Annotated in this window: 51 protein-coding genes; 32 read left to right on the forward strand and 19 right to left on the reverse strand. The window is 68.6% G+C overall.

The genetic code is table 11. The features are described 5' to 3' along the window. The coding region (locus tag ABDW61_RS22980; RefSeq protein ID WP_343642086.1) for an NAD(P)/FAD-dependent oxidoreductase at window positions 1-1,215 on the forward strand (1,215 nt) is incomplete at its 5' end. 26 nt (window positions 1,216-1,241) lie between these two features. Then, window positions 1,242-2,123 (forward strand): delta(1)-pyrroline-2-carboxylate reductase family protein, encoded by an 882-nt coding sequence (locus ABDW61_RS22985; RefSeq protein WP_343642087.1) that lies wholly within the window; start codon window positions 1,242-1,244, stop codon window positions 2,121-2,123. A 27-nt stretch (window positions 2,124-2,150) separates the two neighbouring features. On the opposite strand, the gene ABDW61_RS22990 is transcribed toward ABDW61_RS22985, so the two are convergent. Further along, a complete protein-coding gene (locus ABDW61_RS22990; RefSeq protein ID WP_343642088.1) occupies window positions 2,151-3,017 on the reverse strand; it encodes an HDOD domain-containing protein in 867 nt (288 codons plus the stop codon). A 127-nt stretch (window positions 3,018-3,144) separates the two neighbouring features. Between ABDW61_RS22990 and ABDW61_RS22995 the strand changes: the two genes are divergently transcribed. From ABDW61_RS22995 to ABDW61_RS23010, 4 genes are all read left to right on the forward strand, one after another. Further along, window positions 3,145-3,831, forward strand: a complete 687-nt coding sequence (locus ABDW61_RS22995; protein WP_343642090.1) for a transglutaminase-like cysteine peptidase — start codon at window positions 3,145-3,147, stop codon at window positions 3,829-3,831. Between the two features lie 49 nt (window positions 3,832-3,880). After that, complete coding sequence (locus ABDW61_RS23000; protein ID WP_343642092.1) at window positions 3,881-5,809, forward strand: LapD/MoxY N-terminal periplasmic domain-containing protein; 1,929 nt, start codon at window positions 3,881-3,883, stop codon at window positions 5,807-5,809. Between the two features lie 108 nt (window positions 5,810-5,917). Further along, window positions 5,918-6,250 (forward strand): hypothetical protein, encoded by a 333-nt coding sequence (locus ABDW61_RS23005; protein WP_343642094.1) that lies wholly within the window; start codon window positions 5,918-5,920, stop codon window positions 6,248-6,250. Further along, window positions 6,247-6,531: a type II toxin-antitoxin system RelE/ParE family toxin gene (locus ABDW61_RS23010; RefSeq protein ID WP_343642095.1), complete on the forward strand. Its 285-nt coding sequence runs from the start codon at window positions 6,247-6,249 to the stop codon at window positions 6,529-6,531. Before ABDW61_RS23005 ends, ABDW61_RS23010 begins: the two co-directional genes overlap by 4 nt. Before the next feature lie 13 nt (window positions 6,532-6,544). On the opposite strand, the gene ABDW61_RS23015 is transcribed toward ABDW61_RS23010, so the two are convergent. Continuing rightward, window positions 6,545-7,093 (reverse strand): NUDIX hydrolase, encoded by a 549-nt coding sequence (locus ABDW61_RS23015; RefSeq protein ID WP_343642097.1) that lies wholly within the window; start codon window positions 7,091-7,093, stop codon window positions 6,545-6,547. 41 nt (window positions 7,094-7,134) lie between these two features. Here ABDW61_RS23015 and maiA point away from each other — a divergent pair, with 41 nt between their 5' ends. Further along, window positions 7,135-7,773, forward strand: a complete 639-nt coding sequence (gene maiA, locus ABDW61_RS23020) for a maleylacetoacetate isomerase (RefSeq protein ID WP_343642098.1) — start codon at window positions 7,135-7,137, stop codon at window positions 7,771-7,773. Further along, complete coding sequence (gene pgeF / locus ABDW61_RS23025; protein ID WP_343642100.1) at window positions 7,763-8,587, forward strand: peptidoglycan editing factor PgeF; 825 nt, start codon at window positions 7,763-7,765, stop codon at window positions 8,585-8,587. Before maiA ends, pgeF begins: the two co-directional genes overlap by 11 nt. Here pgeF and ABDW61_RS23030 read toward each other — a convergent pair. Further along, window positions 8,507-8,863, reverse strand: coding sequence for a hypothetical protein (locus ABDW61_RS23030; RefSeq protein ID WP_343642102.1), 357 nt, complete (start codon window positions 8,861-8,863; stop codon window positions 8,507-8,509). The two genes, pgeF and ABDW61_RS23030, sit on opposite strands and share 81 nt — an antisense overlap. Before the next feature lie 284 nt (window positions 8,864-9,147). On the opposite strand from ABDW61_RS23030, the gene phaC reads away from it, so the two are divergent. The 3 genes from phaC to phbB all read left to right on the forward strand — a co-directional run bounded on the left by phaC (window position 9,148) and on the right by phbB (window position 12,824). After that, entirely contained in the window at window positions 9,148-10,752 is a 1,605-nt protein-coding gene (gene phaC / locus ABDW61_RS23035; protein ID WP_343642152.1) for a class I poly(R)-hydroxyalkanoic acid synthase, read from the forward strand. A gap of 47 nt (window positions 10,753-10,799) precedes the next feature. After that, on the forward strand, window positions 10,800-11,987 hold the full coding sequence (locus ABDW61_RS23040) for an acetyl-CoA C-acetyltransferase (RefSeq protein WP_343642103.1): 1,188 nt from the start codon (window positions 10,800-10,802) through the stop codon (window positions 11,985-11,987). Between the two features lie 99 nt (window positions 11,988-12,086). Then, complete coding sequence (gene phbB, locus ABDW61_RS23045; RefSeq protein WP_343642104.1) at window positions 12,087-12,824, forward strand: acetoacetyl-CoA reductase; 738 nt, start codon at window positions 12,087-12,089, stop codon at window positions 12,822-12,824. Between the two features lie 92 nt (window positions 12,825-12,916). On the opposite strand, the gene ABDW61_RS23050 is transcribed toward phbB, so the two are convergent. Further along, the gene (locus ABDW61_RS23050; protein WP_343642105.1) at window positions 12,917-13,723 is read right to left on the reverse strand and encodes an IclR family transcriptional regulator C-terminal domain-containing protein; all 807 of its coding nucleotides are present in this window, start codon (window positions 13,721-13,723) and stop codon (window positions 12,917-12,919) included. A gap of 83 nt (window positions 13,724-13,806) precedes the next feature. Between ABDW61_RS23050 and ABDW61_RS23055 the strand changes: the two genes are divergently transcribed. The 10 genes from ABDW61_RS23055 to ntrC all read left to right on the forward strand — a co-directional run bounded on the left by ABDW61_RS23055 (window position 13,807) and on the right by ntrC (window position 24,754). After that, window positions 13,807-14,619, forward strand: a complete 813-nt coding sequence (locus ABDW61_RS23055; RefSeq protein WP_343642154.1) for a TIGR00266 family protein — start codon at window positions 13,807-13,809, stop codon at window positions 14,617-14,619. A 214-nt stretch (window positions 14,620-14,833) separates the two neighbouring features. Beyond that, a complete protein-coding gene (locus ABDW61_RS23060) occupies window positions 14,834-15,868 on the forward strand; it encodes a YncE family protein (RefSeq protein ID WP_343642106.1) in 1,035 nt (344 codons plus the stop codon). 85 nt (window positions 15,869-15,953) lie between these two features. Further along, window positions 15,954-16,790 carry a polysaccharide deacetylase family protein gene (locus ABDW61_RS23065; RefSeq protein ID WP_343642156.1) on the forward strand — a complete coding sequence of 279 codons (837 nt, stop codon included), beginning with the start codon at window positions 15,954-15,956 and terminating at the stop codon, window positions 16,788-16,790. A gap of 54 nt (window positions 16,791-16,844) precedes the next feature. Further along, window positions 16,845-17,864 carry a sterol desaturase family protein gene (locus ABDW61_RS23070; protein ID WP_343642107.1) on the forward strand — a complete coding sequence of 340 codons (1,020 nt, stop codon included), beginning with the start codon at window positions 16,845-16,847 and terminating at the stop codon, window positions 17,862-17,864. Continuing rightward, entirely contained in the window at window positions 17,864-18,805 is a 942-nt protein-coding gene (locus tag ABDW61_RS23075) for an EI24 domain-containing protein (RefSeq protein WP_343642109.1), read from the forward strand. The genes ABDW61_RS23070 and ABDW61_RS23075 overlap by 1 nt, the downstream gene beginning before the upstream one ends. 44 nt (window positions 18,806-18,849) lie before the next feature. Beyond that, on the forward strand, window positions 18,850-19,647 hold the full coding sequence (locus ABDW61_RS23080; RefSeq protein WP_343642110.1) for a molybdopterin-binding protein: 798 nt from the start codon (window positions 18,850-18,852) through the stop codon (window positions 19,645-19,647). Between the two features lie 241 nt (window positions 19,648-19,888). Beyond that, entirely contained in the window at window positions 19,889-21,307 is a 1,419-nt protein-coding gene (gene glnA / locus ABDW61_RS23085; protein WP_343642111.1) for a type I glutamate--ammonia ligase, read from the forward strand. A gap of 210 nt (window positions 21,308-21,517) precedes the next feature. Further along, complete coding sequence (locus tag ABDW61_RS23090; protein WP_343642112.1) at window positions 21,518-22,051, forward strand: hypothetical protein; 534 nt, start codon at window positions 21,518-21,520, stop codon at window positions 22,049-22,051. A gap of 54 nt (window positions 22,052-22,105) precedes the next feature. After that, entirely contained in the window at window positions 22,106-23,218 is a 1,113-nt protein-coding gene (gene glnL / locus ABDW61_RS23095) for a nitrogen regulation protein NR(II) (protein WP_343642113.1), read from the forward strand. A 42-nt stretch (window positions 23,219-23,260) separates the two neighbouring features. Continuing rightward, window positions 23,261-24,754, forward strand: a complete 1,494-nt coding sequence (ntrC, locus tag ABDW61_RS23100; RefSeq protein ID WP_343642114.1) for a nitrogen regulation protein NR(I) — start codon at window positions 23,261-23,263, stop codon at window positions 24,752-24,754. 18 nt (window positions 24,755-24,772) lie between these two features. Here ntrC and ABDW61_RS23105 read toward each other — a convergent pair whose 3' ends face one another. Then, window positions 24,773-25,090, reverse strand: coding sequence for a YciI family protein (locus tag ABDW61_RS23105; protein ID WP_343642115.1), 318 nt, complete (start codon window positions 25,088-25,090; stop codon window positions 24,773-24,775). Window positions 25,091-25,107: 17 nt separating this feature from the next. Further along, window positions 25,108-25,719: an FMN-dependent NADH-azoreductase gene (locus tag ABDW61_RS23110; protein ID WP_343642116.1), complete on the reverse strand. Its 612-nt coding sequence runs from the start codon at window positions 25,717-25,719 to the stop codon at window positions 25,108-25,110. A 153-nt stretch (window positions 25,720-25,872) separates the two neighbouring features. Here ABDW61_RS23110 and ABDW61_RS23115 point away from each other — a divergent pair, with 153 nt between their 5' ends. The 5 genes from ABDW61_RS23115 (at window position 25,873) to ABDW61_RS23135 (ending at window position 31,489) form a co-directional block, all read left to right on the forward strand. Then, complete coding sequence (locus ABDW61_RS23115; protein ID WP_343642118.1) at window positions 25,873-26,814, forward strand: LysR family transcriptional regulator; 942 nt, start codon at window positions 25,873-25,875, stop codon at window positions 26,812-26,814. Window positions 26,815-26,850: 36 nt separating this feature from the next. Further along, the gene (locus ABDW61_RS23120; RefSeq protein ID WP_343642120.1) at window positions 26,851-27,462 is read left to right on the forward strand and encodes a hypothetical protein; all 612 of its coding nucleotides are present in this window, start codon (window positions 26,851-26,853) and stop codon (window positions 27,460-27,462) included. 379 nt (window positions 27,463-27,841) lie between these two features. Continuing rightward, window positions 27,842-29,017, forward strand: a complete 1,176-nt coding sequence (locus ABDW61_RS23125) for an NUDIX domain-containing protein (RefSeq protein ID WP_343642121.1) — start codon at window positions 27,842-27,844, stop codon at window positions 29,015-29,017. A gap of 10 nt (window positions 29,018-29,027) precedes the next feature. Further along, a complete protein-coding gene (locus tag ABDW61_RS23130; RefSeq protein WP_343642123.1) occupies window positions 29,028-29,459 on the forward strand; it encodes a hypothetical protein in 432 nt (143 codons plus the stop codon). 113 nt (window positions 29,460-29,572) lie between these two features. Further along, window positions 29,573-31,489 carry a S53 family peptidase gene (locus ABDW61_RS23135; protein ID WP_343642124.1) on the forward strand — a complete coding sequence of 639 codons (1,917 nt, stop codon included), beginning with the start codon at window positions 29,573-29,575 and terminating at the stop codon, window positions 31,487-31,489. Between the two features lie 278 nt (window positions 31,490-31,767). Here ABDW61_RS23135 and ABDW61_RS23140 read toward each other — a convergent pair whose 3' ends face one another. After that, complete coding sequence (locus ABDW61_RS23140) at window positions 31,768-32,166, reverse strand: tetratricopeptide repeat protein (RefSeq protein WP_343642125.1); 399 nt, start codon at window positions 32,164-32,166, stop codon at window positions 31,768-31,770. Window positions 32,167-32,230: 64 nt separating this feature from the next. Then, window positions 32,231-32,740, reverse strand: coding sequence for a GNAT family N-acetyltransferase (locus ABDW61_RS23145; protein ID WP_343642126.1), 510 nt, complete (start codon window positions 32,738-32,740; stop codon window positions 32,231-32,233). A gap of 56 nt (window positions 32,741-32,796) precedes the next feature. Between ABDW61_RS23145 and ABDW61_RS23150 the strand changes: the two genes are divergently transcribed. Both ABDW61_RS23150 and ABDW61_RS23155 read left to right on the forward strand, forming a co-directional pair. Next, window positions 32,797-33,189: a hypothetical protein gene (locus ABDW61_RS23150; RefSeq protein WP_343642128.1), complete on the forward strand. Its 393-nt coding sequence runs from the start codon at window positions 32,797-32,799 to the stop codon at window positions 33,187-33,189. A gap of 77 nt (window positions 33,190-33,266) precedes the next feature. Then, window positions 33,267-33,569, forward strand: a complete 303-nt coding sequence (locus ABDW61_RS23155; RefSeq protein ID WP_343642130.1) for a hypothetical protein — start codon at window positions 33,267-33,269, stop codon at window positions 33,567-33,569. A gap of 1 nt (window position 33,570) precedes the next feature. Here ABDW61_RS23155 and ABDW61_RS23160 read toward each other — a convergent pair whose 3' ends face one another. After that, window positions 33,571-34,566: an MBL fold metallo-hydrolase gene (locus ABDW61_RS23160; RefSeq protein ID WP_343642132.1), complete on the reverse strand. Its 996-nt coding sequence runs from the start codon at window positions 34,564-34,566 to the stop codon at window positions 33,571-33,573. 96 nt (window positions 34,567-34,662) lie between these two features. On the opposite strand from ABDW61_RS23160, the gene def reads away from it, so the two are divergent. Continuing rightward, complete coding sequence (gene def / locus ABDW61_RS23165) at window positions 34,663-35,199, forward strand: peptide deformylase (protein WP_343642134.1); 537 nt, start codon at window positions 34,663-34,665, stop codon at window positions 35,197-35,199. 113 nt (window positions 35,200-35,312) lie between these two features. Continuing rightward, entirely contained in the window at window positions 35,313-37,325 is a 2,013-nt protein-coding gene (locus tag ABDW61_RS23170; RefSeq protein ID WP_343642135.1) for a DUF6600 domain-containing protein, read from the forward strand. A gap of 126 nt (window positions 37,326-37,451) precedes the next feature. On the opposite strand, the gene fahA is transcribed toward ABDW61_RS23170, so the two are convergent. The 5 genes from fahA to ABDW61_RS23195 form a co-directional block, all read right to left on the reverse strand. Then, window positions 37,452-38,783 (reverse strand): fumarylacetoacetase, encoded by a 1,332-nt coding sequence (gene fahA, locus ABDW61_RS23175; protein ID WP_343642137.1) that lies wholly within the window; start codon window positions 38,781-38,783, stop codon window positions 37,452-37,454. Window positions 38,784-38,841: 58 nt separating this feature from the next. Then, window positions 38,842-40,194 (reverse strand): homogentisate 1,2-dioxygenase, encoded by a 1,353-nt coding sequence (hmgA, locus tag ABDW61_RS23180; protein ID WP_343642138.1) that lies wholly within the window; start codon window positions 40,192-40,194, stop codon window positions 38,842-38,844. Continuing rightward, the gene (locus ABDW61_RS23185; RefSeq protein ID WP_343642139.1) at window positions 40,191-40,439 is read right to left on the reverse strand and encodes a DUF2783 domain-containing protein; all 249 of its coding nucleotides are present in this window, start codon (window positions 40,437-40,439) and stop codon (window positions 40,191-40,193) included. The genes hmgA and ABDW61_RS23185 overlap by 4 nt, the downstream gene beginning before the upstream one ends. Further along, window positions 40,430-42,166, reverse strand: a complete 1,737-nt coding sequence (locus ABDW61_RS23190) for an FAD-dependent oxidoreductase (RefSeq protein WP_343642140.1) — start codon at window positions 42,164-42,166, stop codon at window positions 40,430-40,432. Before ABDW61_RS23190 ends, ABDW61_RS23185 begins: the two co-directional genes overlap by 10 nt. Before the next feature lie 199 nt (window positions 42,167-42,365). Beyond that, window positions 42,366-43,319, reverse strand: coding sequence for an MBL fold metallo-hydrolase (locus ABDW61_RS23195; protein WP_343642141.1), 954 nt, complete (start codon window positions 43,317-43,319; stop codon window positions 42,366-42,368). Between the two features lie 117 nt (window positions 43,320-43,436). On the opposite strand from ABDW61_RS23195, the gene ABDW61_RS23200 reads away from it, so the two are divergent. Further along, entirely contained in the window at window positions 43,437-44,285 is an 849-nt protein-coding gene (locus ABDW61_RS23200; RefSeq protein WP_343642142.1) for an IclR family transcriptional regulator, read from the forward strand. A 45-nt stretch (window positions 44,286-44,330) separates the two neighbouring features. Here the strand turns inward: ABDW61_RS23200 and ABDW61_RS23205 are convergent, their stop codons facing one another. The 5 genes from ABDW61_RS23205 to ABDW61_RS23225 form a co-directional block, all read right to left on the reverse strand. Next, a complete protein-coding gene (locus tag ABDW61_RS23205) occupies window positions 44,331-45,434 on the reverse strand; it encodes a tetratricopeptide repeat protein (RefSeq protein ID WP_343642143.1) in 1,104 nt (367 codons plus the stop codon). Window positions 45,435-45,455: 21 nt separating this feature from the next. Next, on the reverse strand, window positions 45,456-46,796 hold the full coding sequence (locus ABDW61_RS23210; protein ID WP_343642145.1) for an Nramp family divalent metal transporter: 1,341 nt from the start codon (window positions 46,794-46,796) through the stop codon (window positions 45,456-45,458). Between the two features lie 77 nt (window positions 46,797-46,873). After that, on the reverse strand, window positions 46,874-47,182 hold the full coding sequence (locus ABDW61_RS23215) for a hypothetical protein (protein WP_343642147.1): 309 nt from the start codon (window positions 47,180-47,182) through the stop codon (window positions 46,874-46,876). A 74-nt stretch (window positions 47,183-47,256) separates the two neighbouring features. After that, the gene (locus tag ABDW61_RS23220; RefSeq protein ID WP_343642148.1) at window positions 47,257-47,556 is read right to left on the reverse strand and encodes a class IIb bacteriocin, lactobin A/cerein 7B family; all 300 of its coding nucleotides are present in this window, start codon (window positions 47,554-47,556) and stop codon (window positions 47,257-47,259) included. 257 nt (window positions 47,557-47,813) lie between these two features. Further along, window positions 47,814-48,509: an arylesterase gene (locus ABDW61_RS23225; protein ID WP_343642149.1), complete on the reverse strand. Its 696-nt coding sequence runs from the start codon at window positions 48,507-48,509 to the stop codon at window positions 47,814-47,816. Here ABDW61_RS23225 and ABDW61_RS23230 point away from each other — a divergent pair. Next, window positions 48,508-49,203 (forward strand): ABC transporter ATP-binding protein, encoded by a 696-nt coding sequence (locus tag ABDW61_RS23230; RefSeq protein WP_343642150.1) that lies wholly within the window; start codon window positions 48,508-48,510, stop codon window positions 49,201-49,203. The genes ABDW61_RS23225 and ABDW61_RS23230 overlap by 2 nt on opposite strands. Window positions 49,204-49,453 lie beyond the last annotated feature (250 nt).

Below are 49,453 nucleotides of genomic sequence, written 5' to 3' on the forward strand. Positions count from 1 at the left end.
CCCAAGCTGCTCACGCACAAGAAGAAGGTCATCGGCAAGCTGACCGGCGGCCTGGCCATGATGGCCAAGATGCGCAAGGTCACGGTCGTGCGCGGCTACGGCTCGCTGCTGGACGCCAACCACCTGTCGGTCGAGGAGACCGGCGGCGAGGGCCAGGAGCGCACCGGCAAGACCCAGACGCTGAAGTTCAAGAAGATCATCCTGGCGGCAGGCTCGCAGGCGGTGCGCCTGCCCTTCATGCCGAACGACCCGCGCGTGATCGACTCGACCGGCGCGCTGGAGCTGACCAGCAAGCCCAAGCGCATGCTGATCGTCGGTGGCGGCATCATCGGCCTGGAGATGGGCACCGTGTACTCGACGCTGGGCGCGCGCCTGGACGTCGTGGAGATGCTGCCCACATTGATGACCGGCGCGGACCGCGACCTGGTCAAGGTCTGGCAGAAGATGAACGCGCCGCGCTTCGACAACATCATGTTGAACACGAAGACGGTCGCGGCCGAAGCCACGCCCGATGGCATCAAGGTGACGTTCGAAGGCGAGGGCGCCCCGAAGGAGCCGCAGGTCTACGACCTGGTGCTGCAGGCGGTGGGCCGCACGCCCAACGGCAAGAAGATCGGCGCGGACAAGGCCGGCGTCGTGGTCACCGACCGCGGCTTCATCCCGGTCGACGTGCAGATGCGCACCAACGTGCCCAACGTCTTCGCGATCGGCGACATCGTCGGCCAGCCGATGCTGGCGCACAAGGCAGTGCACGAGGGCCATGTGGCGGCGGAAGTCATCGCCGGCGAGCTGCTCGGCGACGACGCGCTGGCCAAGTCGCGCTTCGACGCGCGCGTGATCCCCAGCGTCGCCTACACCGATCCGGAAGTGGCCTGGGTCGGCGTCACCGAGGACGAGGCCAAGGCGCGCGGCATCAAGGTCAAGAAGGGCCTGCTGCCCTGGACCGCCTCGGGCCGCGCGATCGCCAACGGGCGCGACGAGGGCTTCACCAAGCTGCTGTTCGACGAGGAGACCCACCGCATCATCGGCGGCGGCATCGTCGGCACGCATGCGGGCGACATGATCGGCGAGATCGCGCTGGCGATCGAGATGGGCGCGGACGCGGTCGACATCGGCAAGACCATCCACCCGCACCCGACGCTGGGTGAGTCGATCGGTCTGGCCGCGGAAGTCGCGCACGGCTCGTGCACCGACGTGCCGCCGGCCCGCAAGTAAGCGCGGCGCCCGGAGCACGCGAGCGGATGCTGGTCCTGGACGCCGCCGCCACCGCGCGGGCGCTGCCGTGGTCCCTCCTGATGGAGGAGATCGCGCTGGTGTGCCGCGAGCATCGCGACGGCCGCCTGACCTGTCCGCCGCGGCAGGTCCTGCCGCTGCGCCAGGACGGCGTGCTGCTGGTGATGCCTTGCCTGAGCGACACGCTGTCGATCACCAAGCTCGTCAGCGTGCATCCGCTCAATGCCTCGCTGGGCCTGCCGACGATCTCGGGCGAGGTCGTCGTGCTGGACAGCCGCACCGGCCAGCGCCTGGCGGTGCTGGACGGCCCCGCGCTGACCGCGCGCCGCACGGCCGCCGTCAGCATGCTGGCGCTGCAATACCTGGCCCGCCAGGCGCCGCGCCGCGCGCTGGTCGTCGGCGGCGGCGTACAGGCGCGCGCGCATGTCGAGGCGCTGCAGGCGCTGCATCCGCAGGCCACCATCCATGTGCAGGCGCATCAGTCGGCGCCGGCCTTCGTCGAGGAGCTCGGCGTCGAGCCGCTGCCGGCCGAATCGCAGACGCGCCATGCCTGGGACGTGATCGTCTGCGCGACGACGAGCCGCGTGCCGGTGCTGCGGCCCGGCGTCGGCGAAGGGGCGGTGGTGATTGGCGTGGGCGCGTTCCGCGATGACATGGTCGAGCTGCCGCCCGAGCTGGTGCGCGGCGCGCAGGTGTGGGTCGACGATCCGGTCGGCGCGCAGGCCGAGGCCGGCGATCTGATGGCGGCCGGCCGTTTCGAGCCGCAGGCCTCGATCGAGGACCTGGTGATGGGTCATGCGCCGGTCGACGATGGCCGCACGCGGCTGTTCAAGAGCGTCGGCTGCGCCCGCTGGGACCTCGCCGCCGCGCGCGTCGCGGTCCGCGGCTGAGCCCGCGCGGCGGGCCGCCCGTTGAACTCAGGCCTCGTCCAGCAGCGGACGCAGCGCCTCGTCCCACTGCTCGAGCTCGTCCGCCGACAGATGCAGCCAGGCCATCGCAGCCTCGCGATGGACGGCCCAGTCGACATCCGCGTCCAGCCCCTCGTGCTGGCGCATCAACTGCTCGGCGATCAGGCCCGCGGCGATCAGCGTGCGGACTTCGGGCTCGATCGAGCCGTCGGTCAGTGCCTCGAAGTCGTGATGCAGCCGGATGGCGGTCATCAGCTCCGGCGCCAGGTGCCAGACCTTGATCACCAGCGCGCCCACCACGGCATGGTCGGTGCGGTGATTGACGTTCTCGGTCTTGATGTAGGGGCGGTCGATGCGGGCGGCGGCCTCGACCATGGTGGCGCCGTAGCCGCGCACGCTCTGCAGCAGCACCGGCATGCCGACATGGCAGAACAGGCCATAGCTCTGCGCCAGATCCACGCGCATGCCGGGCAACTGGCGGGCGATGAAGCCCATCGCGGTCGCGCGCTTGGCCGAGCGCTGCCAGAAGCGCAGCAGGTGCGGGCTGTTGACCGGGATGGCATGCCGGACCAGGAAGGCCTGCATCAGCGCGGCGCTCTCGTCCAGGCCCAGCCGGTACATCGCCTGCCCGACGGTGGTGCAGGGCACGTGGCCTGCCACCAGGTGCAGCGGGCTGTTGGCCACGCGCAGCAGCGTCGCGGACATGGCCACGTCCGCGGCAGCGATGCGGGCCACCTCGTTGAGGTCGGGCTGGGGCAGGGACATCGCCGCCCGCAGCCGCTGCAGCAGCTCCGGGCACGGGGGGATCTGGATCTGGCGCAGCGGCCCGTTGGCGCGGGCCTGGTCCAGCTCCTGGCGGACGGCTTGGGTCTTCATGTGAGGGCCGGATTATCCCGGCGCTCCCCGGCCCGCCGCGTGAAGGGGTTGCGGCAAATTGCCGGTTGTCCGCGACGGCATCGCGGTTCGTCCGGGCCTGGATGCGGAGGCGGATACATTGCTGCGCATGTCACGATTCGTCACTCGCAGCGCGGCGCGCGTGCGCCGGCGCCTTCGGCCGGCGCTGGCGGCGCTGGCCTGCGTGGTCGGCTTGTGGTCGGCGCTGGCCTGGGGCTGGGACCGGGAGCGGCTGACGGAATCGGCGGCGAAGCTGTCCCCCAGGACACAGGCCGCGGTGAGGGCCATGATCCAGATGGCCGAGCGCGCGGCGGCGCAGCCCGACGAGCGGGACCGGCTCACGACGGTCAACGACTTCTTCAACCAGCGTGTCGCGTTCCGGGACGACATCGAGGTCTGGGGCCAGATCGATTACTGGGCCACGCCGCTGGAGATGCTGGACAAGGGCGCCGGCGATTGCGAGGACTACGCGATCGGCAAGTACATGAGCCTGCTGGCGGCAGGCGTGCCGCAGTCCCGGCTGCGGATGGTCTATGTGCGGGCGCAGTTCCAGGGCCGGCCCCAGGCGCACATGGTCCTGGCCTACTATCCGCAGCCGGAGGCGGAGCCTCTGATTCTGGACAATATCAATCCCGAGATCCGGGCCGCGTCCTTGCGGCCGGACCTGACACCGGTGTTCAGCTTCAACGGGGAGGGCCTGTGGAGCGGCGTCGGCGCCACGACGGCGGGCAATCCGCTGGTGCGGCTGTCGCTGTGGCGCGACCTGCTGGCCAAGGCCAAGGCGGAGGGCTTCTGATGAGCGCGGCTGGACACGGCGAGACAACGGGCGACGGAGAATTCAAGACATGTCCCTGATAAGACAAATCTGGTGCCTGGTCCTGGGCGCGGTGCTGGCCTCGGTGCTGGGCGGGGTGGCGGTGAGCACCTGGTCGCTGCGCGAGCTGCTGCAGACGCAGGCGCAGTTGAAGAACGCCGACAACGCGAATGCGCTGGCGCTGGCGCTGTCGCAGCAGAAGGGCGACGCGGAGCTGATGTCGCTGCTGATCTCGGCGCAGTTCGACGCGGGCGCCTATGAGAGCGTGCGCTGGCGCGACGCCGGCGGGGCGCAGGTGTTCGAGCGGCATCTGGAGACGCCGCAGATCTCGCATGCGCCGGGCTGGTTCGTGGCGCTGCTGCCGCTGGAGGTGGCGGCGGGCGTGGCCAAGGTGTCCGATGGCTGGAAGTCGGCCGGCGAGATCGAGTTGCGCGGCCAGACCGGCTACGTGCACGAGGCGCTGTGGCGCGCGACGCTGAGCACGGCGAGCTGGCTGCTGCTGGTGGGCGTGGTCACGGGCGTGGCGGCGGCGATCGTGCTGTCACGGCTGCGGCGGCCGCTGGACACCGCGGTGCGGCAGGCCGAGGGCGTCACGCAGGGCCGCTTCGAGACGGTGCTGGAGCCTCGCGTGCCGGAGATGCGCAAGCTCACCAGCGCCATGAACACGATGGTCGTGCGCACGCGTCAGATGTTCGAGGCGCAGGCCGAGCAACTGCGCACACTGCATCACCAGCTGCTGTGCGACGAGTTGACGGGGCTGTCGCACCGGCGGCAGTTCGTGGCCGAGCTGAATTCCGCGCTCGAGCGCGATGACGGCCCGCTGCGCGCCGGCCTGGTGCTGCTGCGGCTGAAGGACCTGCAGGGGCTGAACCAGCGGCTCGGACACGGCGCGACGGACCAGGCGCTGGTGGCGATCGCGCAGGCGCTGCGCGTCTATCCGGAGCAGGTGCGCGGCTGCCTGGCGGGCCGGCTGAACGGCTCGGACTTCGCGCTGTGGCTGCCGGCCCCCAATGTCGTCGGCGACACGGCGCAGGCGCTGGCCGATGCGCTGCGCGCCGGCTTGCAGAACCTGGGATCGGGCGTGGGCGTCGCGCTGGGTGCGGTCGAGCTCATGCGCGACCAGCCGATGAGCGCCTGGTTCGCCGCGGCGGACGCGGCGCTGGCGAAGGCGGAGCAGGGCGAGGGCGTCGTGCTGGAGCTGCGCGAGGCGCCGCCGTCGGACGAAGTCGCGCAGGGCGAGCGGGCGTGGCGCGCGTTGATCTCGGACGCGCTGGCGCAGCAGCGCAGCCGCTTGCTGGAGTTCCCGCTGATCGGCCGCGACCGGCAGGTGCTGCATCTCGAATGCCCGCTGCAACTCAAGCTCAATCCCGTCGGCGAATTCGAGCCCGCGGCGCGCTGGCTGCCGCTGGCCTTGCGGCACCGCTTGAGCGCCGAGGCCGACCTGCAGGCGCTGGCGCTGGCGCTGCAGGCCTCGCAGCAGGACCGCCGGCCGCGCTGCGTCAACGTGGCGCCGGCGTCGCTCAACGACGGCAGCTTCATCGCGCGGGCGCGCGAGCTGGTGCAGGCCGCGCCGTCGGCGGCGCGGCGGCAGATCGGGCTGGAGCTCGCCGAGCCCGCAGCCGTGCAGCACTTCGAGGCGCTGCAGGAACTGGGCCGCCAGTTGAGGCCGCTGGGGGTTCAACTGGGCCTGGAGCACGCCGGTGCGGGACTGGCTCAAATCGATCGTCTTTTCCAGGCCGGCCTGGACTACGTGAAGCTGGACAGCGCGGTGGTGTCGGGGGTGTCGGCGGACGTGGCGCGGGCGGCCTTCGTGCGCAGCCTGGTGGTCATGCTGCGCAGCCTGTCGCTGAAGGTCTACGCGGAGGGCGTGACGGACGCGCTCGATGCGCAGGCGCTGTGGGATTGCGAGCTCGACGGCATCACCGGGCCGTGGGCTTCGGCGCAGGAGATCAAGCCCTGACTCATCGAAGTCGGTGAATCGCTTGATGGCCGTCAAGCACTCTTGCCAAGCGTTTTGAAGCTCTCAGAATCCGCGCCTTCCTCTTGTCGCTGAAAGAGCAGGTGCAGAATGTCCGCCGTTCTCCAACCGATTGAACCGTTCATGCCGCGCGTCGATTTCCACGTTCAGATTGACGAGCAGATCAAGGCGCGCGTCGAGGCGCTCGCAAGCCGTCTGACGATCGACATGGATGAACTTGTCGAGTTCCTTGTCAAGCGCTGGGTCGAGCGCACGGATCCCGATGAGCCCGATGTGACGCTCCATGAAGTGCTCATGGAGCGCCGTCTCGACAACGGCGTGAAAGCAGCGTTGCGCGGGGACTTGGTGCCCGAAGAGGAAATTGAGGCCGAAGACGCGCAGATGATGGCTGACATTCGCCGTCGCCAGGAGCGCGGTGGGTGAGGGCCCGCTGGACCCGCGAAGCCCGAGCCCAACTCCAGCGTCAAGTCCGATATCTCGCGGAGCGCAATCAGCAGGCAGCCGATCGGCTCTACGTTGATGCGCGCGCCGCTGCGGACCTGATCGTGCGACATCCGGAGTTTGGCCGGCGCATCGACCCTCGCGTGCGGGAGTGGGGGGTTGGAAAGGACAAGCGTTACGTGCTTCGCTACGTCGCGAAGGTCGTCGTCGTCGAGATCGTGGAGTTCTGGCACACCGCGCAAGACCGTCCGTTGGCGGCCTGAGCGGGACGCGCTGTCAGTCGATATCCGCCGTATGCAACGGATACCCGTTGCCGCCGCGGCGGTCGTCGAAGAAGCGCTGCAGCGCTTCGCGGATCGTGTGGAAGGCGATCTCGTCCCAGGGGATCTCGTGCTCGTGGAAGAGCCTGGCTTCCAGCGTCTCCGGACCCGGATCGAACTCGGGGCTCAGCAGCTTCGCGCGGTAGAACAGATGCACCTGGCCGACACGCACCACGTTCATCACGCAGTACAGGTTCTGCAGTTCGATGCGCGCGCCGGCCTCCTCGACCGTCTCGCGCGCCGCGCCCTCGGCCAGCGTCTCGCCCAGTTCCATGAAGCCCGCCGGCAGCGTCCACTTGCCCAGCCGGGGCTCGATCGCGCGCTTGCACAGCAGCACCTGATCGCCCCACACCGGCAGCGTGCCGACGACGTTCAGCGGATTCTCGTAATGGATCGCGCCGCACACCGTGCAGGTGGCCCGCTCCCGGTTGTCGTCGGCCGGCACGCGGTACTCGATCTGACCGCCGCAGGTGGAGCAATGCTGATGGCGCCGCGCTTGGAACATGGGGCGCAGTGTAGCGGCCTCGCGTGGCATGATTCCCCGCCATGGAGCTCTACAACTACTTCCGTTCATCCGCCTCCTACCGCGTGCGCATCGCGATGGCGATCAAGGGCCTGGACTTCGACTACAAGTCCGTCCACCTCGCGAAGAACGAGCAGTTCAACGAGTCGTACGCCGGCGTCTCCGCCTCGCGCCTCGTGCCGCTGCTCAAGGACGGCGACGCCATCGTCACGCAGTCGATGGCGATCATCGAATATCTGGACGAAAAGTATCCCGAGCCCAGTCTCCTGCCCGGTGACGCGCTCTGCCGCGCCTACATCCGCGCGCTGTCCCAGGACATCGCCTGCGAGATCCATCCGCTGAACAACCTGCGCGTGCTGCGCTACCTGGTCAAGGACCTCGGCCTCAGCGACGAGAACAAGACCCGCTGGTACCAGCATTGGGTGGAAAGCGGCCTGTCGGTCGTCGAGCACCGGCTGAAGGCGGAGGGGCGCTCGGGCCGTTTCTGCTTCGGCGACACGCCGACGATGGCCGATTGCCTGCTCGTGCCGCAGGTGTTCAACGCGCAGCGCTTCGACTGCCGGCTCGATCACGTGCCCACCGTCATGAAGATCCATGCGAACTGCATGGCCCTCGACGCTTTCAGCAAGACCCAGCCGAGCGCCTGCCCCGATGCGGAATGACGCGCCCGCCGCCGCGCCGCATCCCGACTGGCTGGTGCCGGACTGGGATGCGCCGCAGGTCCAGGCCTTCATGACGACGCGCGCCGGCGGCGTCAGCGGCGGCTTCGACGCACCGGCTGAGCAGCGCGGGCTGGCGAGCCTGAACCTCGGCCGCTCGGTGGGCGACGATCCGGCGCATGTCGTCGAGAACCGGCGCCGCGTCGCCGCCGCGATCGGTGGCGAGCCGGTGTTCCTGAAGCAGGTTCACGGGACCACCGTGTTGCGTTTGCGCGCCGAGCACGCGCTGCCCGGCGCCGATCCGGAGCCTGCCGATGCCGCCATCAGCACCGATCCCGCGCTCGCCTGCGCGGTGATGGTGGCCGATTGCCTGCCGGTGTTGTTCGCCGGCCCGGGCGTGGTCGGCGCGGCGCATGCGGGCTGGCGGGGACTCGCCGCTGGCGTGCTCGAGCAGACCGTCGCCGCGATGCGCGAGGCCGCCGGCTGCGACGGCGCATCGATCCGCGCCTGGCTGGGCGCCTGCATCGGGCCGGCACAGTTCGAGGTCGGCGCCGATGTGCTCGAGGCCTTCGGCGCCGAACCGCTCCATCGCGATCAGCCCCTGCTGCGCTTCCAGCCCAATGCGCAGGGCGAGCCGCGCTGGCGCGCCGATCTGTACGGCCTGGCGCGTCGCAGGCTCGAAGCCATCGGCCTTCACGCCATCTCGGGCGGCGGCTGGTGCACGCTCAGCGAGCCCTCACGATTCTTTTCGTTCCGGCACGAGCGCGTCGACGGCCTGCGCAGCGGGCGCATGGCCGCGGTCATCCGATTGCGCTGAACCGGCGTCGATCGCGGGGGGCTGCGGCGCGTCCCGCGCCGCCGTTCCTGCCACTTCTGCCGCCTCTGCCGCCTCTGCCGCTTCGGCTGCTTCTGCCCTTCTTCGCCGCGCTCGCCGCTGCGGCGTGCCCATCAGATACATCACGATCGACAGCGGGACCAGTCCGTAGAGCACGAATGTCACCATCGCGCCAAGCACCGAGCCCTGCGGGCTGAAGGCCTCGGCGACGGCCATCATCAGCACCACGTACATCCACGCGATGGCAACCAGATACATCAACGATTTCCTCGGGGCATCGCCACGGCGTCGTCACGCGGGGGTAAGCTGAACGGGCTACAAAGCGCCTGAGCATATGCGATGCCGCCGCAGTGATCGCCGTGATCGACTGTGGCAAGCTTCTTGCACGGGTCCGCATGAGGAGACACATGAGCGCGAACAACGCCGAGGCCGGTTTCACCGGCGCATCGTTCCAGGGTTTCGAACAGTGGGCCCGTCAGGCACAGCAGGCCGCGAGCGGCCTGTCGCTGGGCCTGGGCGATGCCGTCAAGCAGTTGCAGGCGATGCAGGTCGCGCCCGATGCGTGGAGCGAGTTGCAGTCCGAGTACCTGCGCCAGGCCGGCGAGCTGTGGAACGCCGCGATCGGTGAATCGAAGGACTCCGGTACTGCGGCCGTGCCGCTGAAGGACCGCCGTTTTTCCGATGCGTCCTGGACCGAGAACCGCCTTGCCCACTTCACCGCGCAGCTGTATCTGCTCAACGCGCGCACGCTGCAGCGCATGGCCGAGCAGGTGCAGGGCGACGACAAGACCCGCGCCCGCGTCCGCTTCGCGGTGCAGCAGTTCGTCGACGCGGCGTCGCCGAGCAACTTCCTCGCGCTGAACCCGGAAGCGCAGCAGCGCGCGATGAACACGCAGGGCGAGAGCCTGGCCCGCGGCCTGCAGCTGCTGATGGCCGACGTGCAGCGCGGCCACGTGTCGCAGACCGACGAGTCGGCGTTCGAGGTCGGCCGCAACGTCGCCACCACCGAGGGCAGCGTCGTCTTCGAGAACGAGTTCTTCCAGCTGCTCGAGTACAAGCCGCTCACAACCAAGGTGCACTCGCGCCCGCTGCTGATGGTGCCGCCCTGCATCAACAAGTACTACATCCTGGACCTGCAGCCGGAGAACTCGCTGATCCGCTACGCCGTCGCGCAGGGCCACCGCACCTTCGTGGTGAGCTGGCGCAACCCGGATGCGGGCTGCGTGCACTGGACCTGGGATGACTACATCGGCCAGGCCGCGATCCGCGCGATCGAGGTGGTGCGCGAAATCGCCGGCACCGACACGATCAACACGCTGGGCTTCTGCGTCGGCGGCACCATCCTGGCCACCGCGCTGGCGGTGATGGCCGCGCGCGGCGAGCAGCCGGCCGCCAGCGTCACGCTGCTGACCACGCTGATCGACTTCAGCAGCAATGGCGTGCTGGACCTGTTCATCGACGAGCAGGCCGTCAAGCTGCGCGAGATGACGCTGGGCGATCAGGCGGTCAACGGCCCGGGCCTGCTGCATGGCCAGGAGCTCGCGACCACCTTCAGCTTCCTGCGCCCCAACGACCTGGTCTGGAACTACGTGGTCGGCAACTACCTGAAGGGCGAGGCGCCGCCCGCCTTCGACCTGCTGTACTGGAACGGCGACGCCACCAATCTGCCGGGGCCGATGTACTGCTGGTACCTGCGCCACACCTATCTGCAGAACGAGTTGAGACTGCCCGGCCGGCTCACCGTCTGCGGCGAGCGCGTCGACCTGGGCCGCATCGAGGCGCCGGTCTACATCTACGGCTCGCGCGAGGACCACATCGTCCCCTGGGACGCCGCGTACCGCAGCACGCAGGTGTTCAAGGGCAAGAAGCGTTTCGTGCTCGGCGCGTCCGGGCACATCGCCGGCGTGATCAATCCGCCGGAGAAGAAGAAGCGCAGCCACTGGATCGGCAAGGGCACGGCGCTGCCCCCCGATCCGCAGCAGTGGCTGCAGCACGCCACCGAGCATCCCGGCAGCTGGTGGACCGACTGGTCGCAATGGCTGGCCGGCCATGCGGGGCCGCTGAAGGCGGCGCCGCGCGCGCCGGGCAACCGCGTCCACAAGGCCATCGAGCCGGCGCCAGGCCGTTACGTGAAGCAACGCGCCTGAACGATTTCAACCCGCTGACGTCAGCAGTTTCGAAAGAGGAGCGAGTCATGAGTTCACCGCAGGACATCGTCATCGTCGCCGCGGCCCGCACGCCGATCGGCAAGTTCGGAGGGACGCTGTCGAAGACCCCGGCCAGCGAGCTGGGCGCCATCGTCATCCAGGAGTTGCTGCGCCGCAGCGGGCTGCAGCCGGATCAGATCAATGAAGTGATCCTCGGCCAGGTCCTGACCGCGGGCGTCGGCCAGAACCCCGCCCGCCAGGCCGTCATCAAGGCCGGCCTGCCGGTGAGCGTGCCGGCGATGACCATCAACAAGGTCTGCGGCTCGGGGCTGAAGGCCGTGATGCTCGCGGCGCAGGCGATCCGCGACGGCGATTCGGACATCATCATCGCCGGCGGCCAGGAGAGCATGAGCCTGTCGCCGCACGTGCTGCCGGGCTCGCGCGACGGCCAGCGCATGGGGGACTGGAAGCTCGTCGACACGATGATCGTGGACGGCCTGTGGGACGTGTACAACCAGTACCACATGGGCATCACCGCCGAGAACGTGGCCAAGGAGTACCACGTCAGCCGCGCCCAGCAGGACGAGCTGGCGCTGGCCAGCCAGCAGAAGGCCGCCGCGGCGCAGGACGCCGGCCGCTTCACCGCCGAGATCGTCCCGGTCACGATCCCGCAGCGCAAGGGCGATCCGGTCGTGTTCTCGGCCGACGAGTTCATCAACCGCAAGACCAATGCCGAGGCGCTGGCCGGCCTCAAGCCCGCCTTCGACAAGGCCGGTTCGGTGACCGCGGGCAACGCCTCCGGTCTGAACGACGGCGCCGCCGGCCTGCTGCTGATGACCGACGCGAAGGCCAAGGCGCTGGGCCTGACGCCGCTGGCGCGCATCGCCTCCTACGCCAGCGCCGGCGTCGATCCGAAGACCATGGGCATGGGCCCGGTGCCGGCCTCGCGCAAGGCGCTGGCGCGCGCCGGCTGGCAGGCCAAGGACCTGGACCTGCTCGAGATCAACGAGGCCTTCGCCGCGCAGGCTTGCGCGGTGCACCAGGAGATGGGCTGGGACCTGAGCAAGGTCAACGTCAACGGCGGCGCGATCGCGCTGGGCCATCCGATCGGAGCCTCGGGCGCCCGCATCCTGGTCACGCTGCTGCACGAGATGATCAAGCGCGATGCGAAGAAGGGCATCGCCAGCCTGTGCATCGGCGGCGGCATGGGGGTGGCCCTGTGCGTCGAGCGCTGACCGGCGCCTGAAGTTCTTCCGCGTCTGGACGATCCGATATTCCAGGCCTGCCGGCCGTAGACGCGGCGGCGCGGCAGACCCCCTCAGGAGGCAAGCAAGATGAGTCAGAAAGTTGCATACGTGACCGGCGGCATGGGCGGCATCGGTACCGCCATTTGCCAGCGCCTCCACAAGGATGGCTTCAAGGTCATCGCCGGTTGCGGCCCCAGCCGCGACCACGCCAAATGGCTGGCCGAGCAATCGGCGCTGGGCTTCACTTTTCACGTGTCGGTGGGCAACGTCGCGGACTGGGATTCGACGGTCGCCGCCTTCGACAAGGCGATCGCCGAGCACGGCAAGATCGACGTGCTGGTCAACAACGCCGGCGTGACCAAGGACCGCATGTTCCTGAAGATGACCCGCGACGAGTGGGACACCGTCATCGACACCAACCTCAACAGCATGTTCAACGTCACCAAGCAGGTGGTGCCGGGCATGGTGGACAAGGGATGGGGGCGGATCATCAACATCTCGTCGGTGAACGGCGAGAAGGGCCAGGCCGGCCAGACCAACTACTCGGCCGCCAAGGCCGGGATGCACGGCTTCACGATGGCGCTGGCGCAGGAACTGGCGTCCAAGGGCGTGACGGTGAACACCGTCAGCCCGGGCTACATCGGCACCGACATGGTCAAGGCGGTGCGGCCCGACGTGCTGGAGAAGATCGTCGCCGGCATCCCGGTCAAGCGCCTGGGCGAGCCGGACGAGATCGCGTCGATCGTGGGCTGGCTGGCGGGCGAGAGCTCCGGCTTCACCACCGGCGCGGACTTCAGCTGCAACGGCGGTCTGCACATGGGCTGACGCTCGGAATGAAGGCGGACCGCGTTCCGCCACCATGAAAAAGGGCTGCCGCGGCAGCCCTTCGTCGTCTGGCCGGACCTCGGTCCGCCGGATCAGTCCTTCTTCATCAGGACCAGCAGTTGCGACAGGTTCTGCGCCGCCGCCTGGAGCTTGGGCAGCCCCTGCTCGAGCAGGACCTGCGGCGGCGTGCGCGACGCATGCGTGCTGATGTTGATCGCCGCGATCACGCGGCCATCCCGGCCGGCGATCGGCACCGCGATCGTCAGCACGCCGTCCTCGAGTTCCTGGTCCACGAGGCACCAGTGCTGGCGCCGCGCCTGCTCGACGGCGGCACGCAGCTCCTCGTGCGAGCGCACCGTGTTGCTCGCGCGCCGCGCCAGCTGCACGTGCGCCAGTCTGGCCTCGCGCTCCTCGGCCGGCAGCGCCGCCAGCAGCACGCGGCCGGTGGCGGTGGCCCAGGCCGGCAGCCGGCTGCCCACGCCCATCGGATCCGACATGATCTTGCGCAGCGGCGCGCGCAGCACGAAGACCACGTCCTCCGCATCGAGCACCGCGATCGAGACGGACTCGCGCACGTCGTTGGCCAGTTGCATCGCCACCGGCTCGGCGAAGCGCCACAGCGGCTGCGACGACAGGTAGGCGAAGCCCAGATCCAGGATCTTGGGCGTCAGCTCGAACATGCGCCCCTCGGACCGCACGTAGCCCAGCGTCTGCAGCGTCAGCAGGATGCGGCGGGCGCCGGCGCGCGTGAGGCCGCAACGCTTGGCCACGTCGGTCAGGGTCTGACGGGCATGGTGGGTGTCGAAGGTCCGGATGACCGACAGGCCCCGCGCGAAGGACTGCACGTAGCTGTCGCCGGGCTTCAGGGGGGTGTTGGGTGCGCTTTCGTCAGGAGACATGGGCGTCATGACCGCAGTATAGGAAGGCCGCGAAACGTTAATATCGCGCCCCTTTCCTTGTGATGTGACAGAGGGTGAAAACCATGGCCATGGATGTTGTCGACTACGAAATCAAGGGCGCTGAAATGCAGTTCGTCGAGGTCGAACTCGACCCCGGCGAAGCCGCCATCGGCGAAGCCGGCAGCATGATGTTCATGGACGCCGGCATCGGCATGGACACGGTGTTCGGTGACGGTTCCGCCAACCAGGGCGGTTTCTTCGGCAAGCTGCTGGGGGCGGGCAAGCGGTTGGTGACCGGGGAATCGCTGTTCACCACGATCTACACGAACCAGTCTCATGGCAAACAGCGGGTCGCGTTCGCGGCGCCGTATCCCGGCAAGATCCTGCCCATGGATCTGGGCAAGCTCGGGGGCACGCTCATCTGCCAGAAGGACGCATTCCTGTGTGCGGCCCGCGGCGTGTCGCTGGGGATTGCTCTCCAGCAGCGCCTGTCGACTGGCTTCTTCGGTGGCGAAGGTTTCATCATGCAGAAGCTCGATGGTGATGGGCTGGCCTTCGTGCACGCGGGGGGTACCGTGGTTCGTCGAACGCTCCAGCCCGGGCAGACGGTGCTGGTCGATACCGGTTGCGTGGTGGCCTACACCCCGTCGGTGAGTTTTGAGATCCAGTACGTGGGCAAGATCAAGACCGCCCTGTTCGGCGGCGAGGGCCTGTTCCTGGCCAAGATGACCGGCCCCGGCGAGGTGTGGCTGCAGAGCCTGCCGTTCTCGCGCCTGGCCTCGCGCGTGTTCGCGGCCGCGCCGCAGCGCGGCGGCTCGCGCGAGGAGGGCTCGATGCTGGGCGGCTTCGCCACCGGCGGTCTGCTGGGCGGGCTGCTCGGCGGCGACGACGAGTAAGCCTCGAGGCGCTTGCGCCGAGTTCGAGATGCGCAGACTTGCCGCAACGCTGGCGGCAAGTCTGGCGCAACCGGATGCAACCGTGAACAGCCGCTCAAGCCCGCGTCAACACGGCGTTCGCGGTGCTGTTCCGCGCGGGACATAGGGAGAACCCGCCTACACTTGAAGGCTTCGCGCCGCTCGGCGCGACGGGCATCTCCTGTTGAGGATCTCCATGCTGTCTTCCCTCGCGCGGCCGCTGCTGGCCGCCCTGGCCCTCACCGTGCTGGGCGCGGCGTTCGCGCCGGCCACGCAGGCCACCACGGGCAACGCCAACGGCACCAACGGCGCCAGCCCCATCTTCGTCCTGAACTCGCTGGATGCCGACATCAGCGTGATCGACCCCAAGGGCTTTCGCGAGCTCAAGCGCATCCCGACCGGCAAGGAGCCGCACCACCTCTATCTCACGCCCGACCGCAAGACGATGGTCGTGGCCAATGCGCTGGGGGATTCGCTGACCTTCCTCGACCCGGTCACCGCCGAAGTGCAGCGCACCGTGCGCGGCATCCCCGACCCCTACCACCTGCGCTTCTCGCCCGACATGAAGTGGCTGGTGCTGGCCGGCAACCGGCTGGACCACGTCGACATCTACAAGTGGCAGCCGCAGAACGCGGCGCAGCCGCTGGCGCTGTTCAAGCGCTTCTCGGCGCCGAAGACGCCCAGCCATCTGTCCATCGACAGCAAGAGCAGCGTCGTCTACGCCAGCCTGCAGGACAGCAGCGAGCTGCTGGCCATCGACCTGAACACGATGGCTCCGCGCTGGAAGATTCCCGTGGGCAAGCTGCCGGCCGATCTCTACCTGACGCCGGACGACAAGTTCCTGCTGGTGGCCCTGACCGGCGAGCGCAGCGTCGAGGTCTACGACGTCAGCGGCGCGCAGCCGCGGCTGGTGAAGCGGCTCGAGACCGGCGACGGCGCGCACTCGTTCCGCGCGCTCGGCGACAGGAAGCATGTGCTGGTCAGCAACCGCGCGGCCAACACGATCAGCAAGATCGCGCTGGCGGACTTCACCGTGGTGGACACCTTCAAGGCGCCGGGCGGCCCCGACGACATGGAGATCCTGACCGACGGCCGGACGCTGATGTTCACCTCGCGCTGGGCGCGCAAGCTCACCGTGATGGACCTGCAGACCAAGCAGATCCTGCAGCAGGTCAAGGTCGGCAAGTCGCCGCACGGCGTCTGGACGCTGGACCAGATGCCGCGCCAGTGAGCGCACGCCGCCGAAAGCGCTGCCCGTGAAGACCTCGCTTGCCCTGCGGCATGGCGCCGCGCTGCTGCTGGGCCTGACGCTCGCCGTGCAGGCGCAGCCGCAGGGGCCCGCGGCCGCCTCGTCGCCGGCCGTGCCGTGCGACAAGCCCGTCTATCTCACCTTCGACACCGGCCACATGGGCGTGGCCCCGCTGATCGTGGACACGCTCAAGCGCTTCGACGCGAAGGCGACGTTCTTCCTCGCGCAGGAGCCGACGATCGATGGCGGCCAGACGCTCGACGACAAGTGGGCGCCGTGGTGGAAGCAGCTGGCGGGCGAGGGGCATGACTTCGGCTCCCACACCTGGTTCCACGACACCTGGACCGCGGACCTGCCGGACGGGCGCTTGCGCTTCCGGCGGGCGGCCGGCGAGCAGGTGCCGCAGACGGTGATGCTGAGCCCGGCCGAGTACTGCGAGGAACTCAAGCGTCCCGCACGCCGCTTCGCCGAGATGACGGGCCGGCCGATGTCCATGATCTTCCGCGCGCCGGCCGGGCGCACCTCGCCGGCGCTGCTGGCGGCGGCGCAGGCCTGCGGCTTCCGGCACGTGGGCTGGAGCGCGGCCGGCTTCCTTGGCGACGAACTGCCGAGCGACAAGTACCCGAATCTCGCCCTGCTGGAGCAGGCGCTGCGGCGCGTGAAGCCGGGCGACATCCTGATGGCGCACCTGGGCATCTGGTCGCGCCAGGAGCCCTGGGCGCCGGCGGTGCTGGAGCCGCTGCTGCAGGGTTTGAAATCCAAGGGCATGTGTTTCGCGCCGTTGCGCGATCATCCGGATTACGCCGCCTGGATGCGCAAGCCGCAGGAGGCCGTTGCGCTCAAGCCGGCCTCGGCGCCTGGCGCGAGCGGGGCGGCTGGCCCCAAGGACGCGCTCAAGCGTTGAAGCCTGACGTGTTGAAGCCGTGAGTCCCCGAATCCCAGGAGCACAGACAGCGTGATGGACTGGTTCACCGATCTGTTCGGGCAAGCGCAGCAGGCGCTGTTCGAAAGCCTCATCCAGCCGATCGTCTTCGGCCTGGGCTACGGCAATCTGCTCGAGGACGCGTTCGACGCGACCGGGTGGCTGCTGGTGGGCCTGGCGCAGATCGTCGTGATGCTGGCGGTGATCGGCGCGTTGCAGCGCTGGCGGCCGGCCGAGGCGGTGACCGACCGCCGCGCCATCCGCGTCGACATCGTCTACACGCTGATCCAGCGGCTGGGCCTGTTCCGGTTGGCGATGTTCTTCTCGCTGGATCCGCTGTTCGACAGCCTGGTCGGCGAGCTGCGCATGCTGGGCATCCCGACCTTCCAGCTCGACGCGGTCTGGCCCGGCGTGACGGACCAAGCCTGGGTCAGCTTCGTGCTTTATCTCGTCGCCTTCGACCTGCTGCAGTACTGGCTGCACCGCGCGCAGCACTCGTGGAACTGGTGGTGGGCGCTGCACTCGCTGCATCACAGCCAGCGCCAGATGACGATGTGGAGCGACAGCCGCAACCACCTCCTCGACGATCTGCTGATCGACAGCGCCGTCGCGCTGACGGCGATTCTGATCGGCGTCGGGCCGGGCCAGTTCGTCGCGCTGGTCGCGATCTCGCAGCTGCTGGAGAACCTGCAGCACGCCAACCTGCGCCTGAGCTTCGGCGTCATCGGCGAGCGGCTGCTGGTCAGCCCGCGTTTCCACCGGCTGCACCACTCGATCGGCATCGGCCATGAGGGATTCGGCAGAGGCACGCTGGGCGGCCACAACTTCGCGGTGCTGCTGCCGGTGTGGGACGTGCTGTTCCGCACCGCCAACTTCGAGGACCGCTGGGATCCCACCGGGGTGCGCGACCAACTGCCGGAAGAGGGAGGCCGCGACTACGGCCAGGGCTACTGGGCGCAGCAGTGGCTGGGGCTGAAGCGGCTCGTGGGCCGTGACAAGATCGCGGCCTCGACGATGACCATCGCCGGCCAGGAGCCGGCCGGAGGGGACGACTGATGATCAAGCCGATGAGCCGCATCGCGGACTCGTTCTGGCGCGCCGCCGCGTACTGCCTGCATCCGCGGGTGATCGGCCTGTCGCTGCTGCCGTTGATCGTGTCGGCGGCGCTGGCCTTCGGGCTGGGCTACTTCTTCTGGGAGGCGGCCGTCGCCGGCGTGCGCGCGACGCTGGAATCCTGGAGCCTGGTCGACGGCCTGCTCAAGTGGCTCGACAGCCTGGGCGCCGCATCGTTCCGCACGGTGCTCGCGCCCATCATCGTGCTGGCGATGGCGGTGCCCGCGCTGGTCGTGCTGAGCCTGCTGCTGGTGGCGCTGCTGATGACGCCGTCCATGGTCGATCTGGTCGCGCAGCGCCGCTTCGCCAGCCTGGAGCGCAAACGCGGCGCGGGCTTCGTCGCGAGCCTGAGCTGGTCGCTGGGCCACACGGTGGTGGGCGTGGTGCTGCTGGTCGCGTCGCTCCCGTTCTGGCTGATCCCGCCGATGGCGCTGATCCTGCCGCCGCTGATCTGGGGCTGGCTGGGCTACCGCGTGTTCACCTTCGACGTGCTGGCCGAGCACGCGTCCGGCGCCGAGCGCCGCAGCCTGCTCGGCGAGCACCGCATGCCGCTGCTGCTGCTGGGGCTGGCCACCGGCTACCTGGGCGCCGCGCCGGCCGCGATCTGGGCCATGGGCGCGCTGACGATCGCGTTCGCGCCGGTGCTGATCCTGGTGTCGGTGTGGCTGTACACGCTGGTCTTCGCCTTCAGTTCGCTGTGGTTCGCGCACTATGCGCTGGCCGCGCTGCAGGAGATGCGCCGCGCCGACACCGCCGCCGAGCGCGCCCCCGATCCAGTGATGGACGCGCTGCCGGCCAACTACGCCACGGCGCCGCCGCTGAGCGCGGACGATCCCGAGCCGGGCCCGCCGCCTGCGATCGAGAACCGTCCGTCGCCGCTCTGACGCCGCTCTGACGCCGTCATTCCCACGCCACCGCAGGACTTCGCATGACCATCGGCCTCTTCATCATCGGCGACGAGATCCTCTCCGGGAAACGCCAGGACAAGCATCTGGCCAAGGTGATCGAGTTGCTGGGCGCGCGCGGCCTGCAGCTCGCCTGGGCGAAGTACCTGGGCGACGACCGCGAGCACCTGGTGCGCGAGTTCAAGGCCGCCTTCGACAGCGGCGATCTGTTCTTCAGCTGCGGCGGCATCGGCGCGACGCCGGACGACCATACGCGCCAGGCCGCGGCGGCGGCACTGGGACGGCCGCTCGAGCTGCATCCGCAAGCCGCCGAGCTGATCTGGCAGCGCGTGCAGCAGATGGCGGCGGAGCAGGGCACCACCCCCGAGCGCGACCACCCCGACACGCTGCGCCGGCTCGAGATGGGCGTGTTCCCGCAGGGCGCCGCGATCATTCCCAACCCGTACAACAAGATCCCGGGCTTCTCGATCGAGGGCCGCGCGCACTTCGTTCCCGGTTTCCCGGTGATGGCGCATCCGATGATCGAGTGGGTGCTGGACCACCTGCACGCCGACCTGCACCAGGCGGTGGGCACGCGCGAGCGCTCGCTGATCCTGCAGGGCGCGATGGAGGCCAGCTTGACGCCGCTGATGGAGCGCATCGAGGCCGACTTCCCCGGCATCAAGGTGTTCTCGCTCCCCAGCGTCGACCATCCGCAGTACGGACGTCACATCGAACTGGGCGTCAAGGGCGACGCGCGGGCCATGGAGGCGGCCTACGCGGCGCTGCGCGCGGGCGTCGTCCAATTTGGTGCCGCCATCAGCACCGAATTGGTGCGATGATGCACCGATTCGGGCTCTGCGCTCAGGCGGTGCACCGGCGGGTCTGACGGCTGTCCCCTTCGCGTCCCTGGCGCCGCCCTCGCGTGGCGCGCTGGGCATCGAGGGTTGGCGCGTCATGCACCGGTCTGGCGCCCTCCTGTCATGCCGGCGCCATCTGTTGGCATGCAAACTGCTAAATCGTCCCCGCTGGGCCGAAGCCCGACGACTCTTTCTTTCTCATCCAGCCCCCTAGGAGTGATTGATGGCCACCAAGACCGTCGCCGACGTGATGAACATGGTGAAGGAGCACGAAGTCAAGTTCGTTGACTTCCGCTTCACCGACACCCGCGGCAAAGAGCAGCACGTGTCCGTGCCCGTGTCCGCCTTCGACGAAGACAAGTTCCAGTCGGGCCATGCCTTCGACGGCTCCTCGATCGCCGGCTGGAAGGGCATCGAAGCCTCCGACATGCTGCTGATGCCGGACCCCAACACGGCCAACATCGATCCCTTCTTCGAAGAGCCGACGCTGATCCTGACCTGCGACGTCATCGACCCCACCGACGGCAAGGCCTATGAGCGCGATCCGCGCTCGCTGGCGCGCCGCGCCGAGGCCTACCTGAAGTCCTCCGGCCTGGGCGACACGGCCTACTTTGGTCCCGAGCCCGAGTTCTTCATCTTCGACAGCGTCCGCTGGAACGTGGACATGTCGGGCTCCTTCGTGAAGATCGAGTCCGAGGAAGCCGCCTGGAACACCGGCAAGGAATACGAGCACGGCAACAGCGGCTACCGGCCCACCGTCAAGGGCGGCTACTTCCCGGTCCCGCCGGTCGACAGCGGCCAGGACATGCGATCGGAGATGTGCCTGATCCTGGAACAGATGGGCATCCCCGTCGAAGTCCACCACCACGAGGTCGCCAACGCCGGCCAGATGGAGATCGGCACCAAGTTCAGCTCGCTGGTCGAGCGCGCCGACTGGCTGCAGCTGCAGAAGTACATCATCACGAACGTCGCGCACGCCTATGGCAAGACGGCGACCTTCATGCCCAAGCCCATCGTGGGCGACAACGGCTCGGGCATGCACGTGCACCAGTCGGTCTGGAAGGACGGCAAGAACCTGTTCGCCGGTGACGGCTACGCCGGCCTGAGCGACTTCGCGCTGTACTACATCGGCGGCATCATCAAGCACGCCCGCGCGCTGAACGCGATCACCAACCCGGGCACCAACTCGTACAAGCGCCTGGTGCCCGGCTTCGAAGCCCCGGTGAAGCTGGCCTACTCGGCCAAGAACCGCTCGGCCTCGATCCGCATCCCGTACGTCGCCAACCCGAAGGGCCGCCGCATCGAAGCGCGCTTCCCGGATCCCTCGGCCAACCCGTACCTGGCCTTCGCCGCGCTGCTGATGGCGGGCCTGGACGGCGTCGAGAACAAGATCCATCCGGGCGAAGCCGCCACGAAGGACCTGTACCACCTGCCGCCGGAAGAAGACGCGAAGATCCCGACCGTCTGCCACAGCCTGGATCAGGCGCTGGAGTACCTGGACAAGGACCGCGCGTTCCTGACCAAGGGCGGCGTGTTCACCGATGCCTACATCGATGCCTACATCGATCTGAAGATGCAGGAAGTCCAGCGCTTCCGCATGACCACGCATCCGGTCGAGTTCGACATGTACTACTCGCTGTGATCGCGAGCGCGGAGGGCGCCATGACCGCTTCGGCACGGCACGCTCCGCACCGCCACCGCGCAGGGGGACGGCCACGGCCGTCCCTTGTCGTTTTCGAGTCGCCGCGGCCGGGGCGGTACACCTGGCAACAGCGTGTGTGCGCGCCGGTGAGGCGGCGCTGGACCGATTGCGTCACAATGCCCGATGACTCTGGTCAGTTAGAAGCAGGGAATGCAGATGAAGCTGCAGATCACACGGGCGGGACGTTGGGGAACGGTGGCGCTGTCAGCGATGGCTGCGCTGGCCGGCATGGCGGGGAGCGCTTCGGCGCAGGGCGTGGTGTACCGCTGCCCGGGACCGCCGGTGCTGTACACCGACGCGATGTCGGCCAAGGAGGCCGCCGAGAAGGGTTGCCGCAGCATCGAGGGCACGCCGATCTCCGTGATCGCGCCGGTCAAGCCGCGGCCGTCGGTGACGCCAGCGCCGTCGTCGGGAGGTCAGAGTGCTGACCTCAAGGTCGACGCCAAGGACCAGCGCGTGCGCGACGACGATCGCCGCCGCATCCTCGAGCAGGAATTGCGCGAGGCCGAGGGCAAGCTCGCCAAGCTCCAGCAGGAGTACAACAACGGCCAGCCCGAGCGCCGCGGCGACGAGCGCAACTATCAGAAGTATTTGGACCGCACGGCCGAGCTCAAGGCGTCCGTCACGCGCCAGGAGGCCGACGTGCAGGCCATCAAGCGCGAGCTCGGCAAGCTGCCGCCCTGATCACCGCGCGGTGATCCGGGTGACGCGCGCCGTGTCTGGCGAGAGCGACACCCGATGACTTCCACCTCCGACGCTTCCCAGCCCGCCGGCGACACCGGTGCGGCCTACCAGTGCTTCGACCTGCTGGCGACGCTGGTCGCGGTGGTGCGTCCCGACGGCACCTGCGAGTTCGCCAACACCGCGGTCGAGACGCTGTTCAACCTCCCTCGCCGCGCGGTGCAGGGCAGCAACCTGCTCGAGTGGTTCACCGACACCGGCCGCCTGGTCGAGGCGCTGGAGGAGGTGAGCCGCAATGCGTTCTCCAGCTCGCGCTTCGACGCGACGATCCGCCGCGGGCCGCGCACGCATGACGATCTGCTGCCGGTGCATGTGATCGTCAGCCAGACCGAGGACCCGCAGCGGCTGGTGATCGAGCTGATCGAGAACGCGCAGCAGACGCGCCAGGACCGCGAGGAGCGCAACCTCGACCAGGTCCACGCGACGAAGGAACTGACGCGCAACCTCGCGCACGAGATCAAGAACCCGCTGGGCGGCATCCGTGGCGCGGCGCAGTTGCTGGCGCTGGAGCTGCAGCCGACGGCGCGCTGGGCGGAGCTCGAGGAATACACCGAGGTCATCATCCACGAGGCCGACCGGCTGCAGTCGCTGGTGGACCGGCTGCTGGCGCCGCACCGGCGCGCGCAGGTGGTGGGCGACGTCAACATCCATGAGATCTGCGAGCGCGTGCGCTCGCTGGTGCAGGCGCAGTACCCGCGGGGGCTGACGCTGCAGCGCGACTACGACATCTCGCTGCCTGACTTCCGCGGCGACCGCGAGCAGTTGATCCAGGCGGTGCTGAACATCGTGCAGAACGCGGCGCAGGCGCTGCAGGCGCGCATCGCGACGGGGGATGCGCTCATCGTGCTGCGCACGCGGGTTGCGCGGCAGGTGACGATCGGCAAGCAGCGCTGGCGCTTGGCATTGGAATTGCATGTCGAGGACAACGGCCCGGGCGTGCCCGAGGAGATCAAGGACCGCATCTTTTTCCCGCTGGTGTCGGGCAGGGATGGGGGCTCTGGTCTCGGGCTGACGCTGGCGCAGACGATCGCCCAACAGCACCAGGGCATGATCGACTGCGACAGCCAGCCGGGCCGGACCGATTTCCGAATCACCCTGCCTTTGCCCTGAGCCGCGGCCACAAGCCGACAACGGGGGAAAGGGGAGCCATAGATGAAGTCGATCTGGATTGTTGACGACGACCATTCGATCCGTTTTGTTCTCGAGAAGGCGCTGGCGCGCGAGGGACTGCCGGTGCGCAGTTTCAGTCAGACGCGGGAGGTGCTGGCCGCGCTCGAGGAGGACACGCCGCAGGTGCTGGTGTCCGACATCCGCATGCCGGGCGGTTCCGGCCTGGAGCTGCTGACCACGGTCAAGAAGCAGTTGCCGGGCTTGCCGGTGATCATCATGACGGCCTATTCGGACCTGGACAGCGCGGTGAGCGCGTTCCAGGGCGGGGCCTTCGAGTACCTGCCCAAGCCCTTCGACCTGCCGCGCGCGGTGGAGCTGATTCGGCGCGCGCAGGAGGAGAGCCAGCGCGAGGCGGTGGGCGAGGCCGAGAAGGTCGAGATGCCCGAGATGCTGGGCCAGGCGCCGGCGATGCAGGACGTGTTCCGGGCGATCGGGCGTTTGAGCCAGAGCCATGTGACGGTGCTGATCACTGGCGAGTCGGGCTCGGGCAAGGAGCTGGTGGCGCGCGCGCTGCACAAGCACAGCCCGCGCGCGGATGGGCCCTTCGTCGCGATCAACACGGCGGCGATTCCGAAGGACCTGCTGGAGTCGGAGCTCTTCGGCCATGAGCGCGGCGCGTTCACGGGCGCGCAGGCCACGCGCAGAGGCCGCTTCGAGCAGGCCGAGGGCGGCACGCTGTTCCTGGACGAGATCGGCGACATGCCGCTGGATCTGCAGACGCGGCTGCTGCGGGTGCTGTCGGACGGGCAGTTCTATCGGGTGGGCGGTCACAGCCCGCAGAAGGCGAACGTGCGGGTGGTGGCGGCGACGCACCAGAACCTGGAGTCGCTGGTGAAGGAAGGGCGCTTCCGCGAGGACCTGTTCCACCGGCTCAACGTGATCCGGCTGCGGCTGCCGCCGCTGCGTGAGCGCCGCGAAGACGTGCCGCTGCTGGCGCGCTACTTCCTGCAAAGAAGCGCAAGCGAGCTGGGCGTGGAGCCCAAGCGGCTGTCGGACGCGGCGCTGCAGCGGCTGGTGAGCTTTGACTTCCCGGGCAACGTGCGGCAGCTGGAGAACATCTGCCACTGGCTGAGCGTGATGGCGCCCAGCCTGATGGTCGAGGCCAAGGATCTGCCGCAGGAGCTGCTGGCCGCGGCGCCGGGGGCGCCGGCGCTGACGGGGACGATGTCGGCGGAGGTGATGCCGCTGGCGAGCGGGCTGAGCGGCGCGGCGGCGATGGGACCGGCGCCGCTGCCGGCGGTGCCGATTCCGCCGTCGCCGGACGCATGGATCGCGGAGATGGCGCGCGAGGCGCGCCGCCTGCTCCAGGCGGGCGAGCCGAACGTGTGGGACGTGCTGACGCGGCGATTCGAGGCCAGCCTGATCCTGACGGCGCTGGACCTGACGCGCGGCCGGCGCATCGAGGCCGCGCAGAAGCTCGGCATCGGGCGCAACACGATCACGCGCAAGATCCAGGAGCTCAATCTGGACGCGTGAGGCGGCGGGTTGCGGGCCTCATGTGCCCGCGACCGGCCTGGCCGCTTTCGCCCATCGCGCCGGGAAGTCGGCGTGACGCAGCGCGGGAGCCATGGCCAACACCGCGACGTCGACCAGGCCATGCACGACGAATGGGTCGCTGGCCATGAGGGCATCCAGCGCGGCGCGGTCGTCGGCATGAACGACGATCAGTCCACCGGTCGCCGGCTCGAGCGGTCCTGCGACCAGCACATGGCCGGCGCTCGTCCATTCCGCTAGCCATGCGCGATGCGGGCCGAGCTGCGCCTCGATCTGCGCGGGCGGCTGTCGATAGGTGAGGGTGACGATGAACAGCATGGTGTCTTCTCCGGGGTTCAGAGGGTCACGGCGCGGTGCACCTGGGCGATGGCATCGGCCATCGAATCGGCGCGCATCTCGGCGCCTTTGCTCAGCCGCTCGGCGCGGACGAAGCGGACGTCCGTGATGCCGAGGAAGCCGAAGAACGCGCTCAGGTAGGACTCCTGGAAATCCATGCCCGATCCCGCGCCGGCCGAGTAGAAGCCGCCTCGCGTCGAAGCCACGATGACGCGCCGCCCGCCCGCGAGTCCCACCGGTCCCTCGGCGGTGTAGCGGAAGCTGCGGCCCGGCTGCGCGATGCGATCGATCCAGGCCTTGAGCGGACTCGCGATCGAGAAATTGACCATCGGAGCGCCGATGACGATGACCTCGCTGGCGAGGAACTCCTCGACCAGTTCGGCGGAGCGCGCGTGTTCGGCCGCGACGTCTGTCGGGTGAGTACCGCCGACGCTGCGGAAGCCGGCGGCGATGGCGCCCGTCAGATGGGGAATGGCCTCTTCGGCCAGGTCGCGGTAGCGGACCTGCGCGGAGGGCGCAGCGTCGCGAAGCGTGTTCACGATGGCGCGGCCGAGCTCGCGTGAAGCCGAGGCATCGCCTTGCAGGCTGGAGTCGAGATGAAGGATCTGCATGGAAGTCGGGAGGGCAGTGGGAATGGCCGCAACGATAGGGAGCACGGCGTTGTCGCACTAGCCGCGCATGGCGGGACGGAGCGTTCTGGATTCAGGACAATCCGCGTGTTCTCATGGCCGCATCGGCCGCCTGTCCATTGATCGAGAGCACGTGTGGAAGACCTGAATGACCTCGTCCTGTTCGCCGCTGTCGTGTCGCACGGCGGCTTCTCCGGCGCGGCGCGCGCGCTGGGCATTTCCAAGTCGCGCGTGAGCCGGCGGGTCGCCGAGCTGGAGGAGCGGCTCGCAGTGCGCCTGCTGCATCGATCCACGCGCTCGGTCAGCGTGACCGAGGTGGGCGCCGCGTTCTTCGCTCATTGCGAGTCGATGTCGGCTTCGGCGAAGGCGGCGTACGAAGTGGCCGCGCGCGCGAACGCGAAGCCGTCGGGCCGGCTGCGGGTCAGTTGCCCGATCGGCGTGGCGCATCTGTTCCTGGCACCTCTCCTGCCGCGCTTCCTGCAGGCCCATCCGGAGGTGCGTCTGGATCTGGACCTCACCAATCGGCGGGTCGACGTGATCGGCGAGGGCTACGACGTGGCGATCCGCATCCGCTCGGCGCTGGAGGACTCGGAGCTGGTGATCAGGCATTTCGGGACCAGCGATCAGGTGCTGGTGGCGAGTCCCGGCTTCATGGCGGCGCGCGGGTTGGTGGATGAGGCGGATGCGCTTCGCGGCGTGATCGGCGTGGGGCCGGCAGGCGTGCGAGGCGAGAAGCCGCGTTGGCGGCTGACCGGTCCGCAAGGCGAGGAGGTGGACGTCGACTATCAACCGGCATTTGCCACCGACGATGTGTCCCTGATGTCGCGGATGGCGGTGGCGGGCATCGGTGTGGCGCAGTTGCCCTTCCACGTCTGCATGGACGATCTGCGCGAGGGGCGGCTGGTGCCGCTGCTGGCGGACCATCGCGTCGCTGCGCATCAGCTCCACGCCGTCTATCCGACGCGAAGAGGCATGGTGCCCGCGGTGAAGGCGTTCATCGAGATGCTGGTTGCTGAATTGCCTGATGCGCTCAAGCGCGCGAATGAGGAGTTCAATCAGGTGATGCGGGGCGAGTGAAGATACGGTGTTCCCTGAACCCAAGAAGGCCATTGCATGTTTGCTGCACTTCGCCGCGCCTGGCAGCGGTACGTCGCTTCGATTCCCGTGACTCCGGAACCAGAGCAGGTGTCCGACAAAGAGATCCTGAACGAATTGCGGCCGGCGCCTGTGGATCGCAAGATCGTCACGGCGTTTGGCGCCCTGGCCACGCTTGTCCTCGCGCACTTGCCGGATGCCGACAGAGCCGCACAAGCGCGAAGGTTGAGGTCACGCCTGAAGCCGGACACCAGCGCCGCTGAGGCGCTCGGCGCCTGGATCGCCGCAAGCAGCGGCCCGAAGTCGCGGATCGGCGTCATCGCCCTTGACTGGAAGGCGCGGGAGGAAGTGTCATGGCAAGCGAAAAGGCTATGCGCGGCCCACGACGTTTCGATCGAATGGGAATACGACGCTGCGACCGATCAAGAATGGAAAGGTTGGCAAGAACGCGCGGAGGCGCCGGTGGAAAGCCCCTTGCGGAGCTTCGCTGCCGCGCTGAACGCTACGCGGGTCGTTCTTTTCCGCTTCCCGGTTGATGACTCGGTGTACGCGTTTGCTGTCGCGCAGGAGCGGGGAGGGGAGGCGTTTGAACTTTGCCGCGAGCTCGGTATCGACGTCGTCACCGAGTAACGCTTGGGCGGATGGCGGTGTCAAGCGCCTCCAACGCGGCATTCCGGTCCGGGCAAATCGAGATCGCATTGCCGAAAGACTGCCCGTGTCCAGAATCGGTCTGGCCGACGTGGTCCACGATTTGGAGCCGGGGTTTGATTCGACCCTGCACGTCCCCGGGCCAGCCCGAACATCCAGCCGGAGAAGCTCGAAGCGCCCGGAGATGTAGGCCGTGGAGGGAGTGACCGTCACCCGCCTCGGTGCGGAGGGCGCTGACAGCCATTCCACACCCACGCACTGCCCTGGCGGCATGCCATGCCGCCTCAACTCCTGCCTGGAAGGCCATGTCCAGCTCCTGGGGCGAGGCGAGCGGCGATAGCAGTTGCGATATCTTCGGCTGATGCGCCGACGCCCAGCCTCTCGTCTTCTTGTCCTTGACTCGGAGGATCGACTCCTGCTCTTTCGCTTCGTCCATACCGACGATGCCCTTGCCGGGAGCGCGCACTGGGCTACTCCCGGGGGCGGTGTGGAGGCGGGTGAGACCTTCGAGCAGGCGGCCATTCGCGAGTTGCGCGAAGAGATGGGACTGGTGGTGCAGGATCCCGGGTCTCAAGTGCGGCAGCGCGTTTTCCCTTTGACCCTGCCCAATGGCGAGGTCGTCGAGGCCGACGAGCGATTCTTCATCGTGAGAGTCAAGGACTGCGTCGTCAGGGACGACATGCGGACCGCCATGGAGAAGCGGGTCATTGCCGAGCACCGCTGGTGGACATTGGCGGAGCTCCAATCGACGCAGGAGACGGTGTGGCCGAAGGACGTCGCGGAGATGCTCCAGAACGTCCTTGGTGTCGCCAGTGACGCGCCACGTCATGACGGCGGCGCATTCTCTGGCACCGGGCCTGGCGTTCAAGCGCGGGACGGATGCTCCGTCGAGCTCTATCGGCGGGCTCGATACGCAGGAGAGATCGAGCATCTGCGCCCGCTGCTGCCGGCCGGCACCAGAGTGTTGGAACTGGGGTGCGGCACAGGGCTGTTGACCCATCGCCTCCTCGATTTCGGGTGCGAGGTCACGGGCGTGGACAACTCGCCGGAAATGCTTGCCCACGTCTCGTCCCAGGTGCGTCGGGTCTGTGCGGACATCGAAAGTCTTGAGCTTGCGGATCGATATGACCTGGTGCTGCTTCCGAGTGGGCTGATCAATCACGCGGACGGCGAGGTGCGCCGGGCTTTCCTGGCCGCGGCTCGCCGTCATCTGTCGTCGCATGGGCAATTGATCCTCAAATGCCAGGACGCCAATTGGCTTCGCATGGCGGAGCCCGGTTGGCGGGCCACGTCGGGACCGCTTTCAATGGAACTCCTCCGCGTGGAGCGTCGGAAGACAAATGGGCAACTCGAAGTGCGGATGACTCTCCAGTACACCATCGAGAGCGATATGTGGACGCACTCGTTCTCGGTAGTGCCGCTCGAAGAGCGAGCCATCCAGAGTCTTCTTGCAGCGGAAGGATTCAATCGCCAGGTCGCGATCGAGGGCCCTCCGGGGTGGTTCGTTGCCGAGGCGACGGACTGTGTAGTGAATTGAGCGCAACTGCATGATGCTGGATACGACTCCACCACCGAAATACCGGCGCGCGTGGGCGGCATTGCTCGCCGGTATCCTCGCCCTGCTTTTCATCCTTGCCGCGTCGGTGGTGGCGGAGCCGTTTCTGATCGCCGTCTCGGACGGCGCGCGACCTGCGGGACCACACCGGGGCACGAATGGCTGGGCCAATGGCCATGTTTGGCTCATCGCAACCGGCGCGTGTTGTCTCACGCTTTTGGCCGTTGGCTATATCACCAAGCGGATGAGCCCATTGCGCTCCCACTCTCCGACGATCGTGCTGCTGGTTCTGGTGCTCTTGTACGTCGCCTTCTCACAGTTTCCCGCCACGAAGTCTCTGGGTCGAATCGCGCTCTGGTCCGCGGGTTTGCCGGTCAGCCTGGCCGCAGGCGCGTGGTTGGCATCCTGGACGCGGACCACATGAATCGTCGGGCACGCGCACTTCGCTTTTCCATACATGTGTTCGGGAACTCTTGCGGGATGTCGCTGGCGCCGCTTCTACCCTGCTGATCCCATCTACACAGGGAGGTCAGAGCCATGCGAATTTCATCCGGCTTGCGAGGCGCAGTCTTCGCCACTTTCTCAACAGTGAGCGCCCTGCACGCATTTGCCGCTGATGGCGTCCAGGACACGGGTCGAGTGGCCTCGAATACGACGGTATCGGTTCGGGTTGCCTTGAAGCAGAAGGACGTGGAGGGCTTGAAGAAACTGATCGAGGCCCTTCACACGCCGGGTAACCCACTGTTCCGCCAATTCCTGACGCCAGAGGAATTCCATCGCCGCTTCGACCCTGACCGGCGTGACGTCGAGGCAGCCACCGCCTATTTCACTCGCGCTGGCCTGTCGGTTCGGCACGAGCGAGGTCAGTTGCTCCAGGTCAGCGGTAGCGCGCAAGCCATCGAAGAAGCCTTCGGTGTGTCGCTGCATGAATATGTCGCGCCCGCTGTCGGCCCCAAGGCCGCGCACCGCTTCCACGCGCCGACTGCCGACCCGAAGCTCAAATCGGAGGCGGTGGAGGCCGGTATTGAAGGTCTGGTCGGTTTGGACAACCGGGTCAGTTATCACCCGAACAAGTCGCAGCGCTCGCCGCTTGGACAGAATGCCGTGAGGGCGAATGCGGGGCCAGGCATTGCCGGCGCTGGCAACGCGTTTCAGGAGTGGACCGTCGCGGATGTTGCCCGGCAGTACAACGTTGAGCCGCTCTATGCCAGTGGTATTCGCGGCGAGGGAAAAACGATCGGCATCGTGACGCTCGCGTCGTTCACGCCGTCGGATGCCTTCAGGTATTGGAATCGGGTCGGCCTGCGGGTGGATCCCAACCGGATCACCGTCGTGCAGGTCGACGGCGGCGCCGGACCCATCACGGACAACTCGAGCGAAACCACGCTGGACGTGCAGCAGGCCGGCGGTTTGGCGCCTGCGGCGAAGATCGTCGTCTATGAGGCGCCGATTGATGCGCGCACTGGATTCATCGACGCGTTCTACAAGGCCGTCAACGACAACGTGGCCGACACGATCTCGGTGAGCTGGGGCAGCCTTGAGGCCGACGTCGCCGCGGCCAGCCAGCGGATCGGCGGTACCAAGATCTCCGACATGAAGCTGCAGAACCAGATCTTCATGCAGGCGGCGGCGCAAGGGCAGACCGTCATTGCCGCGCAAGGAGATTCCGGATCGTATGAAGCGAATCGAGGTTTGCCCTTGTCCCAGTACAGCGCACTGGTCAGTGTGCAAATGCCGGGCTCCTCGCCGTATGTGACCTCCGCCGGCGGCACGACCTTGCCCTCGACGCTTGTCTTCAATTCCGGCGTGACCGTGACCATTCCCACCGAGCAGGCATGGGGATGGAGTTATCTGGCGCCTGTGTGCGCCGCGCGCAAGTTGGACCTGAAGACGACGTGCGGGGTTTGGAGCGAAGGCAGCGGCGGCGGTGTCAGTGCGTATTTCAAACGACCCAGTTATCAGAAGGCGATCCCGGGGATCGCGCTGACGGCGACGGGGCAGAAGTTGACGGACAACTCCACCAATCCGCCGGAGGACCTGCTCGAGCTGCGAGGCGGGTTTGCTGGACGAAACGTCCCGGACGTTTCTCTCAATGCGGATCCCAATACCGGTTATGCGGTCGACTTCACGGATCAGAACGGTGCTTTCAGCATCTCGTACGGCAACGGCGGCACCAGCTTTGTCGCGCCGCAACTGGCCGGTATCGCGGCGCTCCTGGGACAGCGCGTCGGCGGACGTCTGGGGCTGCTGAACTATCCGTTGTATGCGCTCGTGCGCAATGGTCAGGCCTACGGCCCGGGCGCCGATGCACCGCTGCGGGATATTGTCCGCGGCGATACCTGGTACTACCGGGCAGGTCCCGGCTACGACCAGACCACGGGGGTCGGCACGCTGAATGTGGACAATTTCGCCAAGGCCTTGGTCCGCATGGCCGCGGAAGTTCGGCCGCATTAGGAAGTTCCTACGGCACGGCGGGGGGCTTTGAAGGGGGCGGGGGAAGCGCGCTCATCGCGGCGCGTAACGCCCCTGCTCCCCAAACTGGATCGAGATGATCCGGCCTTCACAAATGCGCACGACGGCGATCAGATTCCCTTGGCCACGGTCGTACATGAGCTCTTCCGTCATCACGCAAGAGATGGGCTGATAGAGCGCGCCATTGCCATTGCGGTCGTTCGTCGCGCATGCGTGGCATGCAACGCCGCCGAGTGAAAGTCCGTTGACCGTCGGCGGGCTCAGCGGCTTTCGTCTGCCGCGGCCTGCCGAGCGCGCGCACGTCGTTTGAGGAAGACCTCGATCTCCTTGATGGACTGCAGATCGCCGCGCTCTCGGGCGACTTCGAGACCGTGCTGCCATGCGGCTTCGGCTTCATCGCCGCGGCCCAACCGCTCAAGCGCCTTGCCGAGCAGCTTCCAGGCTGCCGAGTACGCGGGATCCAGCCGAGTGGCCTCTCGCAGATGCAGTTCAGCGGCGTCGAACTGCTCTTCGCGCAGCAGCGCCTGGCCCAGACCGTAGCGCAGCAGGGCGCCATCGCGGCCGCTGGCGAGCAGGCGCTCGAGATTCGCTCGAAGGTTGGGCGGCGCTGGTGGCGCAGGGTTGTCTTGGACGTTCGTCATGGCGGGAGCATGGCGCATCGCGGTATGGCTGTCAGGCCCGCCGCGATCGCCCTGGGTTCCGAAAGGTGATGCAAACGACGGCTCAAGAATGGCCGGCGTCGTTGACGATGAACTCGCGCAGCTCCGGATACTCGGGCGGCAGAAGCTCTCTGACCGAAGAGAACGGCAGGCGCTCGAATGCACGCTCCCAGAAGCGGACCGCATTCAGATCGTCACGAAACACGCCGACCAGCCACGGCTCTTCAGAAGCGAGGACAGTCTGGCGTATCACTTCCGAGGCGATACCGCGTCCGCGGAACTTAGGCAGAACGTAAACATCGGCGAACTCCTTGATCGTGGTTTCCTCCAACTGCTGGAGGCTCTCGATGAACAGTCCGGCGAGGTTTCCCTCGTAGCGGATGAAATAGCCTTTCTGCAACGCGTCGGCGCCGCCCAACTGGCCGAGAAATTCGGACAAGGAGTTGAACCGGCCGTTGGCATCGATGTCTTCGTGAGACCAGGCCGATGATTCCAGCTCATAGAACTGCCAGAGGTTGTCCAGCAGTGGTCCATCCGCTAGCGATACTGGCGTGAGAGTGACGGGAGTACTCATCCGCGAGTTGTACCCGAATGCCCCCCCCAATGAAGGACATGAGTCACGGAGGACCGATGCTGCTGATCGAAGGCTACACGCCGGACGAAATTCTCCAGTTGCCGGATGAAACGCTGAACGCGATCGTCTTGCGCGACGAGCCGTTGGTGTTCAGCGCCGGCTCCGCCAATCTGCTCGGGCGATTCAAGGTGGAAGACGCCGCGCTGGTCATGGAGTTGGCGCACGTTGATGGCGGCGGCGAGGGCGCCTTGCCCGCACTCGCGGCGTTGGCGCGCAGATACGCCGAACGCCAGAATCTCACGTCGATCGATTGGCGCGTGCATGCCGTGCACTGCGCAAAGCCCAACCTCCAGCTGCGGCGGGTTCTTGAACGGCGCGGCTTCGAAGTCAAATCGGTTGCAGGCGTCGGCGAGTGCTATCAGCGCGTCGAGGTGCTGTCCAAGGCGTGACAGTCATACCTCAGCTTCAGTCACCCATTTCGAGGAAGAGCAATTGGCCACCGATACGAGCCCTATGCTTCGGGACCATGAGCGAAACTGATCCTGCCTGGTATGAACTCCGCAACGCGCTCTATGCGCAGGAGTACGAGCGCTCCGTCGCTCTCGTGGAGAACCGACCCGAGTTGGTCCATCTCGTGAATGGCATCGGCGAGCCAGTCCTGTTCGAGGTCGCGGCGCTTGGCTACAAGGAACTCTTCACCCGGCTTGTGGCTGCGGGCGCTGATCCATTCACCGCGGGAGCCGATGGGCAAGGTTTGGTCGATTACCTGTCGGAGTTCGAGAACGAGGACATGGCCACCTGGGTTCGATCCCAGATTCCCGGAATCTGATTCACCCCCGCGCCGGCTTGTCCAGCTTGTCCAGCCACACGCCCAGCCCCTGCGCATTGAGCTCGACATCCATCGCCAGCAGCGCGGCCACGCGCGTCGGCGGCATCGGCTCGGTCAGGTGCTCCGCCGCCCGGCGCTGGAACAGCGCCAGCAACTCGCGCTTGAGCGCCGCATGCCGATCCGGCGCGTCCTTCAAGCGCCGCGCGATCGCCTCCATCTCGTCGATCTGCGCCACCAGCAGCGCCGCCAGGCGCTCCACATCCGCCGCGTCCTTGCCGATGCGGCTGTAATGCGTCAGATACATGCGTGCCGGATGCGCCGCCATCATCCGCGCGATCGACGCCCTCAGCGCGTCGGGCTCGAACTGCACCGGCGTGCTGGTCGGCATGATCCACGCGCCGCGCACGGGATCGTCGAACTCGCGATACGACAGGCCGAAGGTGTCCCCGGTGAACCAGCCGCCGCTGACCTCATCCCACACGCAGTGGTGATGCCGCGCGTGCCCCGGCGTGTCGATCAGCCGCAGCGTGCGGCCGCCCAGCGCGATGCGCTGCTCGTCGCTGCTCGCCTGCGTGCGGGATTCCGGCACGCCGACCAGCTCGCCATAGGAGCGGCGCATTTCTTCCTCGCCGTACACCGCGAGCGCGCCCGCCCACAGCGCCGACGGATCCACCATGTGCCGCAGCCCGCGCGGATGCACCAGCAGCGTCGCCGCCGGCAGCTCCGCCATCAACGGGCCCACGCCGCCGGCATGGTCCAGATGCACATGGGTCGGAATGACCCAGTCCACCGCGTCCCGCGGCAGGCCGAGCGCCTCCAGCGCGCCCAGCAGCCGCGGCAACGCATGCCGCGTGCCGGTGTCGATGAAGGCCGCGCGGCCGTCATCGACGATCAGGAAGGCCGCGTCGAAGTGGTCGCGCTGGAAGGCCGTGTCGACGGCGTAGATGCCGTGGCCGAGCGGTTCCAGATAAGCGGGCAGGGCGGTCGAGGCGCTCAAGGGAGTCTCCTGGATGGCGTTCTTAGAATGGCCCGCAGATTACGCGATGCCGCCGTCCGGCGCCGTCGCCCGCATGTCACCGCAAAGGATGCCGCCATGGCCGTTCGCGAGATTCTCAAGATGGGCGACCCTCGCCTGCTGCGCCACGCCAAGCCGGTCGAGGCCTTCGACACGCCCGAGCTGAAGGCGCTGCTCGAGGACATGTTCGACACGATGCAGGCCGCCAACGGCGCCGGGCTGGCCGCGCCACAGATCGGCGTGGACCTGCAGGTCGTCGTGTTCGGCTTCCAGCGCAACGAGCGCTATCCCGACGCGCCGCCGGTGCCGATGACGGTGCTCATCAACCCGGTCATCGAGCCGCTCTCGGACGCCATGGAGGACGGCTGGGAGGGCTGCCTGTCCGTCCCCGGCCTGCGCGGCGTCGTGCCGCGCCTGAGCCGCATCCGCTATCGCGGCGTCGACGAGCACGGCCAACCCATCGACCGTGAGGCCGAGGGCTTCCACGCCCGCGTCGTCCAGCACGAGTGCGACCACCTCGTCGGCACGCTGTATCCGATGCGAATCAAGGACTTCAGCCGCTTTGGCTTCACCGAGATCCTGTTCCCGGGTCTGGACCCGAACACGGACGATTAACAGGGCGTCAAGATGTAAGCAGAGGTGCACCGCGGCGTCGGCGGCGCGTTAAGAAACGATCGCGGCACTCCGCGCCCCGCAGGCCGCCGGCTCCCCGGCGGAGGTTTCCGGCCATGACCCACCCCTTGAACCGCTTCCCGATGCCGCGCTGGCTCGCGGCCACGGCCTTGCTGCTGATCGCGCTGGCGGCCTTGCTCGCGCACGGGCCGGCGCTGGCCGATCCGCCCGCGCGCGCGGGGCGCCTCGCCGAGTTGACCGGCACCGTCTGGCTCTACGACGCCGAAGAGCGCGAATGGGTGCAGATGCAGCGCAATCAGACCATCGGCGACGGCGATCGCCTGCGCGCCGACGACGGCAGCGGCGCGACGATCAGCGTCGGCGCCTCGACGCTGTGGCTGGACCAGCGCAGCGAGATCGAATTCAACGCGCTCAACGACAACCGCGTGGCGGTGCAGATCGCCAAGGGCTCGGTGGGGCTGCGGCTGCGCGGCCAGGAGGCGGCGGACGAATGGACGCTGCGCACGCTGGAAGGCCGCTTCGCTTTCGAGCGCGAAGGGCTGTACCGCGTCACCCAGCTCGAGCGCGGCAGCGAGGCGCAGGCCTGGCAGGGCAAGCTCCGGTTCGAATCGCGGGCCACCGACGCCCAGCCGGTGTGGCTGACGACCAATGAGCAGGCCGAATTCTGGTGGGACAACGGGCCGCGCACCGAGCGCCAGCCGCTGCGCCAGGACGGCTTCGCACGCCTGATGCTGGAAGACAGCCGCGACACGGTGCAGCCGCTGGTCGGCAGCGGCACGCCAGTGCCCTACGTCTCGCCGGAGATGACCGGTTCCGAAGACCTCGCGCGCTACGGCGCGTGGGAGCAGAGCGCCGACTATGGCGCGGTGTGGGTGCCAACCGTCGTGGTGTCGGACTGGGCGCCGTACCGCTACGGCCGCTGGATGTGGAGCTCGCGCTGGGGCTGGACCTGGGTCGACGACATGCCCTGGGGCTTCGCGCCCTTCCATTACGGACGCTGGGCCTACTGGCGCGACCGCTGGTGCTGGGTGCCGGGGCCTTATGTGCGGCGTCCGGCGTATGCGCCGGCGCTGGTGGGCTGGGTGGGGCCGTCGGTGTCGGTGGGGGTCGTCGTCGGCGGCCGCCGTCCGCCGCCGCCGCGCTATGGCGCCTGGGTACCGCTGGCGCCGCGCGAGGCCTGGACCCCGTCCTACCGCCACAGCCCGGAATACTGGCGCCGCGTGAATCCCAATCCGCTGCTGGCCACCGCCGTGCGGCCCGGCGATCGCCCGCCGGTCTACCGGCATGAGCGCGAGCATGGCTCGCTCTTCACGCAGCGGCCGGTGGCCGGACCGTTGCCGCCCGCCGCGCTGCAGCCGCAGCGCTCGTGGCCGCCCCGTCCGGGCAATCAGACGGAGGGCCGTCCCGATGGCCGGCCGTTCATCGACCGCAATGGCGATGGCAAACCGGACGGCCGCCATGAGGGCCGCCCCTTCATCGACCGGAATCACGACGGCCGCCCGGATGGCTTTGGCGACGCCCGGCCCGGCGACAGCCGCCCGGTCCGCGGCGTGATCCGGCCGGAGCCCGAGGCGACGGCGGTGCGTCCGCAGCCGCCGCAGGCGCCTGGCGTCGCGCCTCAGCCCCCGGCGGTGACGCCGCCCGCGCTGCCGTCTCGCGGCCCGGATGTGCAGCGTCCGTCCGAGCGCCGCGAGGGCGACCGCGACGGCTGGCGCCAGCGCTTCCCGGAGAACGCCGATCGAGGCGACCGCGGCGATCGTGGTGACTGGTTCCATCGCGGTCGCGATGGTCAGCGAGACGGCCAGCGTGACGGTCAACGCGACCGGCAGGATCCCGTGCGCGTCGCGCCGCCTGTGCAGCCGCGCGCGGAGCAGCCCCGCATCGAGGCGCCCCGCGTGGAGCAGCCGCGCTTCGAGCGTCCGCAACCGCGGATCGAGGCCCCGCGCGCCGAGCCGCCTCGCATCGAGGCGCCGCGGCCGATGCCGATGCCGCGGATGGAAGCGCCGCGCGCGGAACCGCCGCGTCCAGCGACACCTCGCGCCGAGCCGCCCCGGGCCGAACCGCCACGTGCCCGTGGCGATGGACCGGCGCGGCAGCAGGAGCGCTGAATCGCCTGAAACCGCCTCAGCGCGCGGAGCCGCTCAATCGGCCCCGAACGACACGCGGGTGATCAACAGCGTGTCGTTCTTTCAACGCTGCGCGAATGCGGGCGCGATCGTGCAATAGGTTGCGCCTCAGCCCACCGCCGGCAGCACCGTGCCGATGCAGGGCCCGAAGCCGATCGTGCGGCGTCCTGGCGCCTCGCAGCGGCCGACCAGCGCAACGCTGTCTCCGTCCTGCAGGAACACGCGCTGCTCCCCATTGGGCAGCGTGATCGGCTGCTTGCCGCCTTGCGTGAGCTCGAGCAGCGAGCCGCCCTGGTCCGCCGCCGGGCCCGACATCGTGCCCGATCCGAACAGATCGCCCGGCTGCAGGTTGCAGCCGTTGCTCGCGTGGTGCGTCAGCATCTGCGCGACGGTCCAGTAGGCATCGGCGAACTCGGACTGCATCAGCTGCGCCGGCGCGACGCCTTCGTCCCGCATCGCGCGGGTCTGCAGATGAACCTCCAGCGTGATGCCGATCGCGCCGCGCTCGCGATTGGCCTGGCCATCGAGGTAGGGCAGCGGCTGCGGGTCCCCTTCCGGCCGCGTGAATGGGCGGCGGAACGGCGCCAGCGCCTCCATCGTGATCACCCAGGGCGACAGCGTCGTCGCAAAACTCTTGGACAGGAACGGGCCCAGCGGCTGGTACTCCCACGCCTGGATGTCGCGCGCCGACCAGTCGTTCAGCAGCACCAGACCGAACAGGTGCTGCTCGGCCTCGCCGATCGCGATCGGATGTCCCTGCGCGTTGCCCGTGCCCACCAGCGCCCCGACCTCCAGCTCATAGTCCAGCCGCTTGATCGGGCCGACGCCCGGCATCTCGGCATCGGGCGCCTTGGTCTGTCCGACCGGGCGGCGGAAGGTCTGCCCGCTGACGCCAATCGAAGAAACCCGCCCGTGATAGCCGATCGGCACCCACTTGTAGTTCGGCAGCAGCGGGTTGTCCGGGCGGAACAGCTTGCCCACCGCCGTCGCGTGATGGATGCCGGCGTAGAAGTCGGTGTAGTCGCCGATGCGGCAGGGCAGCGTCATCTCGGCCTCGGCCATCGGCGTCAGCGCCGGCGTGAGCAGCGTCGACTGCTTCGGCCCCGCATCCGCGTTCAGCGCGGCGACGAGTTCATGACGCAGTTGCCGGCGCAGCGCCGGCCCCATGGCCATCAGCGAATTGAGGCCCAGGCCCTCGCAGGTGCGCAGCACGGCGCCCAGCGATTCGGACAGCGCGCCCAGCTCCGCCGCGGCGATCAGGTCCAGGACCTGGTCGCCGATGGCCGTGCCCGGCCTGAAGGAGCCGGTCGCGCCAGCGGGACGGAACATGCCCAGCGGCAGGTTCTGGATCGGGAAGTCGGTGTCCGGCGCGTTGGCGGACGCGACCCAGCTGCGCAGCGCGGGATCGTGGGTGTGGTCGAGGTCGGCGAGGGCGGTCATGGCATCTGCTTTCGTTGTTCTGATCATCGGTGGAGCGGGCGCGGCAAGTCCGATGCCGTCATGCCGGCTTGAACTTGTCCTTCAGCCCGCGCCAGCAGGCGGCGTAGTCCGTGTCGAGCGCGCCGCCCCGCAGCGCCCATTCGGACGGCCGCAAGCGCCAGCGGCTCTCGAACATGAAGGCCAGCGTGTGGTCGAGCTTCTGCGGCGTGAGCGCGCGCGTGCTCGCCGCCTCGAAGGCGTCGGCATCGGGGCCGTGCGGCACCAGGCAGTTGTGCAGGCTCGCGCCGCCGGGGCGGAAGCCCTCGGGCTTGGCGTCGTACTGACCGTAGACAAGGCCCATGAACTCGCTCATCACGTTGCGGTGGTACCAGGGCGGACGGAAGGTGTCCTCCTGCACCAGCCAGCGCGGCGGGAAGATCACGAAGTCGCAGTTGGCCGTGCCGGCGGTGTCGCTCGGCGAGGTCAGCACGGTGAAGATCGACGGGTCCGGGTGATCGAAACTGATCGAGCCGATCGTCATGAAATGCCGGGTGTCGTACTTCAGCGGCGTCAGGTTGCCGTGCCACGCGACGACGTTGAACGGCGTGACCGCCTGCTCGTTGCGCCACAGCGCGCCGCCGGTCTTGCGGATCACCTCATAGGGCGCGCCGTCCGCTTCATGGGCGGCGACCGGGGCGAGGAAGTCGCGCGGATTGGCCAGGCCGTTGGAGCCGATCGGACCCAGCTCCGGCAGACGGAACGCCGCGCCATAGTTCTCGCAGATGTAGCCGCGCGCCGCGCCGTCATGCGCCTCGACGCGGAAGTTCACGCCGCGCGGGATCAATGCGATCTCGCCCGGGATCACGTCGAGCAGGCCCATCTCGGTGGTCAGGCGCAGCCCGCCTTGCTGCGGCACGATCAGCATCTCGCCGTCAGCATTCATCAGCGCGCGGCGCATCATCGGCCGGTTGAACGCATAGACCAGCGCCGCCATGCCGGTCTGCGCATCGGGATCGCCGTTGCTGACCACGGTCTTCAAACCATCGATGAAATCGACGCCGGGCTGCTCCTCCGGCATCGGGAACGGATGCCAGCGCAGCGGATCGGGCGGCGACGCGACCCCCCCGGCCGCCCCGCTCGTCCAGAAGGGCTGCTCGTATGCATGGAACGCGCCCGTCACCACGGACGGCTGACGTCTGTAGAGCCAGGTGCGGCGGTTCTCGACCCGCGGCGCGGTGAAGGCGCTGCCCGAAAGCAGCTCCGGATAAAGATCCATCGGCGCCCGCTGCGGGCTGTTGCGGCCTCTGGGCAATGCGCCCGCGACAGCCTCGGTCTCGAACTGGTTGCCGAAGCCGCTCTGGTAGCGGAGCCCGGCCTCGGCCGTGGCCACACCCGCCGGCGCGGCGGGGCGGAGAGTCTCTGGTGCGTTCATGCTTGTCCTCGTGGGGAAGCGGAGCCCGGGGTCAGGGCCTCGGTGGAAGGAGCGGGAAGGGCACGGGCCGCGGCGGACAACGCCTCGAGCAGCACGTCCTGGCGACCGATGTGATTGGCCAGCAGCAGGATCAGCCGCGCATTGAAGGCGTGGCTCTGCGCAGGCTCGAGACCGTGATGCGCAGCAATCAGCGCTTCGTAGAAATCATCGCCGGCATCGAAGTGCGACGCAGTGATCAGGGACATGCGGACACCTCCTCGAGAACGACATCCCGCCCCAGCGCGCGGCGCATCGCAGCTTCGATGTCCGCCGCCGTCGGACGGTGAAGACGGGCGCAGACATGCTGATCCGGCCGCAGCAGAACCACAAGGCCCGGCTCGGCGTTGTAGCGGGCACGGACCAGACCCTGCGGGTCGAGCGCGTCGTCGATGTGCACGAGCACGGGCACGGTCCACTGCGCAAGGCCAGGCGCGGGCTCTCCACGGGGCATGGGGGATCCCTCCAGGACCCCCAAGCCCCATTCCGGCCCCACCGAAGCTCGCTGCCCTCGGTCTGCGGAGGGCGGGGCGTCGAAGATCAGGGCGGTGAAGCGGCCTGGGCGCATCTGGCGCAGCAGCCAGTCGTCGCGGCCCTCGAGATGGATCGGTGCGTCGGTGGCGACCGCGCCGTACGCCGTGGTCGGGACGGACAGGCGGCCACTGTTGACAAGGCGGCGAGCGAAATCGAAATCGCGCGCGAGCGTCAGCGTCGCATCACGGAAGAGACGGCTGACCTCGCTCTTGGGCGTGATGAAGTCCGTGGAACGCGTCGAGTTCAGGATGTTCTCGTCCGCGGCCATCTCGCGCTCGCGCGCGTAGCGGTCGAGCAGCGCATCGGGCGCGCGGCCCTGCACGACCGCCGCCAGCTTCCACGCGAGGTTGTCCGCATCCTGGATGCCGGAGTTGGCGCCCCGCGCGCCAAACGGCGAGACACCATGCGCGGCATCACCCGCGAAGAGGAGCCGCCCATGCCGGAAACTGTCCATGCGCATGCAGGCAAAGGTGTAGACGCTCGCCCAGACCAGCTCGATGTCCGGCACCTGGCCATCGCCGCCCGCGGCGATCGAGGCTTCGCGCATCAGCGTGCGCACGCGCGGCAGGATGCGCGCCGGCTGCTTCTCCAGCGCCGGATCGGCATCCCAGCCCAGCTGGAAATCAATGCGCCACACACCGTCGGGCTGGCGGTGCAGCAGCACGCTCTGACCCGGATGGAAGGGCGGATCGAACCAGAACCAGCGCTCGGCGGGGAAGGGCGCGTTCATGCGCACGTCGGCGATCAGGAATCGATCCTTGAAAGTCCTGCCGTGGCTCTCCTGGCCGATCAGGCGCCGCAGCGTGGAGCGCGAACCATCGCAGGCGACCACGTGATCCGCGCGCAAGGCGTAGGGCCCTTCGGGCGTGTCGATGCTCAGCGTGACGCCGTCACCGTGCTGCTCGAGGCCGGTGACGCGGTGATGCCAGCGCAGATCGATCAAGGGCAGCTCGAGCGCGCGCTCGACCAGGAAGCCCTCGACGTAGTACTGCTGCAGGTTGACGAAGGCGGGACGCTGATGGCCGGACTCGGCCAGGAGGTCGAAGCGGTAGACCTGCTCGTCACGGAAGAAGACGCGGCCCACGTTCCAGGAAACGCCTTTGTCGACGAGCCGCTGCCCGCAGCCGAGGCGATCGAGGATCTCGAGCGTGCGCTTGGAGAAGCACAGCGCGCGCGAGCCGACCGAGAGCCGCCCATCGTCGTTGAGCAGCACGACGGGCACGCCCTGCAGCGCGAGATCGATCGCCGCGGTCAGCCCGACCGGCCCGGCCCCGACGACGGCCACCGGATGGCACGCCAACTGGCCGCGCGCATGCGCGTCCTGGTCCGGACCGCGCCGGTAGGGATAGACGACGCGCTGATAGTCGACATCCGACGTCGGCGCGGTCGAGTGCTCAGACATCGAGTTCTCCATCCTGGCAAGCGGGCAAAGCGTGTCTCATCGAACTCCCTCGCCCCGCTTGCGGGGAGAGGGAAGGGGAGAGGGGGCGTCGAAGTACGACAAGTGGTGTCCTGCGACGACCCCTCTCCCTCACCCTCTCCCCCTGTCGGGGGCGAGGGGATAAGAAAGAAAAAGGCGAGAGCGGCGCCCGGGATGAAGCTCAGCCTTCGAGCGTCTTCCACATCTCCCGGTCCCGTTCCGCGGTCCAGATGCGCGGATCGCGGTACTGCGTGACCTCGTCGTAGCAGCGCGTGACGTCGAAGGGCATGCAGTGGTCGAAGATGACCCAATGGCCGTACTTCTGCTTCATCGCCGCATAGGTCGCCTTGTAGACCGCGTTCAGATCCTTCCCCGCCGCGACGCCCGCCTTGACCGAGTCATGCAGATCCGCGATGAATGCCCGGGTTCCCGCGAGCCCTTGCGCGACCGATTCCGGCGTCGTCAGCGCGGCGCCGCGTCCCGGCACCAGCGCGGCCGGCTTGAGCGCGGCGATGTTGTCCAGCGTCCGCGGCCAGTCCGCGAAGTACGCGTCGCCCGCATACGGCGTGGCGTCGAACTCCACCAGATCGCCGGAGAACAGGATCCTCTGCTCCGGCAGCCACACGACCGTATCGCCCTTCGTGTGACCGCGGCCCAGCTGGATCAACTGCACCTCGAGCTTGCCCAGCCACAGGCTCATCCGGCCCTCGAAGGTGATCGTCGGCCAGGTCAGTCCCTCGGGCACCGATTCGACATTGCGGAACAGCCGCGGAAACCGCCCGATCTCGCTGGCCTTGTCCTGCTCGCCGCGTTCGACGATGAGGTCGTAGGTGTCGCGGCTGGCGATGACGTGCTGCGGCTCATACGCCGAGGCGCCCAGCACGCGCACCGCGTGGTAGTGGCTCAGCACGACGTACTGGATGGGCTTGTCCGTGACCTCGCGGATGCGCCGGATGACGTCCTGCGCCATGACCGGCGTGGCCTGCGTGTCGATCACCATCACCGCGTCGTCGCCGATGACGATGCCGGTGTTGGGGTCCCCTTCGGCCGTGTAGGCGTAGGCGTTGTCGCTGAGCTTGACGAAGGAGACCTGCTTCTCCTCGACGTCGGCGTGGCTGGCGAACTGCTTGGTCATGGCGTGTCCCGGGCGATGGCGGAGTGGAGGTGCGGATCGAATCGAATTCAGCAAAACCAAATCCGTTCGTTGAAAGCGAATATAGCCGGAGCGTGAAATCCGTTCAACAATGGCGAAATGAGCATCCAGGATATGACCGATGACGAGTCCGGCTCCAATGACCGCGAGGACCGGCGGGGGATCCAGAGCATCGAGGTCGGCGGCCGTCTGCTGAAGGCCGCCGCCGCGCGCGGGCAGCCGCTGCCGCTGAAAGTGCTGTCGCAGGCGGCGGAGATGAGCCCGGCCAAGGCCCACCCCTATCTGGTGAGCTTCTGCAAGCTCGGCCTGATGCGCCAGGACCCCGCGACCGGCTATTACGGGCTGGGGCCGCTGGCGATGGAGATGGGCCTGATCGGGATCCAGCAGATCGATCCGATCCGGCTGGCGACGGCGCGGCTGGAGGCGCTCGCCGAGGAAATCGGCCACACGGTGGCGATCGCCGTGTGGGGCTCGCAGGGCGCGACGATCGTGCGCACCGCCGCGTCGCCCGCCGCCGTGTACGTGACGATGCGCCACGGGACGGTGGTGTCGCTGTCGGACACCGCGTCGGGACCGCTGTTCGCGGCCTATCGGCCCGAGGCGGAGATCAAGGCGATGCTCGCCGAGGCGCGGCGCAAGGGGCCGTCCGATCTCGCTCGCGTCGGGCGCCACGATCCGCCGCAGGAACTGCCGGCCTGGCCGGCGTTCTCGCGCACGCTGGCGGAGATCCGCCGCCGGGCGCTGCACCGCTCGGTGGGCGGGATCGTCGAGGGCGTGAGCGCGCTGGCCGTGCCGGTCTTCGACAGCGACGCGCAGATGGCGCTGGCGTTGACGGCGATCGGCCCGTCAGGCGCGTTCGACGCCGCATGGGATGGCGCGGTCGCGCGGGGCCTGACCGCCGCCGCCACCGAGCTGATGCGCGAGATCGGCGGCCGTTTCCCTGACTGAGCCCAGGCTGAGCCCCGGCTGAGCCGCCAAGGCGGCCCGCTCCGCTCAATCCGCGGCGCTGCCCGCCGGCGGCACGAGCGAGAACATGTGCGCGTCGGAGATCTGGCCGTTGACCTGCAGCCGGTTGCGCAGCACGCCCTCGTAATGAGCGCCGGCCTTGATGGCGACCGCGCGGCTGGGTTCGTTGCCGGCGGACACGACGATCTCCACGCGGCGCATCTTCAGCGTGTCGAACGCATGACGGCTGAGCGCCCGCACGATGGCCACGGCGACGCCGCGCCCTTGCCACGACGCGCGCACCCAGTAGCCGAGGTTGCAGAACGGGTGGACCGAATTGAAGTGGTTGAGCCCGCCGCCGCCGACGAAGGCGCCGGTGTCGCGCTCGAAGACGCCGAGCTCATAGGCGGTACCAGCCGCGAGGTTCTGCGCGCTGCGCGCGAACCAGGCCGCGCCTTCCTCGGCCGAATAGGCGGCGTGCGCGAAGCCGAGCCAGCGGCCGACCGTGGCCGCCGATTCGCGCGCCGCCTCGACGAAGGCGGGCAGGTCCTCCGCCCGATAGGGGCGCAGCACGAAGCCGCCCTCGTGGAGCGGCTGGAAGGGCGGACGCGGCGGCTGGCCGTCATCCCAGACTTCGCTGGCGAGCTGCTTCGCGCAGGCCAGCATCGAGCGGTTGTAGCGCGACAGCCGCGGCGCCAGCGCCGCCAGCGCCAGGCCCGCGGCCTCCGCGCCGCGCCCTTGCGCCGCATAGGTGAGCGCGAGCAGGGCGCGCGCCTCGTCGTGCAGGGGCCGGTCGTTGCCCGGCTGCAGGTGATGCGTGAGTTCGCCCGCGATCAGCGCCTCGCTCTCGTCGAGCCGGCCCAGCCAGCGCAGCGTGCTGCCCAGTTGCAGCACCGCGCGCGTGCGCCGGTAGGGATCGAGCTGGCCGCTCGCGAGCGCGGCGCGGTACAGCGGCTCGGCCTCCGACTCGCGGCCGGCGGTGTCGCGCGCGCAGGCGCGCTCGAACAGCGCGCGCCCATCGTGCGCGGGGCGCTCGGCGGCGAGCGCGTCGATCGCGGCCACCAACTGGTCGCCAGCCATGTCGGGCGCGCGGCGCCAGAGGTCGTCGATGCGCAGGGTCCAGGCGTCGTGGAGCGGAGCGGGCGTGGTCATCGGGCCAGTCTAGCCCCGGCCTCAGGCGCTGCCGGAAGTCTGCAGGACCAGCATCGCCACGGTCGCCGCCGCCATGGCCGCCGTGGCGAGCCAGCCCAGCACGCGCCAGACCGTGGGCAGGCGCAGCTCGCCGACGATCTTCGGGTGCGAGGCGGCGATCATCACCGCGGCCATGATCGGCACCGAGATGACCGCGTTGACCACCGCCGACCAGTACAGCGCCTTCATCGGATTGAAGCCCGAGAGGCTGACCGCCAGGCCGATCAGCATGGCGCCGCTCAGGATCGCGTAGAAGCTGCGGGCCGAGCGGGGCGGGCGGTCGAGCCCCCGGCGCACGCCCGCCAGCGTGGCTACCGCGTACGCGGCCGAGCCGGCCAGCACCGGCAGCGCCAGGAAGCCGGTGCCGACGATGCCCGCCGCGAACAGCGCGAAGGCGAATTCCCCCGCCACCGGCTTGAGCGCCGTCGCGGCCTGGGCGGTGGTCTCGATGTCGCGCACGCCGTGCGCATGCAGCGCGGCGGCCGTGGCGACGATCATGAAGAAGGCGATGGCGTTGGAGAAACCCATGCCGACCAGCGTGTCCGTGCGCAGGCGGCGGAACTGCGCCGCGGCCTGTTCCGGCGCGACGGCGAGCGGGCGGTCCGCGTCGATGCGGCGGATCTCCTCGGACTCCTGGTTGGCTTGCCAGAAGAAAAGGTAGGGACTGATGGTCGTGCCCAGGATCGCCACGACGGTGGTGGCGTACTCACGGTCCCAGCGCATCGACGGCAGCACCAGCGAGCGCAGCGCCAGCGTCCAGTCGGCCTTCGCCGCGAAGCCCACGCCGACATAGGCCAGCAGCGTCAGCGTCAGCCACTTGAGCAGCATCACGTAGCGCTCGTAGGGGAGCCAGATCTGCAGCAGCAGCGAGAGCAGCGCCATCGCGACGACATAGGCGCCCGCGGGCCCGCCGAGCGCCAGGTGCATCGCATCGCCCATCGCGCTGAGGTCGGCGCCGAGGTTGATCACGTTGGCCACGACCAGCAGCGCGACCAGCGCCACCACCAGCCAGCGCGGGCACAACCGCGAGAAGGTCTCGGTAAGGCCCTTGCCGGTGATGCGCCCGATGCGCGCGCTGGCCAGCTGGATGCCGACCATCAGCGGGAAGGTGACCAGTACCGTCCAGCCGACGGCGTAGCCGTACTGGGCACCGGCCTGCGAGTAGGTCGCGATGCCGCTGGGATCGTCGTCGGCCGCACCGGTGATCAGGCCGGGGCCGAGCTTGCTCCACCAGGGGCCGCTGATCGGCGGCTTGCCGGAACCGGCGCGCTCGCCCGCTCGCGCGTGCGAGGCGCCGTGGCGGGGAGGGTCGTCATGCACCACGCGGGGCTTGCTCCATGTCACGTGCTGACGACCCTGAGGCAAGCGCAATGCCTGCCCGCCCCGTCAACGCCCGGAGGTCATTGAGAGGTCTCGGTCCGGAGCTTCTTCTGCGTGCCGCCGATCAGGACCTGGCCGACCGCGGTGACGGTGCTCACCTGGAAGCTGCGGACCGCGGTGGCGATCGTGGCCAGCCCGCCGGTGGCCCCGGTGAGCGCGCCCACGGCGCCGCCGACCGCCGCCGCGCCGAGCGCGCCGCGCAGGTCGGCGCCGGTGATCAGCGCCGCGCTCCCGTGGGACAGCGCGCCGATCACGCCCCCCACCACCGCGCCGGCCGGGCCGAAGCCGCCTTGCACCTGATCCATCTCACGTTCATTCAGCACTTGCATGGCACACCTCGAAGCGTTGGAAAGGGGAAGGGAAGTCCTCGATGCGACGATCGATACGGATGTCGACGCGCAGGTCATTGGGAGGTCTCCGTCCGGAGCTTCTTCTGCGGGCCGCTGGCCAGCATCTGCGCGCCAGCGGCGAAGGTGCTCACCTGCACACTGCGCACCGCGGTGGCGATGATGCTCATGCCCCCGGTGCCGCCGGCGATCGCGCCGACGGCCGCCCCCAGCGCGGCCGCCGTCATCGCGCCGCGCATGCCTTGGCCGGTGATGTACGCCGCGCTCCCCTGGGAGACCGCGCCGATCACGCCGCCCACCACGGCGCCGACCGGCCCGAAGCCGCCTTGCACCTGCTCCATCTCACGTTCAGTCACAACCTGCATCTGCACACCTCTAAGCATTGAAAAGTGGAAGGGATGTCCTCCGGCAGGTCAGCGGTCCCAGGCCTCCAGGCCCAAGGGCTGACCCGATCGGAGGACCTCCATCCTCAAAGCTGGTGGGGGCTTCAACAAGCGCTCACGCTGGTGGAGATCCGCCTCATCCAAGGCAGGATCGCGACGTCTCCGACCCAGGGAAGTGGCGGTCGCGTGACGCGCGCCCATGGCTCGAACGCGAGCCGGCGCCGGCGGGCTCAGAGCAGCGGCCGCAGCACCTTCCAGACGTTGTCCAGCATCACCGGATGGGCCTTGGCCAGCGGATGGATGCGATCGGCCTGGAACCACGCCGCCGCGTCCGCGCGGTCCGCCACGCCGGCCAGCAGGAAGGGCACCAGCGGCACCTTCTCCTCCTGCGCGACGGTCCGGAAGCCGGCTTCGAAATCGCGGCCGTAGCTCGCGCCCATGTTGGGCGGGATCTGCATGCCCACCAACATCACCTTGGCCCCGGCCTCCTTGCCGGCCCGCACCATGGCCGCCAGGTTCTCCCGCGTCATCTTCAGCGGCAGGCCGCGCAGCGCGTCGTTGCCGCCCAGCTCGATGATCAGGTGGGTCGGGCGATGCTGCTGGAGCAGCGCCGGCAGGCGCGACCGGCCGCCCGACGTCGTGTCGCCGCTGATGCTGGCGTTGATCACCTCGGCACCCAGCTTCTGCGACTTGAGCCGCTCGTCCAGCAGCGCCACCCAGCCGCTGCCGCGGGCCAGACCGTATTCGGCCGAGAGGCTGTCGCCCAGCACCACGATGCGGCGCGGCGCTTTCGCGGTGGCGGCCGCGGCTTCAGTGCGGCCTTGCGCCGCGACAGGCCGCGGCAAGCCCCCCGCCGCGGCGAGGCTCACGACACAGGCGCTAAAGTGCACGATCCATTCACGGCGGCGCATCTGCGGTTGATTCATGGTTCAGAACATCCTCGAAGTCGATCACGTCAGCAAGTCGGTCCAGGACGCCGACGGCGTGCTGACCATTCTGCATGACATCAATTTCCAGCTGCAGGCGCGGGAGTCCGTGGCCATCGTCGGCGCGTCGGGCTCGGGCAAGAGCACGCTGCTGTCCATCCTCGCGGGCCTGGACACGCCGTCCGAAGGCACGGTGCGGCTGCGCGGCCAGGACATGTTCGCGCTCGACGAGGACGGACGCGCCGCGCTGCGCGGCGCGCATCTGGGTTTCGTGTTCCAGAGCTTCCAACTGCTGGCGCACCTGACGGCGCTCGAGAACGTGATGCTGCCGCTGGAACTGCGCGGCGAGCGCGATGCGCGCGCGCAGGCCCGCCAGATGCTGGAACGCGTCGGACTGGGGCAGCGGCTGTCGCACTACCCGCGCGTGCTGTCAGGCGGGGAGCAGCAGCGTGTGGCGCTGGCGCGGGCCTTCGTGCAGCAGCCGGCGCTGCTGCTCGCGGACGAGCCCACCGGCAGCCTCGACTACGCCACCGGCGAGCAGGTGATGGCGCTGATGTTCGAACTCAATCGCGAACTGGGGACCACGCTGGTGATGGTCACCCACGATCAGGGCATCGCGGCGCGCTGCGAAAGGCAGCTCAAGATCTCGGCGGGGCATCTGCAGGACATCACGATGGCGGATCTGCCGGCGTGACTTTCACTCCCTCCGCCGAGCTCTCCCTCGCCCCCGGAAGGGGGAGAGGGCAGGGGAGAGGGGCTCGCGCCCAAGCGCTGCTGCCCTGCGAAGCGCCCCCTCTCCCCCGCCCTCTCCCCCCGTGTGTATGGACCGGGGACATAGGTAACAGGTGTGCCAGGACATGGGTAACAGGTCCAATCCAGGTTAGTCAGCCTGGCACAAGTCGATCGTGCGCACTTTGTGATGGCAGAAGTAGACGTCGAAGCTG

Origin of the sequence: Roseateles sp. (assembly GCF_039595595.1) — a bacterium.
Classification (GTDB): domain Bacteria; phylum Pseudomonadota; class Gammaproteobacteria; order Burkholderiales; family Burkholderiaceae_C; genus Roseateles.

Excerpts from the sequence above, each read along its gene's own strand:
- ABDW61_RS23070 (WP_343642107.1), top strand. The coding sequence starts at position 16,845 with ATGGACTGGTTCACCGATCTGTTCGGGCAAGCGCAGCAGGCGCTGTTC.
- ABDW61_RS22990 (WP_343642088.1), bottom strand. The coding sequence starts at position 3,017 with ATGAAGACCCAAGCCGTCCGCCAGGAGCTGGACCAGGCCCGCGCCAAC.
- ABDW61_RS23195 (WP_343642141.1), bottom strand. The coding sequence starts at position 43,319 with ATGACCAAGCAGTTCGCCAGCCACGCCGACGTCGAGGAGAAGCAGGTC.
- ABDW61_RS23105 (WP_343642115.1), bottom strand. The coding sequence starts at position 25,090 with ATGCTGTTCATCGTCACCCTCACCTATCGACAGCCGCCCGCGCAGATC.
- ABDW61_RS23005 (WP_343642094.1), top strand. The coding sequence starts at position 5,918 with ATGTCCGCCGTTCTCCAACCGATTGAACCGTTCATGCCGCGCGTCGAT.
- ABDW61_RS23000 (WP_343642092.1), top strand. The coding sequence starts at position 3,881 with ATGTCCCTGATAAGACAAATCTGGTGCCTGGTCCTGGGCGCGGTGCTG.
- def (WP_343642134.1), top strand. The coding sequence starts at position 34,663 with ATGGCCGTTCGCGAGATTCTCAAGATGGGCGACCCTCGCCTGCTGCGC.
- ABDW61_RS23140 (WP_343642125.1), bottom strand. The coding sequence starts at position 32,166 with ATGCGCCATGCTCCCGCCATGACGAACGTCCAAGACAACCCTGCGCCA.
- ABDW61_RS23190 (WP_343642140.1), bottom strand. The coding sequence starts at position 42,166 with ATGTCTGAGCACTCGACCGCGCCGACGTCGGATGTCGACTATCAGCGC.
- ABDW61_RS23215 (WP_343642147.1), bottom strand. The coding sequence starts at position 47,182 with ATGCAAGTGCTGAATGAACGTGAGATGGATCAGGTGCAAGGCGGCTTC.
- phbB (WP_343642104.1), top strand. The coding sequence starts at position 12,087 with ATGAGTCAGAAAGTTGCATACGTGACCGGCGGCATGGGCGGCATCGGT.
- ABDW61_RS23135 (WP_343642124.1), top strand. The coding sequence starts at position 29,573 with ATGCGAATTTCATCCGGCTTGCGAGGCGCAGTCTTCGCCACTTTCTCA.
- ABDW61_RS23155 (WP_343642130.1), top strand. The coding sequence starts at position 33,267 with ATGAGCGAAACTGATCCTGCCTGGTATGAACTCCGCAACGCGCTCTAT.
- pgeF (WP_343642100.1), top strand. The coding sequence starts at position 7,763 with ATGCGGAATGACGCGCCCGCCGCCGCGCCGCATCCCGACTGGCTGGTG.
- hmgA (WP_343642138.1), bottom strand. The coding sequence starts at position 40,194 with ATGAACGCACCAGAGACTCTCCGCCCCGCCGCGCCGGCGGGTGTGGCC.
- ABDW61_RS23090 (WP_343642112.1), top strand. The coding sequence starts at position 21,518 with ATGCAGATGAAGCTGCAGATCACACGGGCGGGACGTTGGGGAACGGTG.
- glnA (WP_343642111.1), top strand. The coding sequence starts at position 19,889 with ATGGCCACCAAGACCGTCGCCGACGTGATGAACATGGTGAAGGAGCAC.
- ABDW61_RS23185 (WP_343642139.1), bottom strand. The coding sequence starts at position 40,439 with ATGTCCCTGATCACTGCGTCGCACTTCGATGCCGGCGATGATTTCTAC.
- ABDW61_RS23055 (WP_343642154.1), top strand. The coding sequence starts at position 13,807 with ATGGCCATGGATGTTGTCGACTACGAAATCAAGGGCGCTGAAATGCAG.
- ABDW61_RS23170 (WP_343642135.1), top strand. The coding sequence starts at position 35,313 with ATGACCCACCCCTTGAACCGCTTCCCGATGCCGCGCTGGCTCGCGGCC.
- ABDW61_RS23080 (WP_343642110.1), top strand. The coding sequence starts at position 18,850 with ATGACCATCGGCCTCTTCATCATCGGCGACGAGATCCTCTCCGGGAAA.
- ABDW61_RS23040 (WP_343642103.1), top strand. The coding sequence starts at position 10,800 with ATGAGTTCACCGCAGGACATCGTCATCGTCGCCGCGGCCCGCACGCCG.
- ABDW61_RS23205 (WP_343642143.1), bottom strand. The coding sequence starts at position 45,434 with ATGACCACGCCCGCTCCGCTCCACGACGCCTGGACCCTGCGCATCGAC.
- maiA (WP_343642098.1), top strand. The coding sequence starts at position 7,135 with ATGGAGCTCTACAACTACTTCCGTTCATCCGCCTCCTACCGCGTGCGC.
- ntrC (WP_343642114.1), top strand. The coding sequence starts at position 23,261 with ATGAAGTCGATCTGGATTGTTGACGACGACCATTCGATCCGTTTTGTT.
- glnL (WP_343642113.1), top strand. The coding sequence starts at position 22,106 with ATGACTTCCACCTCCGACGCTTCCCAGCCCGCCGGCGACACCGGTGCG.
- ABDW61_RS23200 (WP_343642142.1), top strand. The coding sequence starts at position 43,437 with ATGAGCATCCAGGATATGACCGATGACGAGTCCGGCTCCAATGACCGC.
- ABDW61_RS23145 (WP_343642126.1), bottom strand. The coding sequence starts at position 32,740 with ATGAGTACTCCCGTCACTCTCACGCCAGTATCGCTAGCGGATGGACCA.
- ABDW61_RS23060 (WP_343642106.1), top strand. The coding sequence starts at position 14,834 with ATGCTGTCTTCCCTCGCGCGGCCGCTGCTGGCCGCCCTGGCCCTCACC.
- ABDW61_RS23030 (WP_343642102.1), bottom strand. The coding sequence starts at position 8,863 with ATGTATCTGGTTGCCATCGCGTGGATGTACGTGGTGCTGATGATGGCC.
- ABDW61_RS23110 (WP_343642116.1), bottom strand. The coding sequence starts at position 25,719 with ATGCAGATCCTTCATCTCGACTCCAGCCTGCAAGGCGATGCCTCGGCT.
- ABDW61_RS22985 (WP_343642087.1), top strand. The coding sequence starts at position 1,242 with ATGCTGGTCCTGGACGCCGCCGCCACCGCGCGGGCGCTGCCGTGGTCC.
- phaC (WP_343642152.1), top strand. The coding sequence starts at position 9,148 with ATGCAGGTCGCGCCCGATGCGTGGAGCGAGTTGCAGTCCGAGTACCTG.
- ABDW61_RS23150 (WP_343642128.1), top strand. The coding sequence starts at position 32,797 with ATGCTGCTGATCGAAGGCTACACGCCGGACGAAATTCTCCAGTTGCCG.
- ABDW61_RS23230 (WP_343642150.1), top strand. The coding sequence starts at position 48,508 with ATGGTTCAGAACATCCTCGAAGTCGATCACGTCAGCAAGTCGGTCCAG.
- ABDW61_RS23075 (WP_343642109.1), top strand. The coding sequence starts at position 17,864 with ATGATCAAGCCGATGAGCCGCATCGCGGACTCGTTCTGGCGCGCCGCC.
- ABDW61_RS23120 (WP_343642120.1), top strand. The coding sequence starts at position 26,851 with ATGTTTGCTGCACTTCGCCGCGCCTGGCAGCGGTACGTCGCTTCGATT.
- ABDW61_RS23225 (WP_343642149.1), bottom strand. The coding sequence starts at position 48,509 with ATGAATCAACCGCAGATGCGCCGCCGTGAATGGATCGTGCACTTTAGC.
- ABDW61_RS23015 (WP_343642097.1), bottom strand. The coding sequence starts at position 7,093 with ATGTTCCAAGCGCGGCGCCATCAGCATTGCTCCACCTGCGGCGGTCAG.
- ABDW61_RS23050 (WP_343642105.1), bottom strand. The coding sequence starts at position 13,723 with ATGTCTCCTGACGAAAGCGCACCCAACACCCCCCTGAAGCCCGGCGAC.
- ABDW61_RS22995 (WP_343642090.1), top strand. The coding sequence starts at position 3,145 with ATGTCACGATTCGTCACTCGCAGCGCGGCGCGCGTGCGCCGGCGCCTT.
- ABDW61_RS23125 (WP_343642121.1), top strand. The coding sequence starts at position 27,842 with ATGCGCCGACGCCCAGCCTCTCGTCTTCTTGTCCTTGACTCGGAGGAT.
- fahA (WP_343642137.1), bottom strand. The coding sequence starts at position 38,783 with ATGACCGCCCTCGCCGACCTCGACCACACCCACGATCCCGCGCTGCGC.
- ABDW61_RS23130 (WP_343642123.1), top strand. The coding sequence starts at position 29,028 with ATGATGCTGGATACGACTCCACCACCGAAATACCGGCGCGCGTGGGCG.